Origin of the sequence: Tepidiforma sp., from assembly GCF_026419595.1 — a bacterium.
Taxonomy (GTDB): domain Bacteria; phylum Chloroflexota; class Dehalococcoidia; order Tepidiformales; family Tepidiformaceae; genus Tepidiforma.
Genome location: NZ_JANZZD010000004.1, coordinates 1 through 53,583 on the forward strand (window position 1 = coordinate 1; position 53,583 = coordinate 53,583).

Consider the following 53,583-nt stretch of genomic DNA (forward strand, 5'->3'; position numbering starts at 1 on the left):
GGAGGTTGGAGGTTGGAGGTTGGAGGTTGGAGGTTGGAGGTTGGAGGTTGGAGGTTGGAGGTTATCCTCTCTCCCCGTTCCCCGTTCCCCGTTCCCCGTTCCCCGTTCCCCGTTCCCCGTTCCCCTCCCGTCTCCACACTCCCACCTCCCAACTCCGTAGTCACGGGGCTCCGTCCCCGCGGAGGGCCGGTGAGGCCCACCCGGGCGTCCGAATTCAAGCTACCGCCTCCCGCCTCCCGCCTCCCGTTTCCCCCTCCCCGTTCCCGGAGCATCCGTTGGGCGCATGGCGCCCCGCGGGGACGGAGCCCCGCGACTACGACCTCGCCTGCCGCACCGCCCCGTGTTGGGGGTTGAAGGTTCGAGGTTGACGAATCCGGGGTCCGTCGCACGCTCCCCCACCTCCCACCTCCCACCTCCCGCCTCCGTAGCCGCGGGGCTCCGTCCCCGCGGAGGGCCGGTGAGGCCCACCCGGACCTCCGACTCCCGGCTCCCGTGCCCCGTCTCCCGCCTCCCGCTTCCCGTCTCCCGCCTCCCGCCTCCCGGCTCCCGCTTCCCGGCTCCCGCTTCCCGTCTCCCGGTTCCCGACTCCCCCTTCCCGCCTCCCGCCTCCCGGTTCCCGCTACTTCCTCCTCCGCCCGCCGCCCACGCCGATGTCCCGCCGTTCGAACATCACGACCGCCCCCGCGAGCAGCACGGCAGCAGCCGCCAGCAGGACCAGCGGCTGCCACGCATCGCCCCAATCGCCGCTCAGCACCCCCGAGACGTCCGACCACCAGAACGGCTGCGCCTTCCGCCACGGCCGCAGCCAGTCGACGAGGTTCGCAATCGTGTTCAGCACGTAGGCCGCCACGGCGAGCAGCGTCGACATCGCCGCCGCTGCCGCCCGCCCCGGCAGCGCCGCCCCCGCCAGCAGCGCGAGCGCGAGGAAGAACCACAGCACCGGCACCGTGAGCACCAGCGCCGCCGCGACCCGCAGCGGGCTCAGTTCGAACTCCACCAGCGCCTGCCCCGCGTACACGCCCAGCCCGCCGAGCAGCATCGCCACCGCGAGCGCCGCGCCGAGCCCCGCCGCCTTCTCCAGCACCACCCGCCGCCGCCGCACCGGCTGCGCCAGCAGCAGCTCCAGCGTCCCGGCCGACTCCTCGCCCGCCGTCGCGCCCGTCCCGTTCACCACCGCGAAGATGACGAGGATGATCGGCACCGCCATGAAGAATTCGCCCGAGAGGTAGCCCGCCGGCGTCGTGTAGCCCGCTTCGCCGCCGAACGATTGCCACCATTCGGGCAGCTGCGCCCCCGCGAGCGTCTCCTGGATCGACGGGAACAGCGCCACGTAGAGCAGCCCGAGCCCGAAGGCGAGCGCCCCGCCGCCGAAGGCCGTCACCCGCGCATCGCGGAACGCCTTCCACGCCACCGGGAACCGCCGCATCACGGCCCGCCCTCCTCGTAGTACTCCCGGACGATTTCCTCCAGCGTCGGCGCCGAGGTGCGCAGGTCGGCCACGCGGAACGCCGCCAGCGCCTTCAGCAGCGGGTCGAACTCCCCCGTTACTTCGAACTCGATGACCCGCCGCTCCCGGCGAATCTCCCGCACCCCCGGCCCGGCGATCGCGCCCGGCGGCGGCGCGTCGTCCGCGAACGTCACTTCGCAGTGCCGCACCGCCCGCTCCTTTAGCCCGGCGACCGTATCGAGCGCCACCAGCCGCCCCCGCTTCAGCACGGCCACGCGCTCGCAGACCTGCTCCACTTCGCTCAGGACGTGCGACGAAAAGAACACCGTCGTCCCGCGCGCGGCGGCCTCCCGCAATAGCTCCCAGGCCGTGTGCTGCACGATCGGGTCGAGCCCGCTCGTCGGCTCGTCGAGCAAGAGCACCGGCGGCTGCGCCATCAGCGCGAGCAGGAGCCCGAGCTTCTGCCGCGTCCCCTTCGAAAGCGAGCCCGCCTTTTGCGAAAGGTCCAGCTCCAGCCGCCGCGCCAGCTCGTCCATGTACGCGCGGTCCACCGCCCCGCCGCGCAGCGCCGCGAAGTACGCCGCCGTCTGCTCGCCGGTCAGTCCCGGGTAGAGCCGCAGGTCGCCCGGCAGGTAGCCGATTCGCCGCCGCACCTCCAGCGAATCCCGCTGGCAATCGAACCCCAGCACCCGCGCTTCGCCGCGCGTCGGCCGGATGAGGTCGAGCAGCAGCCGGATCGTCGTCGTCTTCCCGGCGCCGTTCGCCCCGAGGAAGCCGAAGATCTCGCCCCGCTCCACGCGCAGGTCGAGCCCCTCGAGCGCGACCGTCTCGCCGAACGTCCGCGTCAGGTCGTGCGTTGCGATCGCTGCCGGCTCCGCCATGGCGGCATTCTCCGCCCGCCGCCGAACGTCCGCCACGGCCGAACGGCCCTCAGTTCCCTCCCAACTCCCAACTCCGTCGTCGCGGGGCTCCGTCCCCGCGGAGGGCCGGCGAGGCCCACCCGTATGCCCGAAGTCACCCCCTCCCGCTTCCCCCCTCCCGCCTCCCGGTTCCCGCCTCCCGGTTCCCGCTTCCCACTTCCGGCTTCCCGCCTCCCGGTTCCCGCCTCCCGCTTCCCGCCTCCCGCCTCAGTCCCCCGGGGCGATGCCCAGCACCTGGAGCTGCTCCGCGCGCAGCACGACCTTCCCGCCGAGGCGCACCTCCGCGCCTCCCTCGCAGAAGACCGCCCAGCGCGGGTCCCGCACCTCCGCCCACGGCCCCGCATCAACGGCGTTGCTGGCGCATAACTTGGAGGGCAGAGCCGGGTCATTCCACCCAGCCGCGATCGCTCCCGGGTTCGGCACCCGCTCCAGCTTCCCGCTGGCGAACGTGAACAGGTACACCTCGGCGCCGGCCTGCCACGCGTAGCACTCGCCGCCCGTCGGCGCCGGGCGGACCGGGTACGCCTCCAGCAGCACGGCGTCGGCGCCGGGCGCGAAGCGCATCGGCCAGAACGCGAAGCCGTCGAGCCCCGCCCGTCCGGCCTCCCGCCCGGTCACCGGGTCGGCGAAGACCAGCTCCCGCGCCGCGATGGCGATGCCCATGCACGCCCACGTCCAGCCGCCCGGTGCCGTCGCCATGAGCCGCCCGCCGGGCTCGATGCCCGCCACGATCGGCCCCCGCCGCGCCACGCTCCCGTCCAGCCGCACCGAGGCGAACACCCCCGGCCCGTCGCGGTGCGCGAAGCCGAACACCTCCAGCCCCAGGTCGTCCGCGTGCCAGCCCTCCGGCGCCGGCCACGCGCCGACCGCCGGCCCGAAGACGTCCATGCCCCACTCCCGGACGACCCGGCCGGTCGCCACCTCGAACACGATGAGCCCGCCGTTCTCCCGGTCCCGCAGCCCGGCGTCCTCCCAGCCGATGGCGAGCAGCCGCCCATCGTGCGAGAGCGCCGCCGTCGTCGGCCGCTGGTCCTCCCGCCAGTCCATGAGCACGCCGAGCTCCCGCCCATCGAGCGCCCGGCGCACGACCCGCTTCTCTCCCACGGTCACCACCTCCCGCCCGGCGAGGAAGACCATCCCCGGCGTGAGGAAATCGTCCCTGCCGCCGGCCTGGAACCGCGCCGCCTCGTCTCCCGTCGCCGCGTCGAAGCTCACCACCTCCAGCAGCGGGTAGCTTCGCCCCGGCGTGTCCTCGCTCCCCGACTGCACCGCCACGACGGCCAGCGGCCGCGCCGCGGAGGGCGTCTCCGTCGCTGCCGCCGTCCCGCCCGGCTCCGCGGGCCGCTCGCTCTCGCCCCCGCTGCAGGCGGCGGCCGCCGCGACCGCCATCGCGCCTGCTGCTGCCAGGATCAGCCGCCGCATCTCCGCCTCCCCGGGAATGCCTCCCGCCCAAATCAACGGCGCCGGCGGGAGAAAAGTTCCCCGCCTGTCGCGATCCGCGCCTCGCCCGTACGATGCCCCGCATGGCCCAGCCCCCCGCCGCGCCGCGTTCCCGGGTCGAACGCCCGGCCGCCACCGCCGTCCTCGTCGGCATCGCGGCCCTCGCTCCCATCGCGGTCGACGTTTTCCTTCCCTCGATGCCCGCGATGGCCCGGGAGTTCGACACGAGCACGGGCACGCTCTCACTCGCCGTCACGCTGTTCATCTTCGCCTTCGCCGGCGCGCAACTCTTCTGGGGGTCGTTCTCCGACCGCGCCGGCCGGCGGCCCGCCCTCCTCGCCGGACTCGCGCTCTTCGTCGCCGGCAGCCTCCTCTGCCTCGCCGCGCCGACCATCCCGGTGCTGCTCGCCGGCCGGGTGCTGCAGGGCCTCGGCGGCGGCGCCGGCCCCGCCATCGCCAACGCCGTCGTCATCGATACCTACCGCCGCGAACGGGCGATCGGCATCCTCGCGCTCATCACCCTCTCCATCGCCCTCGCCCCGATGATCGCGCCCGTCTTCGGCGGCCTCATCCAGGAGTACGCGACCTGGCGCGTGGTCTTCGTCCTGCAGGCCGCCGTCGGGGTCGCCCTCGCCGCCGCCTTCCTCGCCCTGCTCCCCGAGACGAACCGCGCCCCCGACCCTTCCGCCCTCGCCCTCTCCCGACAGGCAGCGAACTACCGCCGCCTCTTCCGCTCCCGCACCTTCGTCACGGCCGCGCTGCTCATGGGCCTCCTCTTCGCCGGCCAGCTCATCTTCATCTCCACGAGCTCGTTCGTCCTCGTCGACGACCTCGGCGCGAGCCCGCTCGTCTTCGGCCTCAGCTTCGGTTTCGTCTCCTTCGGCATCATGGCCGGCGCCACCGCCTGCCGCCGCCTTTCGACCCGCTGGCCGCCGGGCCGGATCGTCCTCCTCGCGGCCGCGATGGGCTGGGCCGCGGCCGCCGTGATGATGGCGCTCGCCCTCCTCGGCGTCGAAGCCCTCCCCGCGACGGTCCTCCCTGCGTTCGTCATCCTCGCCGGCAACGGCATGGCCCGCCCGGCCGCGACCGCCACCGCGCTCGCCGACTTCCCGGAGATGGCCGGCCTCGCCTCCGCCGTAATGGGCTTCACCCAGATGGCGCTCGCTTCGACGGCGAGCATCGCCTTCTCCGCTGCCGTGCAGCCCGGCCCGGCCACGCTCGCCGGCGGCATGGCGGCAGCTTCCACGGCCGCGCTCGGCCTCTTCCTCCTCGCCCGGCCGCCGGCCTTCAGCCCCCGGTCGCCGGCGCCGGGAACGGGTGCTGCCGCCGCCACAGGTACGCCAGCGCGCCCGTCGCGACCGCCACATTGAGCGATTCGACCCGCGGGTCCATCGGCAGCGCCACCCGGAAGTCGCTTTCCCGCAGCAGCAGCTGGCCCACCCCCTCGCCCTCGCTCCCCACGATGAGCGCCGTCCGCCCCGGCCAGTCGAACGCCGTCGCCGGTTCGCTCCCCTCCCCCGCGTCCGCCGCCGCCACCCAGTACTCCGCCTCCTTCAGCGTCCGCACCGCCTGCGCGAGGTTCTGCGGCGCCGTCACCGGCGCGATGAAGCTGAGTCCTGCGCTCGCGCGGTGCACCCCCGGCGTGATGAGCGCCCCCCGCCGCAGCGGCAGCACGATCGCATCCGCCCCCACCGCGACCGCCGTCCGCAAGATCGCCCCCACGTTCTGCGGGTCCGTCACCCGGTCCAGCAGCAGCACGAGCGACTGCCGCCCGGCCGCCTTCGCCACCGCCTTCAGGTCCACCGGCTCCACCGGCCGCACCCGGGCCAGCACGCCCTGGTGCACGCCGTCGCCGCTCAGCTCGTCCAGCCGCCGGGCGTCGACCCCCTCCACCCGCAGCCCGGCCTCCCGCGCCCGCTCGGCCAGCGCCAGCACCCGCTCGTTCGCCGTCTCCCGGTAGTACAGCAGCGATTTCGCGTGCCCCGTCTCCAGCGCCATCGCCACCGCGTTCACCCCGTAGGCGATGTCGTCCGGCGTGCTGTTCGGCTTCGGGCGCAGGCGGGCCATCCCCCCGAGTTTCGCACGCCCCGGCCTGAGGCGCGCCGCCGCATCCATGCCGTACCCTGAAGCACATGGGCCGCCCGCTCGCCGCCGTCCTCACCCTCGGCTGCAAACTCAACCTCGCCGATTCCGGCGAAATCGCCGCCGGCCTCCGCCGCGCCGGCTACGACGTCGTCGACCACGTCTGCGAAGCCGACGCCTACGTCATCAACACCTGCTCCGTCACCCACGTCGCCGACGCCAAGTCCCGCAAGCTCATCCGCTCGATGCGCCGCCTCGCGCCCGCCGCCCGCGTCGCCGTCACCGGCTGCTACCCCCAGTCCGCCGGCTTCGATGCCGTCCGCGACCTCGGCGCCGACTTCGTCGCCGGCACCCGCGATGCCGACAAGGCCGCGCTCGTCGCCTTCCTCGCCGCCGATGCGCCGCCGCCTGCTCCCGCCGCACCCGCGTTCGAACCGGCGCCGCTCGTGCCGGGTCTCACCCGCGCCTTCGTCAAAGCGCAGGAAGGCTGCAACGACGTGTGCGCCTTCTGCATCGTTCCCCGCACGCGCGGCCGCGAAGAGAGCCGCGCCATCGACGCCGTCGCCGCCGAAGTCCAGCGGGCCGTCGATGCCGGCGCGCGCGAAGTCGTCATCACCGGCACGCAGCTCGGCGCGTGGGGCCGCGACCTCGACCCGCCCCTCCGCCCCCACCACCTCATCTCCGGCGTCCTCGAGCGCACCGAGGTGCTGCGCCTCCGCTTCAGCTCCCTCCAGCCGCAGGACATCACGCCGGAGCTGCTCGCCCTCTGGCAGGACCCGCGCCTGATGCCCCACTTCCACCTCGCCCTCCAGTCCGGCAGCGAAACCATCCTCGCCGCCATGCGCCGCCGCTACACCGCGCGCGACTTCCTCCTCGCGGCCGAGCGCATCCGCGCCGCCGTGCCGGCCGCCGCCATCACCACCGACGTCATCGCCGGCTTTCCCGGTGAAACCGGGGCCGATTTCGAGGCGACCCTTGCCCTCTGCCGCGAGGTCGGCTTCGCCCGCATCCACGCCTTCCCCTACTCGCAGCGGAGCCGCACCGCGGCCGCCCGGATGCCCGGCCAGCTCCCGCCAGAAGTGAAGAAGGAGCGGATGGCCCGCCTGCTCGCCCTCGGCGAGGAGCTCTCCCTCGCCTTCCGCCGGGTCCACCGGGGCACCACCCGCCCCGTCCTCTGGGAGGAAGAGAAGTCGGGCGAGTGGTTCGGCCACACCGACAACTACATCCCCGTCTACGCCCCCGGCGCGAACCTCCGCAACCGCGTGACGCCCGTTGAACTCGGCGAGGTGTACCATGACGGCGTGCGGGGAACCCTCCCCACGGAGGCACCATGAACGCCGTCCGAAGGCTCCTGCTCGCCGCCTACAGCATCCTCCTCCTCGCCGCCTGCGGCGGCCTCTTCGCCCTCGCCTGGAACCAGGATAAGAAGCTCGACATCCAGGTCGGCGACTTCAACCTCCAGGCCTTCGTCATCTCGAGCGACGGCGCCCGCCTCGTCTTCGGCCTCGTCCTCGCCGCCGTCGCCGTCGTCGCCTTCCTCTCCCTCCTCGCGGCCGTCTGGCGCAGCGGCGCGCCCCGCTCCCGCGGCGTGCTCGCCCTCCGGCAGGAGGACGGCGGCACGGTCGAAATCTCCGCCGCCACGCTCGAAGCCATCCTCCGCGACGCCCTCCAGGCCCTGCCCGAAGTGCGCCGCGCCGAACCCCGCGTCGACGTCCGCTCCGGCGCCGTCGAAAGCCACATCGACGCCACCATCGAGCCCAGCGTCAGCATCGCCATGGCCACGAAGGTCATGGTCGATACCGTCCACGCCGTCCTTCGCGAGCAGGTCGGCGTCACCAGCGTCCGCCGTCCGGCCATCCGCATCACGTACGACGAGCTCGCCGCCCGCCCGGCCGGCATGCCGCCCGCGCGGCCCGCCTTCGCGCCCGGTCCCCCGCCCCCGCCGCCGGGCGCCGGGCAGGCGGCCCCGCCCGCACCCATCTTCCCCGCCGCGCGCGGGGTCGAGACCCCCGAACCGCCCGACCCGGAGCGCCGGCCCGATGCCTGACCGTCAGCCGAACCGGGCGCCATCCGCGAACGAACTCCCGTGGGTGCTCGAAGCGCTCCTCTTCGTCGCCGAAGAGCCGCAGCCGCTCGGCGCGCTCGCCCGCGCCGCCGGGGTGAGCGAAGCCGCGGCCCGCAAGGCCCTCGCCCAGCTCGCCGCCGACTACCAGGCGCGCGGCCTCCGGCTCATCGAAGACGGCCAGAAGTACCGCCTCGGCGCCGCCCCGGAGTATGCGCCCTACATCGAAGCCCTGCTCGGCGCCGGCCCCGGCCAGCGCCTCAGCCGCGCCGCCCTCGAAACGCTCACCATCATCGCCTACCGCCAGCCCTGCACCCGCGCCGAAATCGAAGCCATCCGCGGCGTCAACAGTGACCGCCACGTCGCCATCCTCGAACAGCGCGGCCTCATCGAGCAGGCCGGCATCGGCGACGGCCCGGGCCGTCCGAAGCTCTACCGCACCACCATCCGCTTCCTCGAGCACTTCGGCATCAGCAGTCCGAGGGAGCTCCCGCCGCTCCCCGAAGAGCCCGCGCCCGAAATCGTCAACGCCGAGGTGTGACCCGGGCGATGGCCCCGGGGCAGGCCGGTAAAGGCCCCGTGGGCCGGGTGTGCGTCCGCCCTGCCCGTGGTACGGTCGAAGGACACCAACCGTTCGTCACGTGCGAACGATTCGCGGCGCGCCCTCGGCGCCGGCCAGCAAGGAAGGCGGCGCGCACCCGTGGACCTCTACATCGGCAACCTCAGCTACCTCACCACCGAAGCTGAGCTGCGCGACCTCTTCGCGCCGTTCGGCCCGGCCGTGCCCCCGCACCTCGTGCTCGATGCGGCCGGCATCTCCCGCGGCTACGCCCTCGTCCCCTTCGACGACCCGGCCGCTGCCGATGCCGCCGTCCTCGCCCTCAACGGCAGCCTCCTCCACGGCCGCGTCATCATCGTCCGCCCCGCGGCCCCCGGCGAGTAGGCCGCGCCCCGGCTGCCCCGCCCTTCGCCCGCTTACCCCGCCCCGGGGTTGGAGGTTGAAGGTTGAAGGTTGGAGGTTCGAGGTTGCCGGCCCTCCAACCTCCCAACTCCTGACTCCCAACTCCCATCTCCCATCTCCCAACTCCCAACTCCCATCTCCCCTACCTTCCCGCCTGCGCGAGCACCTTCTGCCACTCCGCCCACGTCCCCGGGTTCTGGTATACCGCGCCGTCGATGACGAACGTCGGCGTCCCGTTGATGCCCAGCTTCGAGGCCTCCGCCATGTCCGCCACGATGGCATCGACCGGCGCCGAGGTGCCGATGCACGCCTCCCACGCCGCCATGTCGAGCCCCGCGCGCTCCGCCATCGCCCGCAATCCGTCGTAGATGAACGACTCCCCGAGCGACGGCCGGCCGCCGTTCGCCGCCCGCGCCTGCGCGGCGAAGAGCAGGTTGTGGTATTCCCAGAACCGGTTCTGCTGCGCCGCGCACCACGCCGCAATCGCCGGCCCGGCCGTCAAATCCCGCAGCGGCAGGAAGCGGTACACCAGCGCCGCTTTCCCCGTCACCACGTACTCCTCCACCAGCCGGGGCTCCACGTTCACGGTGAACTCGAGGCAGTGCGGGCAGCCGAAGTCCGCGTACATCTCGATGACCATGGGCGCATCGGCCCGCCCCAGCCGCACGCCGTCGGCGAGCCCCGCCGGGACCGCCCGCGCCTCCAGCGCCGCAGCCGGGTCCGCCGGCGCGGTCGCCGCCGGGGTGGTCCCGCCGCCGCCGCCCGGCGCATCGCCGCCGTCGCCGCCGCACCCGGCGGCCAGCCCCGCCGCCACTGCCGCCGCCGCTGCGCCGAGCGCCAGCCTACGCACCAAGGAAGGCATTCACCTGCTCCATGAAGGTCTCGAACTGGTCGTGGTGCACCCAGTGCCCCGCACCCTCCACCTCCACCGCCCGGTAATCGTGGAACGCCGAGAGGTCCGGCGGTCCGCCCGGCCGCGTCCCCCAGCTCTCCCGCCCCCAGATGACCAGCATCGGGCAGCGGATCTGGTTCCAGAGGTCGCGCGCATCCTCCATGTTGAACTCGTACGGCGACCCCGCGTGGGTGTAGTTGTCGAACTTCCACGTATAGCCCGATTCCGCGGGCCGCACCCCGTGCTCGGTCAGGTGCCGCGCCAGCTCCGGCGAGAGGTGCCGGTTCGCTTCCATCATCCGGTGCGTCGCATCGTCGATCGTCGGGTAGGTGCGCAGCTGCCGCCGCTCCAGCTCCCGCATGCTCTCCACCCACTGCCGCATCCGCTTGTGGGCCGGCCGGCGCTCCCGCTGCCAGCCGAGCCCGCCCAGCCCCTCGATCGTCACCAGCCGCGTCACCTTCTCCGGGAAGGCCCCCGCGTACTGCAGCGCCACCCCGCCCCCGAGGCTGTGGCCGATGATCACGTACGGCGCCCGGCCGATCGCTTCCCCCAGCGCGTGGATGTCCAGCGCGTAGTCGATGATCGAGTAGTTGCCCCCGATCGCCCAGTCCGAATCGCCGTGGCCCCGCAGGTCCGGCGCGTACACGCAGTACCGGTCCGCCAGCGCCCGCGCGACCCGGTCCCACGACCGCGCATGGTCGCGCGTCCCGTGGATGAGGATGAGCGGCGGCTTCGCCTCGTCGCCCCAAACCAGGTAGTGCAGCTTCAGCCGCTGCGAGGTGTACCAGCGCGATGCGGGCTCCATCTCCCGCAATCGTACGCGCCGCGCCGGTCCCCGTCCTCAGAGCCGCGGCAGCGGGATGCCCAGCGCCTCCTCCAGCTCGTCGATCGCCCGCGTCGTCTCGTCCACCTTGATGGTGTGCATCCCGAGCGCCTTCGCGCCCTTCAGGTTCGCACCGAGGTCATCGAGGAAGACCGCTTCCGGCGGCTCGATGCCCAGCTGCTCGCAGGCGATCTGGTAGATCCGCGGCTCCGGCTTCCGCACCCCCACGATCGCCGACTCCACCACCACGTCGAACAGGCTGTGCACGTCGATCCCGCTCGTCCGCCGCTGCGCCGGCTCGTCCCGCGCCACGTTGTTCGTGATGCTCCCCAGCTTCACCCGGCCCCGCAGGTGGCGCACCACCGCCACCATCTCCGGCCGCTCGCCGAAGCCCTGGAAGAACCATTCGAGGAACTGCCGCCCGTTCGCCGCCGTCTCCAGCCCCGCGATGTGCCGGTCGAACAGCTCCGCGAACCCCTCCGGCGGGATTTCGCTCCGCTCGAACCGCGACCAGGGCCCATCCTCCGGCGCGAAAATCGCCACCCGCACCTCGTCCGGGATGCCGTACTCCCGGCAGAACTCCTTGATCCGCGTCACCGGCGAGTGCGTCAGCACCCCGCCGATATCGAAAATCGCTGCCCGGTATCTGCTGCTCATGCCCCGATCCTACCCGCGCGGCCGCTAATGGACGCCCCTCCCGAATCTCTGCTAGAGTGCCACGAATCCGAAGGAGATTCGAGACAGTGCAACAATTCGACATCGTCTTCCTCGGCACCGGCAGCCCCCTCCCCAGCCCCGATCGCTGCGGTGCCGGCCACGTCATCGTCGCCGGGGACCAGCACGTCCTCGTCGATTGCGGCTGGGGCGCCGCCCGCAACATCCTCGCCGCCGGCATCATGCCCGCCGCCATCGACACCGCCATCTTCACCCACATGCACTCCGACCACATCACCGACGTCCCCGATTTCCTCTTTCTCCGCTGGACCTCCGGCGCGCGCACCCCGCTCCGCGTCTACGGCCCCGAAGGCACCGGCGAAATGGTCGAAGGCTTCCTCCACGCCCTCCGCCGCGACATCGGCTTCCGCATCGCCCACCACGGCGACAAGCTCCACCCCGACGGCATCCTCGTCGAAGTCACCGAAATCAGCGCCACCCGCCGGCCCGAGCCCTTCTTCGAACGCGGCGGGCTCGTCCTCGAACGGTTCGAAGTCGACCACTTCCCCGTCGTCCCCGCCCTCGGCTACCGCGCCCGCTTCGACGGCCGCACCGCCGTCCTCTCCGGCGATACCGCCTTCTGCGAATCCCTCCTCCACGCCGCCGAGGGCGCCGACATGCTCGTCTGCGAAGCGCTCAACACCCGCCTGCTCGACGAGCGCATCCGCGCCCTCCGCGCCGTCGGCCGCGACCTCCAGGCCTCCCTCTTCGACGACATCCCCAGCTACCACATCGACGTCGCCGAGGTCGCGCGCCTCGCCGCCCGCGCCGGCGTCCGCCAGCTCGTCCTCGACCACCTCATCCCGCCCGTGCCGAACGCCGGCCCCGAGCTCGACCGCTTCACCGCCGGCATGGCCGACCACTTCGCCGGGCCCATCCGCGTCGCCCGCGATACCGAACGCATCCCCGTCACCGGAGCCGCCCAGTGAGCCACGAAGCGATGTTCGTCTCCTCCCTCTGCAACCGCATCCGCGCCATGAACCTCCTCTGGGAGCGCGCCATCAGCGATATGACGCTCGAGCAGCTCAACCACCACGAGCGCCCCGGCGTTCTCCCCGTCGCCTTCAGCTTCACCCACTACCTCCGCGCGCAGGACCAGTCCGTCAGCGCCATCTTCCTCGGCGAACCTCCGCTCTGGCAGCAGGGCGCCTGGGCCGCGAAGACCGGCGTCGCCGTCGATGCCCTCGGCCGCGAAGAAACCGTCGAACAGATGGAGCACCAGCGCATCGCCGACCTCGACGCATGGAAGGCGTACCAGGCCGAAGTCACCGCCCGCACCGCCCGCGTCCTCGACACGCTCACCGCCGACCGCCTCGCCGAGGTCGTCCTCCCCCAGCTCCCGCCCAACATGCAGCAGATCTTCTGCGCCCTCGTCATCGGCCCCGGCGCACCGCTCCGCCGGCTCGACGTGCTCGAATGCTTCGTCTACCAGCACGGCCTCCGCCACATGGGCGAAGTCGAACACGGCCGCGCCCTCGTCGGCCTCGGCGGAATGACCTCCTGACCGCGAAGGAACGGCCGTTCGGCAGTCGCCACCTCTTGACGATTGCCGCATACTCGAAGTGTCATGCCAGCCGATGACACCGCCGCGCCGCGCATCCTCGTCGTCGACGACGAGGATGCCGTGCGCAGCATGCTCACCCGCGCCCTCGCCCTCTGGAAGTACGAAACCGTCGCCGTCCCCTCGGGCGAAGAGGCCATCCGCCTCCTCGAAGCCGGCGAGCAGTTCGCGTGCATCCTGCTCGACCTCACCATGCCCGGCATCGGCGGCGAAGGCACCCTCCGCGAACTCGACCGCGTCGCCCCCGGCACGCCCGTCGCCATCATGAGCGGCTACCCGCGCGACGACCTCGCCCGCGAAGGCCGCCGCTTCCTCGCCAAGCCGTTCGACCTCCAGGCGCTCCGCGACCTCGTCGCCGAGCTCGCCGCAACCTGAGCAGCCGGCCAGTGCCCCCGCCCGCGGTGGTATCCTGAACGTGTGAGCACCGACACCCGCGGCGCCGCCGACGTCAGCCCCTACTGCCCGGCCTTCCAGCACACCGTCGAACTCATCGGCCGGCGGTGGACCGGCGCCATCATCCGCTCCCTCCTCGCCGGCTCCAGCCGCTTCACCGCCATCCTCGCCGCCGTGCCCGGCCTCTCCGACCGCCTCCTCGCCGAGCGCCTTCGCGAACTCGAAGCCGAGGGCATCGTCAGCCGCACCGTCTACCCCGAACACCCGGTCCGCATCGAATACCGCCTCACCGAAAAAGGCCGCGAACTCGAACGGATCGTCGCCGCCATCGATGCCTGGACCGCCCGCTGGGGCGAACACCCCGGCGGCGAGCTGCCCGGCGAGCGCATGGACTGACGCGCGCCGCGCCCTGTTTACAGCCCATCACATCATCGCCTAGGCTTCGCCGCGGGGGCCCTGATGGAGGGTTCGATGCGCACGTCGCTCGCCGGCATCGTCCTGGCCGCGCTCCTCGCGGCCGCCTGCGGCGGAGGCGGCGGCCCCGGCGGCAACCCCTTCGACGGCGGTCAGGCGTCGGCCGGCACCGCCACCGCCCCGGCCGGGACGGCGCCCGCCGGCCAGCAGCCGGCCCCGTCCCCGAGCCCGGCCGCCTCGCCCTCGCCGACGCCGAACCCCGGCACCTACACCGTCCAGGAAGGCGACACCCTCGGCGCCATCGCCGAGCGCTTCGGCGTCACCATCGAAGCGCTCGCCGCCGCCAACGCCCTCGCCGACCCCGACCTCATCTTTCCCGGCCAGGAGCTCCGCATCCCCCAGCCCGGCGCCGCCACGCCAACCCCAACCCCCACCCCGTGATCCCGCCCCGGAGGTTGGAGGTTGAAGGTTGGAGGTTGGAGGTCGGCCTTCCTCCCGCCTCCCGCTTCCCGCCTCCCCCGCTCCCAACTCCGTAGCCGCGGGGCTCCGTCCCCGCGGAGGGCCGGGAGGCCCACCCCGACGTTCGATTTCACCCGCTTCCCGCCTCCCGCTTCCCGCTTCCCGCCTCCCGCCTCCCGCTTCCCGCCTCCCGCTTCCCGCCTCCCGGAACCCCCGCCGCGCCGCCCGGCGTTCTCTATCATGAGTCCGAACCTCGCGGCGGAGGTCCACCGTGCCCCGGCGTCTCCTGCTCCCGTTCGTCGCCGCCCTCCTCGTCGTCACCGCGCTCGCCCGCGCGCCCGAAGCCGGCCGCGCCGCCGCCACCGTCACCTGGACCGGCGCCGGCACGAACGGCCTCTGGTCGAACCCCGCCAACTGGAGCGCGTCGCTCCCGTCGCCCGGCGATACGCTCGTCTTCCCGCCGGTCACCGGCCAGCTCAGCCCTTCCAACGACCTCGGCACCGGCCCCTACGCCGCCATCCAGGTCACCGGCGCGGGCTACACCTTCCTCGGCGGCCAGGCCGACGTCACCGGTCAGCTCTCCGTCTCGGCCCCGGGAACCGTGCAGCTCGCTGCGCCCATCGGCGGCCCGGGCGGCATCCAGCTCACCGCCGGCACGCTCCGCATCACCGCGGCGCAGCTGTTCGCCGGGGCGGTCCAGGTCGCCGGCGGCACCCTCATCGCCGACCACGGCGCCGCCCTCGGCACCGCCGCAGCCGGGACGTCCGTCACAGGCGGTGGCGCGCTCCGGCTCGGGTTCGGCGTCGACCTCGGCCCGGAGCCGGTCACCATCGCGGGCACGGGCCCATCCGGTGCCGGCGCGCTGCAGGCCCCCTGGGGCGCCGCCGCGCTCGACGACCTCACGCTTGCCGCCGATGCCCGCGTCGCCGTCGCGAACGGCACCCTCCTCGTCGGCGCCCTCAGCGGGCCGCCAGCCGCCACGCTCGAACTGGTCGGCGGCGGCAAGCTCGAGATCGACGGCGGCACCTTCGCCGGCATAGCCGTCGCCGCCCAGGGCAACCTCACCTGGGACGCCCCCGCCGCCCCTGCCGCCGCCCGGGCCGGCCGCGACGGGCTCATCCGCGGCACCGGCGTGCTCGGCTCCCTCGCCGTGGCCGGCGGCACCGCCTGGCCCGGCTCCGGCCCCGCCATCGGCACGCTCGCGGTCGCCGGCCCTGCCGACTTCTCCGGCGGCACGCTCCGCATCGATATCGCCGGGACCGTGCCCGGCATCGGCTACAGCCGGCTGACCGCCGGGTCGCTCAGCCTCGCCGGCACGCTCCTCGACCTCCGCCTCGCGCCCGCCTACGCGCCCGAACCCGGCGACACGTTCACCATCGTCCAGGTCGGTGCCGGCCCCGTCGCCGGCACCTTCCGCGACCTGCCCGAAGGCGCCACCTTCGCCCGCGCCGGCTACCGCTGGGCCGTCAGCTACCGCGGCGGCGATGGCAACGACGTCGTCCTCCGCGTGGTCCGCCAGCTCGAGGCCGACCTCTCCGCCGCCATCAGCGCCGACCCCGCCGCCTACCGGCCGGGCGACCTCCTCGCGCTCCGTCTCACCATGGCGAACGCCGGCCCCGATGCCGCCGCCTCGCCCCGCTTCTACGCCTCCGTGCCGCCGGGCACCAGCTTCGTCCGCGTCGACGCCCCTGGCCATACCTGCGTGACTCCGCCCTACTTCGCCAACTCCATCACCTGCACCGGCGGCGTCCTCGAGCCCGGGACCTCGCGCGAGATCGTCCTCGTCGTCCGGGTCGAACCCGGCACCGCCGGGCCGATCCGCGCCACCGTCGCCGTCGCGTCGAACACCAGCGACCGCCACACCGTCAACGACGGCGCCGCGCTCGATATCCCGTCCGCCGCCCCGGGCACCCTCCCCTACCGCCGCATCCTCCCCGGCCTCGCCGCCGACGCCGTCCCCGGGGGTGAGGTTGGAGGTTGGAGGTTGGAGAGGTTGGAGGTTGGAGGTTGAAGGTCGAAGGTTGACCAGCCCGGCTTCCGCCCTGCGCTCCCTCCCAACTCCCAACGCCCAACTCCTAACTCCCCGTTCCCCGTTCCCCGTTCCCCGTTCCCGCTGCTACCCTGATAGACGTGAAAGTTCTCGCGATCGAATCGTCGTGCGATGAGACGGCGGCGGCGGTCGTCGAAGACGGGCGCGTCGCTCTCTCCTCCATCGTCTCTTCCCAGGTCGACCTCCACGCGAAGTACGGCGGCGTCGTCCCGGAGGTCGCCTCCCGCCAGCACCTCCTCAAGATCGTCCCGGTCATCCAGGAGGCGCTCGAGGCCGCCAACTGCACCCTCGACGATATCGACGCCGTCGCCGGCACCCGCGGCCCCGGCCTCGCCGGCAGCCTCCTCGTCGGCTACAACGCCGCCCGCGCCATCGCCGCCGGCCGCGGCCTCCCCTTCATCGGCATCAACCACCTCGAGGGCCACATCTACGCCAACTGGCTCGTCGAAGGCCCCGAGCCCGAGTTCCCCGCCCTCTGCCTCGTCGTCTCCGGCGGCCATACCGACCTCGTCTTCATGCGCGGCCACGGCCAGTACGAGCGCATCGGCGGCACCCGCGACGACGCCGCCGGCGAAGCCTTCGACAAGGCTGGCCGCCTCCTCGGCCTGCCCTTCCCCGGCGGCCCCCACATCGCGAAAGCCGCGCTCGAAGGCGGCCCCTCCTCGCTCGAACTCCCCCGCGCCTGGCTCCACGGCACCTTCGACTTCAGCTTCAGCGGTCTCAAGACGGCCGTCCTCCACACCGTCCGAGAAGGCCGCTACCCCGTCCCCGAGGTCGCCTGGGAGTTCCAGGAATCCGTCGTCGACGTCCTCGCCGGGAAAACCTCCCGCCTCGCCCGCGAACTCGGCGCCCGCAACGTCCTCGTCGCCGGCGGCGTCGCCGCCAATGCCCGCCTCCGCGAAGAGCTCCAGCGCCGCTGCCCCGTGCCGGTCCGCATCCCGCCGCCGAAGTTCTGCACCGACAACGCCGCGATGATCGGCGCCGTCGCCGGCTTCCGCCTCGAACTCGGCGAACGCACGCCGCCGGACGTCGATATCTTCACCACGAACGACTGGGCCGCCGTCTAGGCGGCCCTCCCGCCGATTCCCCGCTCAGCGCGTGCAGGTGCCCCGGCCCGAGCAGGTCTCCGGCGGCTCGTCCGCCGGGATGCGCGCCTTGCACAGCTCCGAAGGGATGCACGCCTGGTCCGTCACCAGCCCCCAGTACTTCGCCAGCGCCTCCTCCGGCGTCTCTGGCCCGTAGCTGAACAGCACCCGGTCGAGGTCGCCGATGTTCACCGTCGCGAGCCCGTCGACCGGCACCCCGTTCGCGATGAACGACCACCGCTCCGAGGCCGTGTTGCACAGCTTCTCCCCCGAGGGCAGCTCGAGACAGGTCCGCTCATCCGTCACCCCCGGGAACGAGGGGTCCGTCAGCTTGAACCCGAGGCTCTGGAAGAACTCGCCCCACGTCACCAGCGTCGAATGCACGTGCACCACCGTGAAGCGCGGGGCGTGGATGTGCACGTGCTCGCTCAGCTCCTTGCCCTCGGTGTCCGAGATGAACTGCGGCTGCCCGAAATCGAACCGCTCGCCGCGGATGACGACCGCGAAATCGGCGTGCTCGTGCGTCGGCGCGCGCGGCCCGGTCGCCGCCCACCCGGGGCCGCTCGAGGTCGTCCCGGCGGCGTCGCCGTTGCCGTCCCAGCGCCACACCAGCAGCCCCGCGAGCACGGCGACGGCGATGCCCAGCACGCCCGCCGCGGCCATCCACGCCGTCGGCCGGCCTGGGCCGGTGCTGCTGCCGGGGCCGTCGGCGCTCGCCATCGCCGGCTAGGGGGTCGGCGTCGCGGTGGCCGCGGGGCTCGCGCCCGGCGTCGCGGTCGAACCCGCCTGCGCCGTCTGCGTCGCCAGCTGCTGCTCCACCTGCTGGAAGAGGCTGCGCCAGCCGTCCATGCTCGCCGGCGCGCCCGCCCCGAGCGGCGTCCCGTTCACGAGGAAGCCCGGCGTCCCGCGGATGCCGAACGAATTCGCCGTCCGCTGCTGCTCCGTCACCTCGTCCAGGTGCTGCGACGTATCGAGGCACCGGTCGAACTGCGCCGTATCGAGCCCCAGCTCGGCCGCGTACTTCTTCAAATTCTCATCCGAGAAGCGGCCGACGTTCACCTTCTCGTCGTCTGCCTGCCCCGCCTCCGCCTGAACGAGGAACAGCTTGTTGTGGTACTGCCAGAACTTGTTCTGGTCTGCCGCGCACATGCCCGCCAGCGCCGCCCGCACCGATTCCGAGCCGAGGATCGGCAGGTTCTGGTACTCCAGCTGCACCCGGCCCGTCTTCACGAACTCGTCGATGATGTCGATCTCCTGCTCGCCCGTGAACTTCAGGCAGAACGGGCACTGGAAGTCGGCGTACACCGTCAGCTTCACCGGCGCGTCGTCCTTGCCGAGCTTCATCCCGTTCGCGAGGTCCGTCGGGATGTTCGCGGCGTGGCTCCGGAGCCGGCTCGCCAGGTCGTCGCTCGATCCCCCGCCCGAGGTCGCCAGCACCGCCACGAGGATGCCGCCGAGGACGACGATGACGGCCGCCACGATCAGGACGAACGGCCGGCTGAAGATTTCGCTCCCCCCGCCGCCGCCCGTCCGGCGCGGTGCGGGCGTGGTTGGGCGCTGGCTGCGTTGCGGCCGCGTCCCCTGCGTGCGGCTCATTTCGCGGCGGGCCTGGCGGTTCGACATGGGCGCTTCGTTCCTGCGGAGAAGGTTGGATTGCGGTCAGCACGGGGCCGCCGGCAAACCCGCCGGCAGCCCCTCCGAGATTACCACCCGCGCCGATACGGGATACGGAAGCGCTCTTTACAGCCGCGGTCAGCCCTCGCCCAGCCCGCTGCCGCGCAGCCGCGGGTCCAGCTCGTCCCGCAGCGCGTCGCCCAGCAGGTTGAAGGCCAGCACCGTCAGGCTCAGCGCCACCCCGGGAAAGACCGCCAGCCACCACGCCATGTTGAAGTACGCCCGCGCCTGCGGCCCGAGGTCGTTCCCCCAGCTCGGCTCGCCCAGCGGCAGCCCGACCCCGAGGAACGTCAGCGCCGATTCCGCCAGGATCGCCGCCGGCAGCGTCGTGCTCGCCACCACGATCACCAGCGGCCCGATGTTCGGCAGGATGTGCCGGAACATCAGCCGCGCCTCCGAACAGCCGATCACCCGCGCCGCGTCCACGTACATCCGCTGCCGCTCCACCAGCACCGCCCCCCGGATGATCCGCATGATCACCGGCGTGAAGATGATACTGATGGCGATGATCACCGCCTTCAGTCCCGGCCCGAGCCAGGTCGCCACCACCAGCCCGAAGAGGATCGCCGGGAACGACAGGAGCACCTCCGAGAGCCGGCTGATCACCGTATCGACCACGCCGCCGAGGTAGCCGGCCAGCAGCCCCAGCACCGTCCCGCCCACCACGCTGATGAGCACCGTCGCCATCCCCACCATCAGCGACGGCCGCGCCCCGTACACCACCCGCGAATACAGGTCCTGCCCGTTCCGGTTCGTGCCGAACCAGTGCTCGCCGCTCGGCGGCACGAGGATGTTCGAACCGAACTCCTTCGGGTCCGTCGTCCGCATGAACGGCGCATCCGCGAAGACCGCCGCGAAGACGAGGAGCCCGATCACCACCGCCGAGGCCGTCCCGAGCGGCTGCCGCCGCGCGAACCGCTTCAGCCGCCCGAGCCCGAACGTCGGCCGGCTCACCGGCCCCGCCAGCACGCCCGCCTGCGCTTCCGTTGCCATCGTCGCGTCCCTCCCTCCGCTCACGCCCGCAGCCGCGGGTCGGCCCAGGCGTAGAGCACGTCCACGATCAGCGTCACCGTCAGGAACGAGGCCGCGATCGTCACCGTCACCGCCTGGATCGTCTGGTGGTCGCGGTCAGCCACCGCCTTCGCTGCCATCGACCCCATCCCCGGGATCGCGAACAGCTGCTCGATGACGATCGAACCGCCGAGGATGAGCCCGAACTGCAGCCCCAGCACCGTCAGCAGCGTCAGCACCGAATTCCGGAAGACGTGGATCCACACCACGCTCCGCTCCTTCAGCCCCTTCGCCCGCGCCGTCCGCACGTAGTCCGCGTAGAACGCCTCGAGCATGCTCGACCGCACGATGCGCGCTACGTACGCCGAGGCGCCGATGCCCAGCACCAGCGCCGGCAAAATCAGCAGCCCGATGTGGGCGACCGGGTCTTCCGCGAAGCCCCGCCACTGCTTCACCGGCGTCCAGCCCCACCAGTAGGCCGGCAGGTAGATGACCAGCGTGCCCAGCCAGAAGCTCGGCACCGAAAGCCCGAGGATCGAAAAGAAGCGCGCCGTGTAATCGGCCGCCGAATGCGCCCGCACCGCGGAAAGCGCGCCGACCGGCACGCCGATCGCCAGCGTGAAGAACACCGTCACCAGCCCCAGCTGCAGCGTCGTCAGGAAGCGGTCCCGCAGCTCGGGCGTGATCTCCCGCCGGGTCGCCGTCGAAAGCCCGAAATCGCCGCGCAGCGCGTTCCCCAGCCAGAGCAGGTACTGCTCCGGCTTCGACTTATCGAGGCCCAGCTCCTTCTTGACGACCTCGATGCACTCTTCACACGCCGATCCCGAAGCGCCGAGCCGGATCGTCGCCGCATCAGCCGGCAGCGCCCGGATGAGCGCAAACGAAAGGATCGAGACGCCGAGGAGCGTGACGGGAAAGAGCGCCAGCCGGCGCAGGATGTACGTTCGCATCGCCGTTCACCTGCCAGGAGGGGGAGGTGGAAGGCGGAGCGGGGCGGCTCCGCCTTCCACCCGGGACCGGATCAGCCGTCCAGCCAGAGGTTCTGCACCCGGAAGAGGCCGGTGCCCGCGTTCGCGTACATGAAGTCCTTCTCCGGGTAGTTCTTCACCCGGTCGCGGAAGGCCGCGTACTGGAACTCCGGAACCGGCAGCGGCACCGCCGGCCCGTACTCCTGGTGGATCGTCCGGACGATCTCCTGCACCTTCTGCTTCCGCGCCTCCGGGTTCAGCTCCTGCGCCTGCGCCGCCCAGAGCTGCTGCATCTTCACCGCGAACGCCGCGGTCTCCGCCTTCGGCGAATCCGGCCGCAGGTTGCCGAAAATCGCCCCGTAGCCCACCGGCACGTAGTGCGCCAGCGCGTTGTAGTCCGGGATCGTCTGCAGCGAAAGCTCCCACGCGATGAACAGATCCCACGGCTTCGGCGCCTTCTCCGCGAACCCCGCCACCGCCCGCGCCACGTACGTCGCCGGGTCCACCACCTCCACCTCCACCTTCGCGCCGAGGTTCTGCTCCAGCTGCTTCTTCACGAACTCCGTCGCCGTCGCGAAGATCGGGATCGCCTGCATCGTGACCATCTTGATGGTCGGGAACGCCTGCGCCCCGCCCGATTCCTGCCACAGCTTCTTCGCATCCGCCGCGTTGAAGGGCTGCAGCTTCTTCAGTTCATCTTGCGGGAGGCCGTATCCCTCCTTCGCGAACTCCGAAGCCGTCGGGCTCCCATAGAGCCCTTCGCCGAGGTACAGGTTCTTGATGAACGCGTCCCGGTCGATCGCCATCCACACGGCCTGCCGGTGGCGCTTGTCCGTCCACTTGAAGTTGTCGAACTGCATCACGAGGTGGCCGTTCGCCGGGCCCTTCACCACCTTCACGCCCTTCTCCCGGCCCAGCTCGTCCGCCACCAGCCGGTCGATGTTCACCACCGAGAGCACGTCCAGCTCCCCGGCGAGGAACTTCGCCTTGATCGTCGCCGGGTCGGGGATGATCGCTTCCTCCCACGCGTCGATGTACGGCCCCTCCTTCACGTACGTCGGCGAGGGCGGGTCGTGCTCGAAGTAGTTCGGGTTCCGCTCGTAGCGCGTCCCCGTCGGCTCCCGCTTCACCATCCGGTACGGCCCGCTCCCGGCGTTCATCACCTTCATCAGGTCGCCGCCGTTCGCTTCGACCACCTCCTTCGCCACCACCGCGAACGCGCTCGACCCGAGCGAAATCACGTTCGAAGCGAACGGGTTCTTCTGCTTGATGACGACCGTGTACTTGTCCGGCGTCTCGATCTTGTCGATCCAGCCCCACTGGATCTGGTTCACCTGCGAACCCTTCGTCAGCGCCACCGGGAAGCGCGTGTACGAATAGGCGATGTCCTCCGCCGTCAGCTCCCGGCCGTTCGCCACGTCCGCCTGGAACTTCACCCCCTGGCGGATCTTCACCCGCAGCGTGAGCGGGTCCACCTGCTCATGCTCGAGCGCGAGGTCGTAGCAGACCGTCTTCGTCGAGGGCTGGTACGTCCAGAGGTGCGAATACGCCTTCGCCGGGTGGATCGGGTTCGTCACCACGATGTGCGGGTCCAGCCCCGTATCGGGCGAAGCCTTCGCGATGCGGAGCGTGCCGCCCCGTTTGCCCGCAGCCGGCGCCGTCGGGCTCCCCGCCGGCTGCGTCCCCTGCCCGCCGCCGGGCGTCGCCGTCGCGCCGCTGTCGTCGTCATCGCCGCCGCCGCAGCCCGCGGCGAGCGCGGCCGCGCCCGCCGCGGCGGCGCCGGCCCCCGCGAGGAACGCCCGGCGGCCGAGGCGCGCCCGCCAGTAGCGGTTCCAGTAGGTCGATTCCATCGGTTCCCTCCCCTGTTGGTCGCCCGGAAAACGTTCTGGTCCAAGACTTTGGTCGAATGGCCAAATTCCGGGCTCGGCGTATTATAGGTTGGCCGCACTCGATTGCAAGCATCGACCGCGTCGATACGCCCCCTTCACGCGCCGTCCCCGCCCCGCTACACTTCTCCGCGCTGGCCGATCGGCCAAAACCTTGCGGGAGCAGCCAAATGCCCAGCCTCGCCGAGATTAACCCCCTCGCACCCGAAACCGCCGAGTGCCCCTTCCCCTTCTACGAGGCCATGCGCCGCGAATGCCCCGTCTACCAGGTCCCCAGCGCCGGCTTCTTCATCGTCTCCCGCTTCGACGACGTCCTCCACGTCCTCCGCCACCCCGAAATCTTCTCCTCCAAATCCGGCCCCGGCCTCCGCCCCGTCCCCGATGAGGAGGTCATCGCCATCATGCGCCAGGGCTGGATGCCCGTGAACACCCTCCTCACCAACGACCCGCCCGCCCACTCCCGCTACCGCGCTCTCGTCAACAAAGCCTTCTCCGCCAGGCGCGTCGCCAGCCTCGAACCCTCCGTCACCGCCATCGCCAGCGACCTCATCGACCGCTTCATCGGCGACCGCGAAGTCGAACTCGTCCGCCAGTTCGCCGTCCCGCTCCCGCTCACCGTCATCGCCGACGCCCTCGGCGTCGATCGCGCCGATATGGACCGCTTCAAGCGCTGGTCCGACGACTCCGTCGCCCCCCTCGGCGGCTTCCTCACCCGCGAGCGCGAAATCGAATGCGCCCGCTCCATCGTCGAATTCCAGCACTACTTCGCCGAGCGCCTCGAAGAGCGACGCACCAACCCCCGCGACGACATCCTCACCGACCTGCTGAACGCCCACATCGGCCTCGACGGCGAAGAAGCCCGCCCGCTCGATATGGCCGAAATGCTCAGCATCCTCCAGCAGATCCTCGTCGCCGGGAACGAAACCACCACCAACCTCATCGCTTCCGGCATGATGATCCTCGTCCAGCAGCCGGAGCTGCAGGAGCGCCTCCGCGCCGAGCCCGACCGCATCCCCAACTTCGTCGAAGAAGCCCTCCGCCTCGAATCCCCCGTCCAGGGGCTCTTCCGCCAGGCCGTCGTCGATACCGAAATCGGCGGCACGCCCATCCCCGCCGGCTCCCGCATCCTCCTCTCCTACGCCTCCGCCAACCGCGACGAGGCCGAATTCCCCCACGCCGATGAGATCGACCTCGACCGCGAGGCCCCGGAAGGCCACCTCGCCTTCGGCCGCGGCATCCACTACTGCCTCGGCGCGGCCCTCGCCCGCCTCGAGGCCCGCATCGCCTTCACCCTCCTCCTCCAGCGCCTCCGCGCCATCCGCGCCGCCGAGGGCAAGAACGACTATACCCACGTCCCGAGCGTTATCCTCAGGGGGCTCAAGGCCCTCTACCTCGAGTTCGAACCCGCCTGAAGGAGACGCCCCTACCCATGCAGCTCCGCGACACGCCCGAACAGGCCGCCTGGCGGCAGGAGGTCCGCGCCTTCATCCGCGACAACCTCCCCGAATCCATCCGCGGCGTCACCGGCTTCTTCTACGACCCCCGCGCCGACCCCGGCTTCGGCCAGTGGCGCGACGCCCTCGTCCGCCGCGGCTGGATCGCCCCCGTCTGGCCGAAAGAGTACGGCGGCGCCGGCATGTCCGTCGTCGAACAGTTCATCCTCAACCAGGAATTCGCCGAGGCCGGCGCCCCCCAGCCCGGCGGCCTCGGCGTCGCCATGCTCGGCCCTACCCTCATCGCCCACGGCACCGACGAACAGAAGCGCGAACACCTCCCCCGCATCCTCAGCGGCGAAGTCCTCTGGTGCCAGGGCTACTCCGAACCCGGCTCCGGCTCCGACCTCGCCTCCCTCCAGACCCGCGCCGTCCGCGACGGCGACGACTTCGTCATCAACGGCCAGAAGATCTGGACCTCCTTCGCCCACTTCGCCGACTGGTGCTTCCTCCTTGCCCGCACCGACCCGGACGCCCCCAAGCACCGCGGCATCACCTACTTCCTCGTCGATATGAAGTCGCCCGGCATCACCGTCCGCCCGCTCGTCAACATGGCCGGCGGCCACGACTTCAACGAAGTCTTCTTCGAAGACGTCCGCGTCCCCGCCCGCAACGTCGTCGGCGAGGTCAACCGCGGCTGGTACGTCGGCGCCACCACCCTCGATTTCGAGCGCTCCTCCATCGGCACCGCCGTCGGCCAGCGGAAGAGCATCGAACGGTACACCGCCTGGCTCCGCCAAAACCGGGCCCAGCTCCCGCCCTCGACCGCCGCCGCCGCCCGCCTCGCCTGGGCCGACCGCGCCGTCGAAGTGCAGGTCCTCACCCTCCTCGCCTACCGCATCATCAGCATGCAGGCCGCCGGCAAAATCCCCAACGCCGAGGCCTCCATCGCCAAGCTCTTCACCTCCGAGACCGGCCAGCGCATCGCCCACACCGCGCTCAAGATGCTCGGCACCGCCGGCGCCCTCATGGACCGCGCCGCCGCGCCCTTCCGCGGCGAGGCCGCCCGCGGCTACCTCAACGCCGTCTCGCTCACCATCGCCGGCGGCACCAGCGAAATCCAGCGCAACATCATCGCCCAGCGCGGCCTCGGCCTCCCGCGCGACTGACGCCCGGCGCGCCCGGCCGGCGGGAGGGGGACCGCCGCCGGCCGGGTTCGCCTCACAGCAGGGGGTACTCGCCCTTCGCCCAGCGGATGCCCCGCCGCAGCAGCTCGAGGTACTCCGGCACCTCCCACGACCCGGGCTCGAATCGGGGGTACTCCGGCAGCTGGAACCGCCCCGCCATGCTCCCGTACGCCCGCCCGCCCGGCGCCGTCAGCATGTCGTACCGCCGCCGCCGGTGGCCCGGCGTCAGGTAGAGCACCGCGCCCGCGCCGTACGGGTGGAGGTAGAGCACCGGCCACTCCCGCTCCCCCGGCCACGAGGCTTCGGCGAAGCCCGGCGCCTCGCCGCCGAACCGCGTCACCATCAGCGGCCGCACCTCCCCGTGGTACTCGCACAGGTACAGCTCCTCGCCCTCCCCCGTGCGCCACTCGCCGAGCCCCGCCACCAGCGGGTGCTCCGCCGCCGGCCAGACCGGGTAGCTCCCCACCGGCGGGTGCGCGATGAACTGGCTCCCCAGCACCTCCATGTACCGCCGCAGGATGCGCGGGCTCCGCACGCCTTCCGCCTCCATCTCGAACACCGCGTTCGTCCCGTGGAGCGCGAACCACCGCCCGCCTCCCTCCACGAACCGCGCCAGCGCCTCTACCTCCGCCTCCGTCGGCCGCAAGTCGCAGGTGTAGGTGATGAGGAACGAGCAGCCCGCGAGCCCTTCCGTGTCGCGGAAGTCCCGCCCCACGAGCACCCGCACCTCCTCGTGCTCCGCCAGCAGCTCGAGCAGCCGCAGCCGCGGCCCGTCGAAGTCGTGCCAGTTCCCCCCGCAGACGAGGTAGCCGTCGATGCGGCCCATCGGCCAGCCTCCTTCCCGCCCCCGCGGCGGCCTAGAAGTTCACCCGCTTCGTGAACCCGCCGTCGACCACGAGGTTCACCCCCGTGATCCACGAGGCCGCAGGGCTCGCGAGGAACGCCACCGCCCGCGCTACCTCCTCCGGCGTCCCCATCCGCCCCATCGGCTGCTGCTTCAGCGTCGCCTCGTAGAAGGGCGGCATCGCCTGCTTGATCATCGCCCAGGGGCCGCCCTCGAAGTAAATCGGCCCCGGCGAGACGACGTTCACCCGGATCCCCTTCGGCGCATACGCCTGCGAGAGCGCGTTCGCGTAGTTGATCAGCGCCGCCTTCATCGCCCCGTAGCCGTTCGGCTGCCCGAACGTCTCCACCGCCGCCGTCGTGCTGATGAACACCACCGCCGGCGCCTCCGACTTCTCGAGGAACGGCCGCGCCGCTTCGAACCCGCGCACCGCGCCCAGCATGTCGACCTCGAAGTTCTGCACGAAGCCCTGTTCGCCCGGCGCGGCGCCCCCGCTCGTGTTGCTCACGAAGATGTCGATGCCGCCGAGCTGCTCGCCCGCCCGCGCAATCCACGCGAGGTAGTCGTCCCGCTTGCCGACGTCGACCGCCTCCGCAGCGACCGTGACGCCGTGCCGGCGCAGCTGCTCCGCGGCGGCGTTCAGCCCCTCTGCGTTCCGCGCGCAGATGGCGAGGTGCGCGCCCTCCGCCGCCAGCGTCTCCGCGATGGCGCGGCCGATGCCCCGGCTCGCCCCCGTGACCAGCGCGCGCTTCCCCTTTAACCCGAGATCCATGCTCCGTCCTCCTTCCGCCGGGCGTCAGCCCCGGCCGGTGAACTCCTCGATCATGCGAGCGCGACCGTCCCGGCGCTGCCGTCCACGGTCACCTGCTGCCCGTCCCGGATGCGCCGGGTCGCGTCCTTCACCCCGACGACCGCCGGGATGCCGTACTCCCGCGCCACGATCGCCGCGTGGCTCAGCATGCCGCCCGTCTCCACGACGAGCGCCGCCGCCGGCACGAACAGCGGCGCCATCGGCGCATCGAATACCGGCAGCACGAGCACCTCGCCCGGCGCGATGTCGGCCGCGAGCGCCGCATCGAGGTCCGGGATGACGCGCGCCGGGCCCGTCGCCGTCCCGGGGCTCACACCCTGCCCGGCGAGCGCCCCGTTCGCCGCCGCGCCGCTCTCCGCCGGCACCAGCGAAGCCGGCAGCTCGAAGACGCCCTCCGGCAGCCGGAAGCCCTCCAGCCGGCGGTACTCCTCCTGCCGCGCGCGGACAGCCGCCTTCGCTGCCGCCCCGTCCAGCGTTTCGAACTCGCGCACCTCCGCCAGCCGCAGGAAGAACACGTCCTCCGGCTGCTCGAGCGCCCCCCGCCGCGCCAGCCGCCGCCCGATCTCCAGCAGCGGCGGCCGGAACGCCCGGCAGGCCCGCGCCCAGTTCGCCTTCGTCCCTTCGCGGCCGCGGTTCAGCCGCTGCGCCATCGCCAGCGTCTCCCGGAACGCCGCCTGCGCCTTCGCCGGCAGCTTCGCCGCAATCGTCTCCTCGAGCCGCTCGCGCGCCGCCGCCGCCCGCGCCTCCCGCCGGTGCGGGTCCGCCGAAGCGGGGGCCGCCATGTCCGCCCGCAGCGCCCCGAGCAGCAGGGCCGGCGCCTCGTCCCACGTCGGCGTCGAAGGGTCCGTCTCCCGCGGCCCGCGGAAGCCGTACTCCCGGATCAGCTCCCGGTAGCCGGCCGCGAACGCCTCCCACGCCGGCGAAACCGGCGCCGCCAGCCGCGCCAGCAGCGCATCGTTCGAAAGCTCCTCTGCCGCCGCGCTGATGACCGCGCTCTTCCGGCCGGCCCGCGCGAGGTCCCACGTCGCCTTGCCAGGCTTCGCGCTCTCGACATCCCGCAGCGCGCTCGTCAGCGTCGTCACCCACGCCGGCGGGTGCCCCGGCAGGTGCTCGCCCAGCAGCGCTCCCAGCATCCCGGTGTACTCCGCGCCCCCGACCGACACGATGACGTGCGACGTGAACAGTCCCGCGACGACGTCGAGGTTCTCCTCGACCGCCCGCAGCAGCTCGTCGCCCCGCAGCCGCGGGTACTCCCGCGCCCACGCCTGCCGGTACGCCCGCTCCGAAACCTCCCGGCCCCGCGCGATCTCCCGCTCCGCGTTCCGCCACCGGGCCGTGATGCGCCGGCGCGCTGCCTTGGCCCGCTCCAGGTTCTGCGCCTGCCCGGCCGTCAGCTCGTCCCCCTCGACGAACTGCTTCAGCATGTCCGTCCCGCCGCCCACCTGGTAGGTCGACGTGATCGCCATCGACCACGCCACGCCGAGCGTCCACCGGCCGCCGACCACCCCGAGCACGTTCATCGCCGGCGGCGGCGCCGTCGGCACGAGGTCGAGCACCCCCAGCTCCTCCGCCATCCGCGTCGTGAACCGGTAGTCCCACTGGTTGATGAGGTCCGCCGTCAGCGGCTTGATGACCCCCGGCAGCACCTCCTCCACGTTCCCTGTCGTCACCAGCCGGTAGCGCGGGTTGAGGTCCGCATCCCACGAGCAGAGCTTCTCGCCAGCCATCGCACCGCCCCCTCAGTACTGCGCGGTCCCGCAGTCGACCGAGATGCACGCGCCCGTGATCCCGGCCCCCGCCTCGCCCGCGAGCAGCAGCGCCACCGCGGCCACCTGCTCGACCGTGTTGATGTCGCCGGTCGCCGTCTTCGCCTTGAAAATCTTCTCCACCATCTCGTCGAGGCCGGAGAGGCCCATCGCCTTCGCCGTCGCATCGCCCGAGTCCCGCACCGCGTCGGTGATGATGAGCCCGGGGCAGATCGCGTTGCAGGTGATGCCCAGCCGCCCCACCTCGAGCGCCGTCGTCTTCGTCAGGCCGTTCACCCCGTGCTTCGCCGCCACGTAGCCCGCCATCCCCGCCGCGCCCTGCTTCCCCTCGACCGACGAGATGTTGATGATGCGGCCCGACCCCTGCGGGATCATCCGCTGGAGCGCCCACTTCGTCCCGTAGAACACCCCGCTCAGGTTCCAGCGGATGTCGTTCTCCCAGGCGTCGTCGTCGAGCTGCGCGATCGGCGCCGGCCGGGTGATGCCGCCCGCGTTGTTCACCATGATGTCGAGCCGGCCCCAGCGCTCCGCCGCCGTCTCCACCAGCCGGCGCACGTCCTCGCTGCTGCGCGCATCGCCCGGCACGAAGACGGCCCGGTCGCCGGCGCACAGCTCCGCCAGCGCCTGCTGCCCTTTCGCCGCGTCGCGCCCGTTGAACGCGACGTACGCCCCCTCCCGGAGGAACGCTTCGACGATCCCCCGGCCGATGCCGCGGCTCCCGCCGGTGACCGCGGCCACTTTCCCTTCGAGCATCTGCATGGCTGTCCCCTCCATCCGCGGGACGCGCTGTCCCGGCGCGCCCGCGCTGCTGCCGGGAGCTTTTACCACATTGCCCGAAGCTTTGGAAGATCAGCCAAGAAATTGGGCGTCGATGGCGAGCCTCACCCCTTCGCCGCTGCGGCCGCCGCCCCCGCGCTCCCCCCGCCGGCGCCGTCCGCCACGAGGTAGGCCATCAGCATCTCGATCGTCTGCCGCTCCGTCTCCTCGAAGTCGAATGCGCCCGGCTCCAGCAGCCACTGGAGCGCCACCCCGGTTACGGCGCCGATGTGCCGCGCCGCTGCCGCGTCCGCGTCGAGGTCCTGCCGGAACGCCCCGGCCCGCTGGCCCGCCCGGATCGCCGCCGCCGTCGTCCGCCGGAAGCCCTCCCAGAGCGCCCGGATCTCCTCCCCGAGCCGCGGGTCGCGCTTGGCGCTCGCCGTGAACTGCACGAACACCTCGTACGGCACCGGGTTCACCTTCGCCAGCTCGATCCCGATCCGCGTCACCGCCCGCATCGTCTCGACCGGGTCGTTGCTCTCCCCGAGCGCCTCCTGCACCGACTCGTTGAAAATCTCCTGGCAGCGCGCCAGCACCCCCGAGAGCAGGTCCGCCTTGTCTTTGAAGTGGTACGAGACGAGCCCGCGGCTCACCTCCGCCCGCTTCGTCGCCTCGTCGATGGACGTCTCGGCCCAGCCCTTTTCTGCCATCACGGCCACGGCCGCGTCGATGATCTGCCTGCGCCGAATCGCGTTGATATCCAGTCGTGCCATCCTCATCCATCCCCGAGGGGCCCGGCGGCCCCCGTTCGTTTGCGTGGCTAACAGTTAGGCTAACAGGCCGAAGCCCTGAACGCCCCTTTCGGCCCGCCGCCTGTTTCGGTACAGTTACGCCGCCGTTGGACGCCCGGCCAAAAACCAAACCGGTGGTGCCAAATGCCTCCCTCCCCCGAGACCCTGCTCGACCTCCACCGCCGCATGCTCCGCATCCGCCTCTTCGAAGAAGAGGCCGGCAGGCTCTCCGAGGCCGGCCGCATCCCCGGCGCCCTCCACCTCTACGTCGGCGAAGAAGCCGTCGCTGCCGGCGTCGCTGCCCACCTCGGCCCCGGCGACCAGGTCACCAGCACCCACCGCGGCCACGGCCACCTCGTCGCCGTCGGCGGCGACTTCCGCCAGATGTTCGCCGAGCTCTTCGGCCGCGCCACCGGCTACTGCCGCGGCAAAGGCGGCTCCATGCACATCGCCGATATGGACCTCGGCATGCTCGGCGCCAACGGCATCGTCGGCGGCGGCCCGCCCATCGCCGTCGGCGCCGCCTTCTCCAACAAGTACCGCAAGACGCAAAACGTCACCGCCTGCTTCTTCGGCGACGGCGCCTCCAACGAAGGCTCCTTCCACGAAGCCGCCAACATGGCCGGCCTCTACCGCCTCCCCCTCATCTTCGTCTGCGAGAACAACGGCTTCGGCGAATTCACCCGCCAGGACCGCCACCAGGCGATCCGCGACATCGCCGACCGCGCCGCCGGCTACGGCTTCCCCGGCATCGTCGTCGACGGCATGGACGCCGTCGCCGTCTACGAAGCCGCCGGTGAGGCCATCGCCCGCGCCCGCCGCGGCGAAGGCCCCACCCTCCTCGAATGCAAGACCTACCGCTTCTTCGACCACGTCGGCGTCCGCGGCATGGGCGTCGTCTACCGCTCCGACGACGAAGTCCGCGCCTGGCGTGAGCGCGACCCGATCACGCTCCTCGAGCGCCGCCTCGCCGAGCTCGGCATCCTCGATGCCGCCGGCGCCGCCGCCGTCCGCGACGCCATCCAGGCCGAGGTCCGCGAGGCTGTCGCCTTCGCCGAGGCCAGCCCCTTCCCGGACCCGTCGGCCCTCACCGAAGACGTCTACGCCAGCTAGCCCCACGGAGCCGCACCGATGACCGCCGCAACCGCCCAGCGCCAGCTCCCCACCGTCATGGCCATCAACGAGGCCCTCCGCCAGCTCATGCGCGAGGACCCGACCGTCTTCCTCGCCGGCGAAGACGTCGCCCTCTACGGCTCCGTCTTCGGCTTCAGCCGCGGCCTCCTCGATGAGTTCGGCCCCGAACGCGTCGTCGATACCCCCATCAGCGAAGCCGCCCTCGTCGGCCTCGGCGTCGGCGCCGCCGCCACCGGCCTCCGCCCCATCATCGACATCATGTTCATGGATTTCATGGGCGTGGCGATGGACCAGCTCGTCAACCAGGCCGCCAAGATGCGCTATATGTTCGGCGGCAAAGCGCGCCTGCCCCTCACCATCCACACCATGGCCGGCGCCGGCCTCAACCTCGCCGCCCAGCACTCCCAGAGCCTCGAAGCCTGGTTCTGCCACGTCCCCGGCCTCAAAGTCGTCATGGCCTCCGGCCCGTACGAAGCCAAGGGCCTCCTCATCGCCGCCGTCCGCGACGACAGCCCCGTCATCGTCATCAACCACAAGGCGCTCCTCGGCCTCGCCGGCCCCGTCCCGGAAGAGATGTACGAAATCCCCCTCGGCGAGGCTGCCGTCGCCCGCCCCGGCACGAACTTCACCATCATCGCCACCGGCCGCATGGTCCACGAAAGCCTCGCCGCCGCCGAAAAGCTGCTCGAGCACGGCATCGACGCCGAGGTCATCGACCCCCGCACCCTCGTCCCGCTCGATACCGCGACGCTCGTCGCATCCCTCCGCAAGACTCACCGCGCCCTCGTCGTCCACGAGGCCGTCCGCTTCGGCGGCTTCGGCGCCGAGATCGCTGCCCAGCTGCAAGAAGCCGCCTTCGACCACCTCGATGCGCCCGTCGGCCGGGTCGGCGCGCCGTTCTCGCCCGTGCCGTTCAGCCCCGCGCTCGAAGCCCACTACGTGCCGAACGCCGACCGCATCGCCGCCGAAGTCCTCCGCCTCCTCGGCCGGGCCGCGTAGCCATGCCCCCCGGCCCGGTCGGCGTCATCGCCAACCCCGCCTCGGGCAAGGACATCCGCCGCCTCGTCGCCCGCGCGCCCGTCTCCACCGACGCCGACAAGGCAGCCGTGCTCCGCCGCTTTTTCGCCGGCGCCGCCGCCGCCGGTGCCCGCGACATCTGCTACCTGCCGGGCCCGCACCGCCTCGCCGAAGACGCGCTCGAACCGTTCGCGCCGCCGCTCCGCCCCGTCCCGCTCCCGGTGCCGCTCACCGGCTCCGCGCTCGATACGCGGAACGCGGCCGCCGCGTGCCGCGAGCGCGGCGCGGCCGCCGTCCTCGTGCTCGGCGGCGACGGCACCTGCCGGGCGGCCGCCGCCGGCTGGCCCGGCCTGCCCATCCTCCCCATCTCCACCGGCACCAACAACGTCTTCCCCCTCGCCTGCGAACCCACGGCCGCGGGGCTCGCCGCCGGCCTCGTCGCCTCCGGCCGGGTGCCCATCGAGGCTGCCGCCGTCCGCTGCCCCGTCATCGCCGTCGAAGTCGACGGCGAACCGCCGGACCTCGCCCTCGTCGATGCTGCCCTCGTCGACGAGGCCTTCACCGGCTCCCGCGCCGTCTGGCGGCCGGCCGAGCTCCGGGCCGCGCTCCTCCTCCGTTCCGACCCGGCCGTCACCGGCCTCGCCGCCATCGGCGGCGCTCTCGGCCTCGCGATGCCCGCCGGCGCGGCCATCGCCCTCGACCTCGGCGAACCCGGCTGTCCCGTCGCCGCCGCGCTCGCGCCCGGCCTCATCGTCCCCGTCCCGGTCCGCAGCTACCGCGCCGCGCCATTCGGCGAAGCGGTCGAATGGCGCGGCCCCGGCATCATCGCCCTCGATGGCGAGCGGGAGCGCCGCCTGCTCCCCGGCCAGCGCGCCCGCCTCCTCCCGCTCCCCGATGGGCCCCGCCTCATCGACCCCCGCCGCGCGCTCGCCCACGCGGCCCGCGCCGGCCTCTTCCTCGACCTCACCCCCGGAGCGCCCCATGCCGACTGACGTCCTCATCCCGAAACTGGGCATGACCATGACCGAAGGCACCGTCGCCGAATGGCTCGTGCCCGACGGCGCGCCCGTCTGCGCCGGCGACATCGTCTACCGCCTCGAAACCGAGAAGATCGAGTTCCAGGTCGAAGCCGAGGCCGACGGCATCCTCCGCCACGCCGTCCCGGCCGGCGCCACCCTGCCGCCCGGCGCCGTCGTCGGCTGGATTCTCGCGCCCGGCGAAGCGCCGCCCGCCGGCGCCCCGGCCGCTCCGCTCCCGGCCGCCGAAGCCGCGCCGGCCGCCCCCGCCTCCGTCCCGCCGCCGCCCCCGGCGGAGGGACGCCTCGCCGCCTCGCCTGCTGCCCGCCGCCTCGCGGCCGACCTCGGCGTCCCGCTCGATGCCGTGCTCGGCACCGGCCCCGGCGGCCGCGTCACCGAGGAGGACGTCCGCCGCGCCCACGCGGCTCTCGCCGCGGCTCCCGCGCCGCCGGCAGCCCCGCCGGCCGAACCGCCCGCCGCCACCCCCGTCGCGCGCGCCCTCGCCCGCGAACTCGGCATCGACCTCGCCGCGGTCCGCGGCACCGGCCCCGGCGGCCGCATCACGAAGGAAGACGTCGAAGCCGCGGCCGCCCGCCCCGCCCCGCCCGCGGCGCCGCCGCCTGCGCCCGCGACCGCACCGCCCTCCGCGCCCGGCGAGCGCATCCCCCTCCGCGGCATGCGCCGCACCATCGCCGACCGCATGCACCGCAGCCTCCAGGAGATGGCCCAGCTCACCCTCAGCATGCGCGTCCGGATGGACGAGGCGCTCCGCCTCCGCGAGCAGCTCATCGCCGAGTGGCAGCCCGAGGGCATCCGCCCCTCCATCACCGACCTCGTCATCCGCGCCGCCGCGAAGGCCCTCCGCCGCCATCCCGCCCTCAACGCCCGCGTCGAACCCGACGCCATCGTCCTCGAGCCGGCTGTCCACATCGGCATGGCCGTCGCCCTCGAAGCCGGCCTCGTCGTCCCCGTCATCCGCGGCGCCGACGCCCTCAGCCTCCGCGACCTCGCCCGCGAAACGTCCCGCCTCGCCGAAGCCGCCCGCGCCGGCGCGCTCGGCCTCGACGACTACGCCGGCCAGACCTTCTCCGTCACCTCCCTCGGCATGGCCGGTGTCGAGTTCTTCACGCCCATCATCAACCCGCCCAACGTCGCCATCCTCGGCATCGGCCGCATCGTCGACGACGTCGCGTGGGAGGGCGACCGCCCGGTCCGCGCGCGTACGCTCACGCTCAGCCTCACCATCGACCACCGTGCGGTCGACGGCGCGCCCGGCGCGGCCTTCCTCGCCGAGGTCCGCGACCTCCTCGAATCCCCCTACCGGCTGCTCGTATGACCGCGCCCGCCCGCTTCGACGTCGCCGTCATCGGCGCCGGCGCCGCCGGCGTGGCTGCCGCGCTCGAAGCCGCGCGCCTCGGCGCTTCCGTCGCCCTCATCGAGGCCCAGCAGCCCGGCGGCTCCTGCGTCCACCACACCTGCATCCCCACCTCCATCCTCCTCGACGCGGCCGAAGGTTTCGCCCGCGCGTGCGAACTCGGCCTCGCCGGCGTCTTCGCCGCGGGCGAAACCTTCCAGCTCGGCCGCGCCAACGACCGCGCCCGCGCGCTCGTCCGCGGCCTCGCGGCAGCCACCCAAACCGCGCTCCGCCGCGCCGGTGTCCAGCTCATCGCCGGCCACGCCAGCTTCCTCGAGCCCGAGCTCCTCGCCGTCGCCGGGGGCGAACCGGTCCGCGCCGGGGCCGTCGTCATCGCTGCCGGCGCCCGCTGGGAGCCGCCGACGATTCCCGGGCTCCCCGCCGACCGCTTCGCCACCCCCGACGTCGTCCAAACGTGGCGCGAAGCCCCGGCCTCCTGCCTCGTCCTCGGCGGCGGCCCCTCGGGCGGTCTCTTCGCCATCGAGTACGCGGTGCTGCTCGCTCTCGCCGGCTCTGCCGTGACCCTCGCCGCGCCCGGCCCCGCCGTCTGCGACGGCTTCGACGCCGACCTCCAGCCGGTCATCGCCGACCTCCTCGGCGCGCTCGGCATCGCCGTCCACCGCGACGCTGTGCCGGCCGCTGCCGAAGGCGCCGCCGTCCGCCTCGCCGCGCCCGGCGTCGAGGTAGCGGTCGACGCCGCCGTGGTCCTCGCCGCCGACCCCCGCGTCCCCTCGGCCGAAGGGCTCGCGCTCGAACGCGCCGGGCTCGCGCCAGCCCCGGATGGGACCATCCCGGTCGACGAAACCGCCGCCGCGGCCGTGCCGGGCATCTTCGCTGCCGGCGACGTCACGGGCCGCGGCATGCTCTCCAGCACTGCCGCTGCGATGGGCCGCGCTGCCGGCGCGGGCGCCGCCGGCGACCCCCGCCGCTTCCGCCTCGCCGCCGTGCCGCGCCTGGTCCACGCCGTCCCGCCGCTCGCCGCCGTCGGGCTCACTGCCGAAGCGGCGCGCGCCCGCGGCCTCCGGCTCGCCACCGCGACCGTCCCGTCGGAGGGCTCCGCCTGGTCAGCCGTCCGCGGCGGCCAGCCCGGCTTCGTCCGCCTCCACGCCGACGCCCGCACCGGCGAAATCCTCGGCGTCCAGGCGGCCGGCCCCGGCGCCCACGAGCTGGTCAGCGCCGCCGCCGCGCTCATGCAGGCCGAGGCGACCGCCGGCCAGCTGGCCGCCGCCCTGCCCTGGCACCCCTCGCCCCTCGAGCTCCTCGCCGAGGCGGCCCGCCGCCTCTGACGCCAGCCTCAGGCGCGCAGCGCGTACACCTCGTAGGTCACCCCGCCCGGCGTCGTCGTCCCGACCCCGACCGCCTGCACGTTGTTCAGCCAGGCGTACTTCTCCGCCCCCGTCTCGAACAGCGGCGCCGAGTACACCTTCGTCGTCCCGTCCGCGCCCCGCGCGCCGATGCCCGTGTACGTCACGAGGATGTGCGCCCCGTCGTCCGTCTGCAGCGTCAGCCGCACGTCCAGCTTCATGCTCCCGTCCGGCCGCAGCGTCACCCAGTCGCCGCCCGAATTGGCGACGATGGTGCCCTTCAGCTTCGGGCCTTCGAACGTGCCGCCCGGCACGCTCACGATGAACCGCGACCCCTGCGGGCCGCCCTGGATGATCGTCGGCGGCGCGACCTGCGCCGTCATCGTGAACAGGAACTCCACCGGCAGGCTCTCCATCGGCATCGCAGCAACTCCCTTCTCGTTGTCGTTTCCCGGTCCGAAGCGGCTCGTCCCGCGGGCGGCCGTATCCTACCCGCCCGCGGCCGGCGCCGCGCTCTCGTGCATCACGACGCTCACCTCGCCGGCCAGCGCATCGTCCCGGATGAGGCGCACCACCTCCTCCGCGATTCGCTCTGGCGGCAGCAGCACCGCGCCCGCCAGCGACGGCTCCAGCCACGCCGCCGGCCGCGTCCCATCGCCCGTCTTCGCGATGATCGGCGTGTCCACCATCCCCGGCGCTACGGCGTTCACCCGCACGTTCTCTAGCTCCCTCAGGATGGCGCACGACTTCGTGAAGTGGATGACCGCCGCCTTCGAGGCCGCGTAGACGGGGTCGAACGGCAGCGGCCCGAGCCCCGCGATGCTCGCCGTGTTGATGACCGCGCCGCCCTCCCCGTGCTCCCGGAACGCCTCCACCGCCGCCCGCGTGCCCATCACCACCCCCGCAGCGTTCACCGCGAGCACCCGGAACACCTTCTCCAGCGGCGCATCCGGCCAGCCCGGCGTGTCCCCGGTCATGATCCCCGCGTTGTTGTGGACGATGTCCAGCCGCCCGAACACCCGCTTCGCCGCCCGGAACGTCTCGGCCACCCCTTCCGGGGTGCCGATGTCGCCCTGCACGAACGCCGCTTCGCCGCCCGCCGCCGCGATCCGCCGCACCGTCTCCTCCCCGCCCGCCGCGTCGACGTCGACCACGACGACCTTCGCGCCCTCGCGCGCCAGCCGCTCCGCGCACGCCCGGCCGATGCCCGAGCCCGCGCCCGTGACCATCGCAACCTTGCCCGCGATCTCCATGCCTGCCTCCCGTGGCGAAAATCGGCGGGAGTTTATCCTGCTGGACAAAGCTTTGGCCAATGGTCCAGTATTCCGCCGTGGCACAGCCCGTCATCCCTGCCCCGCTCGCCGCTCACCTGGAATCCCTCCCCCACCTCCGTGCCGGGTTCGAACGCTTCCTCGCGGCCTGCTTCGACCCGGACGCCGTGCCCGCCGCCACCCTCGAGCGCTGCCGGCGGCTCGTGGCTGCCCTCCACGGCGCCGACCCGGCCGCCTGCGGCCCCGCCTTCGCCAACCTCCCGCCGGCCGAGGCCGAGGCCCTCGCCCGGGGCGAATGCCCGCCCGGCCTCCCGCCCGCCGACGCCCTCGCACTCGAAATCGCCGGCTGTATCCCGTGGCGCCACCACGACCTGCCCGATGCGCCCGTCCTCGCTTACCGCGACGCCTGCGGCGAGCGCGCCGCCGTCACCCTGCTCGCCGCCCTCGCCATGTTCGATGCCCTCTGCCGGATGACCCTCGCCGCCAGCCGCCTCGAAGGAGCCTGACCGTGTCCACCGTCCCTCGCGTTCCCTCTGCCGTCCCCGGCCAGCCGCCCGCCTTCCACACCGTCCTCGCCCACGCGCCCGCCATCCAGCAGAATTTCGCCGCCCTCTACGCCGACTTCTGGATGGACCCCGCCCTCTCCCAGCGCGACCGCGAACTCGCCCGCATCCGCAACGCCCGCGTTACCGCCTGCGGCTTCTGCCGCCAGGTCCGCTTCTCCCTCGCCCGCGAGGAAGGCCTCGACGAAGCCACCCTGGACCTCGTCACCGACGCCTACGCCGAATCCAGCCTCTCCGATCGGGAGAAGCGCATCCTCGCCTGGACCGACGCCATCATCGGCGACCCGGCCCGCGCCGACCCGGCCCTCGGCGAAACCCTCCGCCGCGACCTCGGCGAGGCCGGGCTGGCCGCCCTCACCCTCGGCGTCGGGCTCTTCCTCGGCCTCGCCAAGGTGCTCATCACCCTCGGCCTCGAACCGGAGCAAATGCCCGTCACCGTGCTGCCCACGCCCGGCTCCGCGGCCTACCGCGCCCCGGCGGCCCGCTAGCCCCGCAGCACCCGCGGTGGCGCGCCGAGCCCGAACAGCGTCCCCCGCCCCGTGACGGCGTCGAAGCTCTCCACCATCACCTCCAGCTCGTCGCCGTCATCGAGCGTCACCACTCCCCGGCCGATCGCCGGCACCACCAGCGGCTCCGCCCGGAACGCCCCGCCCCAGCCCTGCACCTTCCCCGGCGGTGTCGGCTTCGTGAACAGCTCCAGCGCCACCCGCCGGCGGAACCCCGCCCGCAGCACCTCGAGGTCCGCTTCGCCTTCCCACCTGCGCATTGTTCCCTCCCGCGCATCGCTCCCGCCGATACCTGCGAGAGACCGTTGCAATCGTTCGCGGCCCCCAGTATAGTCGCGGCACTGGCCGTATGGCCAAAAATCTGGCAGGCAGGATAGCCATGGCCGACCCCCACGCCGAACCCGCCCCCCTCACCCGCCCGCCCCGCAAGAAGCGCCACCCCCTCTCCGGCGCCATCTACGAAGAGCTCCCCGGCAACCGCGTCCGCGTCATCAAAGGCGAGGCCTACGGCATCTTCGACGGCTTCACCACCCGCCATCTCGAAGGCCCCCTCACCTACGCCGACCCCCACATGATCATCTGGGTCGGCGGCAAAGCCGTCGAAGGCATGGGCCACCGCGCCGAGCGCGCCCGCGGCCTCGAAATCGTCCACGACTGACCCGAAGGAGGTTCCCCCACCATGGCGCTCAAGACCGTCGGCGACCAGGGCCGCCTCACCTCCGCCGGCTACCGCTCCGCCGGCACCCTCTACCAGGAGCTCCTCGACCAGGACTCCCGCCCCGTCCCGCCCGTCCTCCGCCTCGAATCCCCCATCGAACCCGGCGTCACCCGCGTGCCCGCCGAACAGTACTTCAGCAAGGCCATCCACGACCGCGAAGTCGAAAAAATCTGGAAGCGCGCCTGGCAGATGGCCTGCCGCGAAGAAGACATCCCCAACGTCGGCGACTACATCGTCTACGACATCGCCCACCTCTCCTTCCTCGTCGTCCGCTCCGCGCCGGACCGCATCCAGGCCTTCCACAACGCCTGCCTCCACCGCGGCCGCCAGCTCCGCGAGTTCGACGGCCGCGGCGCCCAGGAGTTCCGCTGCCCCTTCCACGGCTGGTGCTGGGAGATCGACGGCTCCCTCAAGGAAGTCGTCTGCCAGTGGGACTTCCCCGAGGTCAACGAGCGCGACTACCGCCTGCCCGAAGTCCAGGTCGGCACCTGGGGCGGCTTCGTCTTCATCAACCCCGACCCCGAAGCCGAACCGCTCGAACAGTTCCTCGGCGACCTCCCCCGCCACTTCGAACGCTGGGACCTCGCCAACCGCTTCAAGCAGGCCCACGTCGCCAAGATCCTCCGCTGCAACTGGAAGGTCGCCCAGGAAGCCTTCATGGAGGCCTACCACGTCGTCGCTACCCACCCCCAGCTCCTCAACGGCATCGGCGACTCCAACTCCCAGTACGACGTCTTCGGCAACTTCTCCCGCGCCATCACGCCCAACGGCACCCCGAGCCCCCACCTGCGCGACACCCCCGGCCAGCAGGACATGCTCGACGCCATGTTCGACCGGAACCTCGATACGCCGCCCCTCGCCGAGGTGCCCCCGGGCATGGGCGCCCGCCAGTTCGCCGCCATGCTCAGCCGCGAAGGCATGCGCGCCGTCATCGGCGACGACGCCGATACCTACTGCGACGCCGAATACCTCGATTCCATCTACTACACCGTCTTCCCCAACTTCCACCCCTGGGGCGCCTTCAACCGCATCACCTACCGCTTCCGGCCTCACGGCGACAACCCGGACGAATGCATCATGGAGTGCATGTTCCTGGCGCCGTGGCCGAAGGGCGAGCCCCGGCCGCCCGCCGCGCCCATCCACTGGCTCGGCCCCGATGACGACTGGGCCGATGCCCCCGAGCTCGGCATGCTCGCCCGCGTCTTCAACCAGGACACCTTCAACATCCCGAAGGTCCAGCTCGGCCTGAAGACCATGCGCCGGCCCGAGGTCGTCTTCGCCAGCTACAACGAAACCAAGATCCGCCACTTCCACCAGCTCTACGACCGCTGGATGGAGCTCGAGTAGCCGCCATGTCCCCGGCCGGCGCGCTCAGCTGGCTCGAATCCCCGCCCGAGCCCGGTGCGCTCGCCGAGGCTCTCGCCCGCGCCGCCGCCGCCACCGCCGAAGAGGCCGCGGCCCTCGCCGACGCCGTCGACGCCGCCCGCGCCGGCCTCGAAGCCGCCGCCCGCGCCGCCTTCGCCGCCGCGCCGGTCAGCCGCTCGACTGCCGCCTTCCACAGCGCGCTGCCCGACCTCCGCCCGTTCGTCCTCTACCGCCTGCCCGGCCTCCTCGATGAAGCCGGCATCGCCCGCCCGGGCGAGCTCCGCGCCCTCGCCGGCGCCGCCGCGCCGGCCTGGCTCGCTGCGCAGGCGCTCCGCCAGCTCGCCGCCGTCGCCGGCGTCCGGGCCGCCGTCCGCCGCCTCGAGGCCGGCGACCTCCCGCCCGCCGCCTTCCCCGAAGCCATCCGCGGCGCGGCCCGCGCCGCCGCTGCCGCACGGCCCGCCGCCGCAGCCCACCCGGAGGAGCCCCGATGACCGCCACCTCGACCCGCCGCTACCGCGACTGGCGCGACGAGTTCGAGTCGCGCAAGAAGAGCCCCGCCGAAGCCCTCGAAGCCGTCCAGGAAGGCCACCTCGTCGGCCTCGGCATCCTCTGCCCCGGCGTCCTCACCGCCGCCCTTCTCGAGCGCGCCCGCAAGCTCGAACGCGTCGACATCCGCTGCCTCGCCCCGCGCGAAGTGCCCCTCTTCTCCCCCGATGGCCCGAAAGGCGAAAAGGAGATCGCGCTCTTCATCGGCGATGCCCTCCGCCCCGCCCACGACCAGCGCATCGCCACCTACCTCCCCAACACCTTCATGCTCGGATTCAAGGCCTTCGACGCCGGCCGGCCCGAGGCCCGCATCCCCGACGTCTTCCTCGTCGCCGTCTCGCCCCCGAACGAGAAGGGCTACGTCAACTTCGGCCCCCACATGTGGCACAAGAAGGCCTACGTCCGCCGCTGCCGCCACACCATCGCCGCCATCGACCCCAACATCGAGCCCGTCTTCGGCGATACCTGGATCCACGTTTCCGAAATCGACACCTTCGTCGATGGCGCCATCCAGCCCGTCGACCTGGCCGCCGTCCGCCAGCGCATCGAAACCCAGGCCCCGCCCGAGCACCGCGAAGCCCTCCTCGACATCTTCAGCCAGGCCTCGTCCGACCAGGTCGCGCTCGTCGAGGACATGTTCCACCTCATGCCGCCCGGCATCCTCCAGCAGGCCTTCGGCCTCGCCGAGGTCGACCCCGCAGCCCAGGCCATCGCCGACCACCTGAAGACGCTCATCCGCGACGGCGACACCATCCAGGTCGGCGTCGGCCAGCCCAGCTCCCTCATGTTCAAGGCCGGCGCTTTCGACCACGCCCACGACCTCGGCCTCCACACCGAGCTCGGCTCGCCCGGCCTCGCCCGCCTCTGGGAGAAGGGCGTCCTCACCGGCGCTCGCAAGTCCATCCACCGCGGCCGCGCCGTCGCCACCGCCTGGACCGGCTGCGACGGCACCGACCTCCGCATCATCGCCGGCAACCCCGCCTTCGAACTCTACGACTCGAACTACCTCCTCAACCCCCTCCTGATGGCCCAGAACCGCCAGATGACCTCCATCAACAGCGCCATCGCCGTCGACCTCCTCGGCCAGGTCGCCAGCGAAGACCGCTTCGGCGGCCATATGGTCAACGGCACCGGCGGCCAGCCCGATGCCCACCTCTCTGCCGCCCTCTGCCCCGACGGCCGGGCCATCACCGTCCTCCGCTCCACCGCCCTCGAAGGCACCGTCTCGAAGATCGTCGCCCAGCACCCGGAAGGCACCCTCGTCACCGTGCCGCGCTACCTCGCCGATACCGTCATCACCGAGTACGGCATCGCCCGCCTGCTCGATAAGAACCACCGCCAGCGCGCCGAGGAGCTCATCGCCATCGCCCACCCCGATTTCCGCGCCGACCTCCGCGCGCAGGCGAAGCAGCTCTGGGGCAGCCTCGAATGACCGAACCCGCCCCGGAACCGGACCTCCCGGCCCCCGGCGCCGGCCGCCTCGCCGGCAAGGTCGCCGTCGTCCTCGGCGCCTCCTCCGGCATCGGCCGCGCGGCTGCCCTCCGCTTCGCTGCCGAAGGCGCTGCGGTCATCGCCGCCGCGCGCCGCCAGCCCGAGCTCGAATCCCTCGCGGCCGAATGCGGCGCCATCCCCGTCGTCTGCGACATCACCCGCGACGAGCAGGTCGAAGCCCTCGCCCGCGCCGCCCTCGAGCGCTTCGGCACCCTCGATGTCGCCCTCAACTCCGCCGGCTTCGAACAGAGCACCCCCATCCGCGACCTCACCCCCGAGCGCCTCCACGCCATGGCCGCCGTCCAGTTCCTCGGCGCCGTCTCCTTCATCCGCCACATGGCGAACGCCATGGCGAAGACCGGCGGCGGCTCCCTCATCACCATCTCCTCCATCACCGCCCGCCTCGTCGGCGAAGGCCTCGCCGCCTACGGCGGCTCCAAGGCCGCCGTCAATCACATCACCCGCATCGCCGCCCTCGAGTACGGCCCGCAGCGCGTCCGCGTCAACGTCGTCTCCCCCGGCCTGGTCGAAACCCCGATGACCGCCCACATGTTCATCCCGCCCGTCGTCCGCGCCTTCACCCGCGAAACTCCCCTCCGCCGCATGGGCACCATCGACGAGGTCGTCGAAGCCATCACCTGGCTCGCCTCCGATGCCTCCAGCTTCGTCACCGGCCACGACCTGCCGGTCGACGGCGGCCAGCTCACCCGCCGCCTCCCCGGCCGCGACGACTTCCTCGCCCCCGGCTGATTGTTGACTCTCTTACTCGACTTTCTCGGGCCGCCGATCTACACTCGTGCCAGCGGCACCCGCCGCCCATCCCCAGCCCATCCCCAGGGAGGTCGTCCATGGCCGACATCGAAGCCCGTGGCTACGCCCATCCCGAGGTGCTCGTCTCCACCGACTGGGTGGCCCAGCACCTCGATGACCCCTCCATCCGCATCATCGAATCCAACGAAGACCCCCTCCTCTACCCCTCCGGCCACATCCCCGGCGCCGTCCAGGTCGACTGGGCCGCCGACCTCAACGACCCCCTCCGGCGCGATTACCTCGACCGCGCCGGCTTCGAAAAGCTCGCCAGCCGCATCGGCATCACCCCCGAAACCACCGTCGTCTTCTACGGCGACAAGAACAACTGGTGGGCCTGCTACGCCTTCTGGGTCTTCCAGCTCTTCGGCCATAAGAACGCGAAAATCATGGACGGCGGCCGCCTCAAGTGGGAGAAGGAGGGCCGCCCCCTCGTCCGCGAAGTCCCCACCTACCCGCCCACGCAGTACCAGGCCCCCGAACGCGACGATTCCAGGATCCGCATCTTCCGCGACGAAGTCCTGAAGAAGCTCGGCACCGGCGTCAAGCTCGTGGACGTCCGCAGCCCGCAGGAGTACTCCGGCGAGCGCACCCACATGCCCGAGTACCCGCAGGAAGGCGTCCTCCGCGGCGGCCACATCCCCGGCGCCAGGAACGTCCCCTGGGCCCGCGCCGCCAACCCCGAAGACGGCACCTTCAAGTCCGCCGCCGAGCTCAAAGCCATCTACGAACAGGAGCAGGGCCTCAGCCCCAGCGACGAAGTCATCGCCTACTGCCGCATCGGCGAGCGCAGCTCCCACACCTGGTTCGTCCTCACCTACCTCCTCGGCTACCCCAACGTCCGCAACTACGACGGCTCCTGGACCGAGTGGGGCAACTCCGTCGGCGTCCCCATCGAGCGCTGACATTCGCTACCCTTGAACTATCCCGGCGCGGCGGGCGGCCCGGCTGCCCGCCGCGTCCCTTCCCCGGAGCGCTCCCATGGCCCAGCCCCCCAAAGCCTTCCAGCAGGTCATCGATGATTTCGCCTTCGCCGACCGGCAGGAGCGGATCGAGATGCTCATCGAGTACGCCGACCGCTTCGAAGAAGTCCCCGAGCGCATCGCCACCCGCCCCTTCCCCGAAGAGCACCACGTCCAGAAGTGCGAATCCGACGCCTACGTCTGGGCCGAAGACCTGCCCGACGGCACCCTCAAATTCCACTTCGCCGTCGAAAACCCCCAGGGCCTCTCCGCTAAGGCCTGGGCCGTCATCCTCGATGAAACCCTCTCCGGCCAGCCCCTCGAAGAAGTCGCCGCCGTCCCCTGCGACAGCGTCTTCACCGTCTTCGGCAAAGAAGTCTCCATGGGCAAAGGCATGGGCCTCATGGGCATCGCCGACATGGTCACCGCCTTCGCCCGCCAGCGCCTCGCCGCCCGCAAATCCCCCGCCTGATCCGCACGCGCGACGTAACACAAATGTTCGTTGACCGCTCCCACCCCGCGCCGTAGCATCGGAAGAGCACCCGCGGGACGCAGGAGGCCATGCCGAAATTCATCTTCGTCACCGGCGGCGTCGTCAGCTCCGTCGGGAAGGGCATCACCACCGCCAGCCTCGGCCGGATCCTCAAATCCCGCGGCATCAAAGTCTCCATCCAGAAGCTCGACCCCTACCTCAACGTCGACCCCGGCACGATGTCCCCCTACCAGCACGGGGAAGTTTTCGTCACCGTCGACGGCGCCGAAACCGACCTCGACCTCGGCCACTACGAACGCTTCATCGACCAGGACCTCGAAGCCGCCTCCTCCGTCACCTCCGGCCAGGTCTACCTCGCCGTCCTCGAACGCGAGCGCCGCGGCGACTACCTCGGCGGCACCATCCAGCAGGTCCCCCACCTCACCAACGAAATCAAAGCCCGCATCTACGGCGTCGCCGAGCGCACCGGCTGCGATGTCCTCATCTGCGAAGTCGGCGGCACCGTCGGCGACATCGAAGGCGAAACCTTCATCGAGGCCATCCGCCAGATCCGCCACGAACAGCCCCGCGATGCCACCCTCTCCGTCCACGTCTGCTTCCTCCCCTGGGTCGGCGCCACCGGCGAACTGAAGACCAAGCCCACCCAGCACTCCGTCCGCGAACTCCGCTCCAAGGGCATCCAGCCCGATGCCATCGTCCTCCGCAGCGACCACCCCGTCCCCCGCGACATCACCGACAAGGTCGCCCTCTTCTGCGACGTCGAACCCCGCGCCGTCATCCCCATGGAAACGGCCGACACCATCTACGAAGTCCCCATCACCCTCGAAGAACGCGGCCTCGGCGATTTCGTCCTCGACCGCCTCGGCCTCACCGGCCAGCGCGACCTCGCCGAATGGCGCGACCTCGTCTACCGCCTCAAGCACCCGAAGCGCAGCGTCGAAGTCGCCGTCGTCGGCAAATACGTCGAACTCCGCGATGCCTACATCTCCGTCAAAGAAGCGCTCGTCCATGCCGGCATCGCCCACGAAGCCGACGTCGCCATCCGCTGGGTGCCCGCCGAAGCGCTCGAAACCCGCGCCCCCGCCGACCTCCTCGCCGGCGCCGACGGCGTCGTCGTCCCCGGCGGCTTCGGCGAACGCGGCTGGGAAGGCAAGATCCGCGCCGCCGAGTACTGCCGCACCACCGGCACGCCCTACCTCGGCCTCTGCCTCGGCATGCAGGCCCTCGTGACCGAATTCGCCCGCAACGTCGCCGGCCTCGTCGGCGCCAACAGCACCGAGTTCGACCCGGAGACGCCCCACCCCGTCATCAGCCTGCTCGAAGAGCAGCACGGCGTCGTCAACCTCGGCGGCACCATGCGGCTCGGCGCCTACCCCTGCCGCCTCCTGCCCGGCAGCGTCGCCCACCGCGCCTACGGCGCCGACCTCGTCAGCGAACGGCACCGCCACCGCTGGGAGTTCAACAACGCCTACCGCCCCCGCCTCGAAGAAGCCGGCCTCCGCGTGAGCGGCACCTCGCCCGATGGCGCCCTCGTCGAAATCTCCGAAGTGGCCGCTCATCCCTTCATGCTCGGCACCCAGTTCCACCCCGAGCTCCAGAGCCGCCCGAACCGCCCCCACCCGCTCTTCCGCGAATTCGTCGCCGCCGCGCTCGCCCGCCGGCCGGCCGGCGCCGCGACCCCTGCCACCGCCTGAACCCCGCCCCGGCCGCCGCTACTCCAGGTGCAGCGCCCGCCGCACCTCCGGGTTCTGCAGGTCCAGCTCGAACGTCTTGTACTCGTACTGCGCGCCCGTATCCGGCGCATGCCCCACCTTCGTCTCGCCCACTTTCAGCACGCCCCACGAGATCATGCTGTTCACCAGGTTCTTCACGTCCGTGTCCTCGCGCCGCACCACCGGCTTCAGCGTCTCCACGATCCGGTTGAACGTCAGCCAGCCGACCCCCGGCTTGTACCGCTCGTCGTGGATGGCCACGATGACCGCCCGCCGCTGCTCCTCGCTCAGGTCGTTGTAGTTGAACCGCCCGTAGTCGTACCGGCCCGGCTCCGGCCCCGTGTTCCGCGGCCGCTCGATGGTCTCCGCCCGCTCCGTCGGCAGGAACAGCCAGTCCGTGAAGTCCGCATTCACCATCTTCACGAGCCCCGACTCGTGCAGCGCCCGCGCGAAATCGCCCGCCCGGCCCCGCGCCAGCCGCTGGAAATCGGCCTGCGGCATCCGCTTCTGCAGCTCCTGCCCCACCAGCGAGAGCGGCAGGTCGCGCCCGTCCCGCCGGAAGTCCTCCACGATCGCGATGATGTGGCCGAGCACGTCTGCGATCTCCCGCGGCTCCGCCGAGACCGGCCCCTTCGCCTGCGCCAGCTCGAGCGCCCGCGCGGCCGCCGCCGCCAGCCGCGGCTCGATCTTCGCCACCGGCGCCGGTTCCTTCGCCGGCGCCGCCGCCGCCCGCTCCACGTCCGGCTCCACGTCCAGGTCGTAGTACAGCACCACGTCCGCCTGCTGCACGAGCTGCGCCGACGTCGCCCACGACACCCCGATGACCACCACCCGCTTCCCCCGCGCCCGCAGCAGCATCACCACGTGGAAGAAGCTGTGGTCGCCCGAGGCGATGACGAACGTGCCGATGTTCGGGTAGAGGTGGCTCGCCTCCACACAGTCCACCGCCAGCTTCACATCCACCGAATTCTGGATGCGCACATCCCCCTCGGCCGTCGTGTACCGCCGCGTCAGCACGTACACCGGCTCCAGCCCCGCCGTGTAGAGCGATGCCGGGTCGCCCGCCTGCACCGGGTCCATCCAGTCCGCGTACGCCCGCGCATAGGCCACCCGCCCGAACCGCTCTGCCGCTTCCCGGAGCGCCGTGACGTTCGGCTTCCGGTTCCGCTGCATCAGGCTGAACTTCAGGTTCTCCCAGTCCACCAGCAGCGCCACGTCCTCATGGCCCGGCCCGTTCGTCGGCTCCCGCATGCGCCGATCCTACCCGATCCGCCTGTCGCCGCCCGCCTCATGGGTCAAGCCTGTCACTAGACATTAGGTATGCCTAACTTCTACGTTTCGAACGGACGACATCGCGCGGCAGCGCGCCGCTTCCCCGGGGTCCCTGCATGGTCTACGCCCTCCTCATCACCTTCCGCGAAGGCCTCGAAGCCGCCCTCATCATCGGCATCGTCCTCTCCTACCTCCGCCGGGCCGACCCGCGCGCGAGCGCCCGCCCGGTCTGGCTCGGCGCCGGGCTCGCCGGCGGCCTCAGCCTCGGCGCCGCCGTCGCGCTCGAAGTGCTCGCCGTCGAGCTGCCCGGCCGCTGGCAGGACGCCATCGAAGGCTTCGCCATGCTCCTCGCGGCGGCCGTCCTCACCTGGATGCTCGCCTGGATGCGCCGCCAGTCGGCTACCATCGGGCACGAACTCCGCCAGCGCGTCGACCGCGCCCTCGATGCCGGCACCGGCTTCGCGCTCGGCCTCCTCGCCTTCACCGCCGTCGGCCGCGAAGGCCTCGAAACCGCCCTCTTCCTCTTCGGCGGCAGCGGCCGCGCCGAATCCGCCGCACTCTACTGGACGGGCGCGTTCGCCGGCCTCGCCCTCGCCGCCGCCGTCGGCGCCGCGATCTACCGCGGCGCGAAGAGCCTCCCGCTCCGCGCCTTCTTCGATGTCTCCGCGGTCGCGCTCGTCGTCCTCGCCGCCGGCATGATCCCCAACGCCCTCAAAGAGCTCCACGAAGCCGGGTTCATCGCCGCCCTCGGCCCCCGCCTCTGGGACACCTACACCCTCCTCCCCGACAACTACGGCCCCGGCCGCTTCCTCGGCACCCTGCTCGGCTACGACGCCAGCCCGTTCGCCGGCCAGGTCATCGCCTACGCCGCCTACCTGCTCATCGCGGTCGTCGTCTTCATCCGCGCCGGCCGCCCCGTGCCCCGCACCCCATCCCCCGCCGGAGTCACCGCCGCATGATCGCCCGCCCGCTCGCCAGGTTCGCCCCCCTCGCCGCCGCCGTCCTCCTCGCCGCCCTCTCCCTCGCCTGCTCCGGCAGCGAAGGCCGCCGCATCGACGTCGCCGCGGGCGACCGTCCCGATGGCTCCATGTACTTCGAGCCGAAGACCATCACGGTCCAGCCCGGCGAAAAGGTCACCTTCTACGTCCGGAACGACGGCTCGGGCGACCACGAGTTCGAATCCGACGAAGCCGCTATCGAAGAGGTCGTCATCCCGAAGGGCCGCCTCCGCAAAGTCACCTGGACCGCCCCGAAGAGCGGCGACTACCCCATCTACTGCGACATCACCGGCCACCGCCAGGCCGGCATGGAGCTCACCGTCCGCGTCCAGCCCGCGCAGTAACGGCCCGGCCCCAGCCCGTTACAACCCCATATCAACCCCGGTCAAGATCGATCCGCAGCCGCCCGGCTGTGGTACGTTGGCTGCGCCGAATCCCGGCGCCCGCCGGGAACGGGGGACCCACCCACTGGGGTGCATCCTTCCGGGCTGGAAGGACGGCGACTTCCGACGCCGAACCCGTCAGCTAACCCCGTAGGCGTTCGGAGGAGCGTTGCCTCCTCTCATCCTTCCGCACCGGCCGCGGCTGCCCCGCAGCCCGGCCCCACCGCGCACAGGAGGAACGCGCATGCAGTACGCCATCTCCCCGTCCACCATCCTGCCCCGCCGCACTGTCTACCGGGAGGCCGAGTTCAGCCTCCCCCGCGTCGTCGAAGCGGCCACCCGCCTCCGCTCCTGGGCCCTCATCTCCGGCGAGCGGATCGTCGGCCTCCCCTTCGTCCGCGTCCGGGGCGACCTCACCTGCGAGGTCCACCTCCCTGTCGACGGCATCGTCCAGCCCCATCCGCAGACCGGCGTCGCCGCGCACGCCGCATCCGAGTCGCCGGCCGTCTCCCTCCGCGTCGTCCGCTTCGACGAAGTCCGCGCGGTCATCCGCGAGCTGAGCAGCGAAATCGCCGTCGATTGCGGGCTCGCCGGGCCGGTCGAGTTCCACCCCTCGACCGCCGAGTTCACCCACGGCACCCTCCTCTGGCCCGTCCACCGCCTCTCGCCGGCCCTCGCGCCGTCCGTCGCTATCCCCGGCAGCCGCGTCCTGGAGGTGGCGTCCTGATGCGGTCCCGCCGCTGGCGGGCGCTCCTCGCCGCAGGCCTCGCCGCCGGCGCCCTCGCGCTGGCCGCCTGCGGCGGGGGCGACGATGACGGGCCCACGCCCACACCCGCCAGCGGCGAAACCCCCGCCGAGACCCCCGCCGCCACCGCGACGCCCGCCGCCGCCAGTCCCACCCCCGCCGGCAGCCCCACGCCCGTCGTCTTCGAACCCACCTTCACCTGCGCGAACCCGATCGCCCCGCTCGAGGCCCGCCTCCACCGCGGCGAAGCGGTCGAACTCCAGGGCCGCGTCTTCGGCACCGCCGACCGGAACGGCGACGCCGTCCTCGCCGTCGGCGCCTCCCTCGATGCCCTCCTCCGCGTCGAAGTCATCATCCCCGCCGCCAGCCGGGCAAGCTTCCCCGGCGACCCGGCCATCGGCTTCGCCGCCCGCGACGTCTGCGTCCGCGGCACGGTTGAAGATCGCAGCGGAATCCTTACCATCACCGCCACCTCGCCCGACGACATCACCGTCGTCGAATGACCCTGGAGGTTCCCATGCCCATCTCCGTCATCACCATCGCCCGCCAGGTCGGCACCGGCGGCGAAGAAGTCGCGCGCATCGTCGCGGAGAAGCTCGGCTACCGCCTGCTCGACTACCGCATCGTCCAGGAGGCCGCCATCGAGGCCGGTGTCTCCCCCGAGACCATCGCCGAGGCCCAGCGCCGGCCCTCCTTCTTCGCCCGCATCATCGAGGCCCTCGCCCGCAACCCCGGCGCCGGCGCCGTCCAGTGGGGCGAACCCGTCAACATCGGCGCCACCCCCATCCTCACCTCCGCCGACTACCGTCAGCTCGTCCAGCAGGTCGTCGAAGACTTCGCCGCCGACGGGCGCGTCGTCTTCCTCGGCCACGGCGCCCAGTTCATGCTCCACGAGCGGCCCGATGTCTTCCGCGTCCTCGTCGCCGGCAGCGAAGGCCCCCGTGTCCGCCGCCTCATGCAGCAGATGGCCTGCGACGAAGCCACCGCCCGCGACGTCGCCCAGCGCACCGACCGCGAGCGCGTCGCCTACTTCCGCGAGTACTACGGCGCCGAATGGCTCAGCCCCGCCAGCTACGACCTCGTCGTCAACACCGACCGGCTCGAACCGGAGGCCGCCGCCCGCGTCGTCCTCGGCGCCGTCGAACTCCTCCAGCCCGCCGCCGTCTGAGACTCGACCGAGCCGCCGCCGCTGCCTAGTCTGGGGTGCGAAGCCCGCCCGCTTCGCACCCCTCGCACGTCCGGAGGCCCCCGTTGGACTGGTGGCGCATCGTCCACGTCCTCTCCCTCATCTGGCTCGGCGCCGGGCTCGGCGCCACCTACCCCCTCATCCTCCGCGCCTGGGCCACGAAGGACCTTCGCTACCGCGCCACCCTCCTCATCGAAGCCGCCAACAACGAGACCCGCGTCCTCCTCCCCGGCGCCATGGCGAGCGGCATCACCGGCTTCTTCTGGGCCGTCGCCGCCGAGTACAACTTCCTCAAAGACGCCTGGCTCGGCGTCCTCACCCTGCTCTACATCTTCTTCTACTTCGTCTGCCTGCCCCTGCTCGGCTTCGGCCTCCGCCGGGCCCGCCTCGCCGCCCTCGTCGCCCAGAAAAAGGGCGAAGAAACCGAAGAACTCCGCACCGTCCTCGAAGACCGCGTGCCCATCGTCTTCGGCACCATCCTCGTCCTCAGCGTCCCCCTCCTCGCCTGGCTCGCCGTCTTCAAACCCTTCTGACGGCGCTCCGCCCCGGCTCAGAACACCAGCGGCCCCTCCGGGCTCCCTCCCCCCTCCTCCCTCCTCCCTCCTCCCGGTTCCCGGTTCCCTCCTCCCGCCTCCCGTCTCCCAGTTCCCGTCTCCCGGTTCCCGCCCCCCGCCTCCACCCACCGCACCAGGTCCACCGGGTCGAACGGCCCGATCGCGTCCGCCTCGCCCGGCGGGTACTGCACCGGCCGCCGGTGGGCATCGCCCGCCGGCAGCGCCGTCAGCTCCGCCCGGTAGACGAGCGCCAGCTCCCAGCCGTCCGCGTCGAAGGGGAACGAGAGCGCGTCCGCGATCTCCAGCGCCGCCACCGCGCCGTCGCACCAGTCGTCCGCCAGCGCCGCCGCCGTCTCGTACGGGTTCTCGCCGTAGCCCATCACCGTCCACGGCAGCCAGCGGCCCCGCAGCCCCGGCGCCTCGACCTCGAACACCGTCAGCCGCCCCTCGAACACCGGCACGAGGTAGACCGCGACATGCGCCCCGCCCGGCGTGAACGTCGCCTGCGGCTTGCCGAAGAACGCCTGCGTCACCCGGCTATCTTGCTGCCCCGGCCGGCCCGCGTCGACACGCCTCAATCGAGGATGCCGGCGAACGTCCCCTCATCGAGCGGCCCCACGGCCGCCAGCACCGCCTGCGCCGGGTCCAGCACCCGCCGGCCCGCCTCGAGCAGCTCGTCCGCCGTCACCGCGTCGAACCGGGCCACCGCCTCGTCCACCGTCAGGATGCGCCCCCGCAGCAGCTCCTGCGAGCCGAGCCAGCCCGCCACCGCCCGCGTATCCTCCATCCGCAGCTGGATGCGCCCCTTCGCCATCTCCTTCGCTTTCTGCAGCTCCTCCGGCGAAATCCCGGCGAGCAGCTTCTGCGCCTCCTCCAGCGTCGCCTCCGCCGTCACCCGCGCGTTCTCCGGGTCGCACCCCGCGTAAATCGTCAGCGAACCGGCGTCCCGGTACTCGCTCGTGTAGCTGTGGATGTCGTAGACGAGCGCCCGCTCCTCCCGCAGCTCGAGGAAGAGCCGGCTCGACATCCCTTCGCCCAGCAGCATGTTCAGCAGGCTGACCGCGAACCGCTCCTCGCTGTCGAGCGGCACGCCCGGGAAGCCGAAACAGAGGTGCGCCTGCTCCGTCTGCTTCTCCCGCACCCGGAGGCGCGGCGTCTCGCCCCGCGGCACCGCCGGGAACCAGCTGCCCGGCTCTGCCGGGGGCACGGCGCCCAGCCACCGCTCCGCCGCCGCCGCGACCTCCGCATGGCGGATGTTCCCCGCCACGGCCAGCACCATGTTCCCCGGCACGTACTGCTTCCGGAAGTACTGCACCACCGCCTCGAGCGGCAGCGCCTGCACGCTCTGCGGCGTCCCGCCGATCTCCCGGCCCAGCGGCTGCCCCGGCCAGAGCGTCTCGTCCGCGAGGATCGCGCTCATCTCCGCCGGGCTGTCCTCGATGCCCGCCAGCTCCTCGAGGATCACCGCCCGCTCCTTCTCCAGCTCCGCCGGGTCCATCACCGGGGCCGTCACCATATCCGCGAGGATGTCGATGACCGTCATCGCCGCCGTGTGCGGCACCTTCGCGTAATACAGCGTCGCCTCCCGGTCCGTCGCCGCATTGTGCACGCCGCCGACCGATTCGATCGCCTCCGAAATCTCCCGCGCCGTCGGCCGCCGCGAGGCCCCCTTGAAGAGCATGTGCTCGAGGAAGTG

58 protein-coding genes and 1 riboswitch (1 of these 59 only partly in view) are annotated in these 53,583 nt (G+C 72.2%); of the genes, 35 read left to right on the plus strand and 23 right to left on the minus strand.

The window, feature by feature from the left end:
* Positions 1-619: 619 nt before the first annotated feature.
* The 3 genes from N2041_RS03125 to N2041_RS03135 all read right to left on the minus strand — a co-directional run bounded on the left by N2041_RS03125 (position 620) and on the right by N2041_RS03135 (position 3,789).
* Positions 620-1,426: an ABC transporter permease subunit gene (locus N2041_RS03125; protein ID WP_297676013.1), complete on the minus strand. Its 807-nt coding sequence runs from the start codon at positions 1,424-1,426 to the stop codon at positions 620-622.
* Positions 1,426-2,328 (minus strand): ABC transporter ATP-binding protein, encoded by a 903-nt coding sequence (locus tag N2041_RS03130; RefSeq protein WP_297675711.1) that lies wholly within the window; start codon positions 2,326-2,328, stop codon positions 1,426-1,428. Before N2041_RS03130 ends, N2041_RS03125 begins: the two co-directional genes overlap by 1 nt.
* Before the next feature lie 246 nt (positions 2,329-2,574).
* Entirely contained in the window at positions 2,575-3,789 is a 1,215-nt protein-coding gene (locus tag N2041_RS03135) for a hypothetical protein (RefSeq protein ID WP_297675713.1), read from the minus strand.
* A 101-nt stretch (positions 3,790-3,890) separates the two neighbouring features.
* Between N2041_RS03135 and N2041_RS03140 the strand changes: the two genes are divergently transcribed.
* The gene (locus tag N2041_RS03140; RefSeq protein ID WP_297675715.1) at positions 3,891-5,177 is read left to right on the plus strand and encodes a multidrug effflux MFS transporter; all 1,287 of its coding nucleotides are present in this window, start codon (positions 3,891-3,893) and stop codon (positions 5,175-5,177) included.
* Here the strand turns inward: N2041_RS03140 and rlmB are convergent.
* Positions 5,095-5,874 carry a 23S rRNA (guanosine(2251)-2'-O)-methyltransferase RlmB gene (gene rlmB / locus N2041_RS03145; protein ID WP_297675717.1) on the minus strand — a complete coding sequence of 260 codons (780 nt, stop codon included), beginning with the start codon at positions 5,872-5,874 and terminating at the stop codon, positions 5,095-5,097. The two genes, N2041_RS03140 and rlmB, sit on opposite strands and share 83 nt — an antisense overlap.
* A 65-nt stretch (positions 5,875-5,939) precedes the next feature.
* On the opposite strand from rlmB, the gene N2041_RS03150 reads away from it, so the two are divergent.
* The 4 genes from N2041_RS03150 to N2041_RS03165 all read left to right on the plus strand — a co-directional run bounded on the left by N2041_RS03150 (position 5,940) and on the right by N2041_RS03165 (position 8,894).
* Positions 5,940-7,223, plus strand: coding sequence for a MiaB/RimO family radical SAM methylthiotransferase (locus N2041_RS03150; protein WP_297675720.1), 1,284 nt, complete (start codon positions 5,940-5,942; stop codon positions 7,221-7,223).
* Positions 7,220-7,936: an alkaline shock response membrane anchor protein AmaP gene (gene amaP, locus N2041_RS03155; RefSeq protein ID WP_297675722.1), complete on the plus strand. Its 717-nt coding sequence runs from the start codon at positions 7,220-7,222 to the stop codon at positions 7,934-7,936. Before N2041_RS03150 ends, amaP begins: the two co-directional genes overlap by 4 nt.
* The gene (gene scpB, locus N2041_RS03160; protein ID WP_297675724.1) at positions 7,929-8,492 is read left to right on the plus strand and encodes an SMC-Scp complex subunit ScpB; all 564 of its coding nucleotides are present in this window, start codon (positions 7,929-7,931) and stop codon (positions 8,490-8,492) included. Before amaP ends, scpB begins: the two co-directional genes overlap by 8 nt.
* A 159-nt stretch (positions 8,493-8,651) precedes the next feature.
* A complete protein-coding gene (locus N2041_RS03165; RefSeq protein ID WP_297675726.1) occupies positions 8,652-8,894 on the plus strand; it encodes a hypothetical protein in 243 nt (80 codons plus the stop codon).
* Between the two features lie 160 nt (positions 8,895-9,054).
* Here N2041_RS03165 and N2041_RS03170 read toward each other — a convergent pair whose 3' ends face one another.
* From N2041_RS03170 to N2041_RS03180, 3 genes are read right to left on the minus strand one after another with little or no spacing between them, the layout of a single operon-like run.
* On the minus strand, positions 9,055-9,774 hold the full coding sequence (locus N2041_RS03170; RefSeq protein WP_297675728.1) for a thioredoxin domain-containing protein: 720 nt from the start codon (positions 9,772-9,774) through the stop codon (positions 9,055-9,057).
* Positions 9,755-10,609 carry an alpha/beta hydrolase gene (locus N2041_RS03175; protein WP_297675731.1) on the minus strand — a complete coding sequence of 285 codons (855 nt, stop codon included), beginning with the start codon at positions 10,607-10,609 and terminating at the stop codon, positions 9,755-9,757. The genes N2041_RS03170 and N2041_RS03175 overlap by 20 nt, the downstream gene beginning before the upstream one ends.
* Before the next feature lie 36 nt (positions 10,610-10,645).
* Positions 10,646-11,284 (minus strand): HAD-IA family hydrolase, encoded by a 639-nt coding sequence (locus N2041_RS03180; protein WP_297675733.1) that lies wholly within the window; start codon positions 11,282-11,284, stop codon positions 10,646-10,648.
* 86 nt (positions 11,285-11,370) lie between these two features.
* Here N2041_RS03180 and N2041_RS03185 point away from each other — a divergent pair, with 86 nt between their 5' ends.
* The 7 genes from N2041_RS03185 (at position 11,371) to tsaD (ending at position 17,285) form a co-directional block, all read left to right on the plus strand.
* Positions 11,371-12,270: an MBL fold metallo-hydrolase gene (locus tag N2041_RS03185; RefSeq protein ID WP_297675734.1), complete on the plus strand. Its 900-nt coding sequence runs from the start codon at positions 11,371-11,373 to the stop codon at positions 12,268-12,270.
* Positions 12,267-12,845: a DinB family protein gene (locus N2041_RS03190; protein WP_297675736.1), complete on the plus strand. Its 579-nt coding sequence runs from the start codon at positions 12,267-12,269 to the stop codon at positions 12,843-12,845. The genes N2041_RS03185 and N2041_RS03190 overlap by 4 nt, the downstream gene beginning before the upstream one ends.
* 63 nt (positions 12,846-12,908) lie before the next feature.
* The gene (locus N2041_RS03195) at positions 12,909-13,277 is read left to right on the plus strand and encodes a response regulator (protein ID WP_297675738.1); all 369 of its coding nucleotides are present in this window, start codon (positions 12,909-12,911) and stop codon (positions 13,275-13,277) included.
* Between the two features lie 42 nt (positions 13,278-13,319).
* The gene (locus tag N2041_RS03200; protein WP_297675740.1) at positions 13,320-13,691 is read left to right on the plus strand and encodes a helix-turn-helix domain-containing protein; all 372 of its coding nucleotides are present in this window, start codon (positions 13,320-13,322) and stop codon (positions 13,689-13,691) included.
* 75 nt (positions 13,692-13,766) lie between these two features.
* Positions 13,767-14,150, plus strand: a complete 384-nt coding sequence (locus tag N2041_RS03205; protein WP_297675742.1) for a LysM domain-containing protein — start codon at positions 13,767-13,769, stop codon at positions 14,148-14,150.
* A 289-nt stretch (positions 14,151-14,439) separates the two neighbouring features.
* Positions 14,440-16,179: a hypothetical protein gene (locus tag N2041_RS03210; RefSeq protein WP_297675743.1), complete on the plus strand. Its 1,740-nt coding sequence runs from the start codon at positions 14,440-14,442 to the stop codon at positions 16,177-16,179.
* A 119-nt stretch (positions 16,180-16,298) separates the two neighbouring features.
* A complete protein-coding gene (tsaD, locus tag N2041_RS03215) occupies positions 16,299-17,285 on the plus strand; it encodes a tRNA (adenosine(37)-N6)-threonylcarbamoyltransferase complex transferase subunit TsaD (RefSeq protein ID WP_297675745.1) in 987 nt (328 codons plus the stop codon).
* 24 nt (positions 17,286-17,309) lie between these two features.
* Here tsaD and N2041_RS03220 read toward each other — a convergent pair whose 3' ends face one another.
* The 5 genes from N2041_RS03220 to N2041_RS03240 all read right to left on the minus strand — a co-directional run bounded on the left by N2041_RS03220 (position 17,310) and on the right by N2041_RS03240 (position 22,806).
* Entirely contained in the window at positions 17,310-18,023 is a 714-nt protein-coding gene (locus N2041_RS03220) for a hypothetical protein (RefSeq protein WP_297675747.1), read from the minus strand.
* A 6-nt stretch (positions 18,024-18,029) separates the two neighbouring features.
* Positions 18,030-18,926, minus strand: coding sequence for a thioredoxin domain-containing protein (locus N2041_RS03225; RefSeq protein ID WP_297675749.1), 897 nt, complete (start codon positions 18,924-18,926; stop codon positions 18,030-18,032).
* Between the two features lie 129 nt (positions 18,927-19,055).
* A complete protein-coding gene (locus N2041_RS03230) occupies positions 19,056-19,970 on the minus strand; it encodes an ABC transporter permease (RefSeq protein ID WP_297675751.1) in 915 nt (304 codons plus the stop codon).
* A gap of 20 nt (positions 19,971-19,990) precedes the next feature.
* Entirely contained in the window at positions 19,991-20,938 is a 948-nt protein-coding gene (locus N2041_RS03235) for an ABC transporter permease (RefSeq protein ID WP_297675753.1), read from the minus strand.
* 71 nt (positions 20,939-21,009) lie between these two features.
* On the minus strand, positions 21,010-22,806 hold the full coding sequence (locus N2041_RS03240; protein WP_297675755.1) for an ABC transporter substrate-binding protein: 1,797 nt from the start codon (positions 22,804-22,806) through the stop codon (positions 21,010-21,012).
* A 206-nt stretch (positions 22,807-23,012) separates the two neighbouring features.
* On the opposite strand from N2041_RS03240, the gene N2041_RS03245 reads away from it, so the two are divergent.
* Positions 23,013-24,254 (plus strand): cytochrome P450, encoded by a 1,242-nt coding sequence (locus N2041_RS03245; RefSeq protein WP_297675757.1) that lies wholly within the window; start codon positions 23,013-23,015, stop codon positions 24,252-24,254.
* A 17-nt stretch (positions 24,255-24,271) separates the two neighbouring features.
* On the plus strand, positions 24,272-25,444 hold the full coding sequence (locus tag N2041_RS03250) for an acyl-CoA dehydrogenase family protein (RefSeq protein WP_297675759.1): 1,173 nt from the start codon (positions 24,272-24,274) through the stop codon (positions 25,442-25,444).
* Positions 25,445-25,496: 52 nt separating this feature from the next.
* On the opposite strand, the gene N2041_RS03255 is transcribed toward N2041_RS03250, so the two are convergent.
* From N2041_RS03255 to N2041_RS03275, 5 genes are all read right to left on the minus strand, one after another.
* Complete coding sequence (locus N2041_RS03255; RefSeq protein ID WP_297675762.1) at positions 25,497-26,288, minus strand: ThuA domain-containing protein; 792 nt, start codon at positions 26,286-26,288, stop codon at positions 25,497-25,499.
* Between the two features lie 31 nt (positions 26,289-26,319).
* The gene (locus tag N2041_RS03260) at positions 26,320-27,078 is read right to left on the minus strand and encodes an SDR family oxidoreductase (protein ID WP_297675764.1); all 759 of its coding nucleotides are present in this window, start codon (positions 27,076-27,078) and stop codon (positions 26,320-26,322) included.
* Between the two features lie 50 nt (positions 27,079-27,128).
* Positions 27,129-28,844 (minus strand): PEP-utilizing enzyme, encoded by a 1,716-nt coding sequence (locus N2041_RS03265; RefSeq protein ID WP_297675767.1) that lies wholly within the window; start codon positions 28,842-28,844, stop codon positions 27,129-27,131.
* A 12-nt stretch (positions 28,845-28,856) separates the two neighbouring features.
* Complete coding sequence (locus N2041_RS03270; RefSeq protein WP_297675769.1) at positions 28,857-29,642, minus strand: SDR family NAD(P)-dependent oxidoreductase; 786 nt, start codon at positions 29,640-29,642, stop codon at positions 28,857-28,859.
* A 122-nt stretch (positions 29,643-29,764) separates the two neighbouring features.
* Positions 29,765-30,412 carry a TetR/AcrR family transcriptional regulator gene (locus tag N2041_RS03275; protein ID WP_297675771.1) on the minus strand — a complete coding sequence of 216 codons (648 nt, stop codon included), beginning with the start codon at positions 30,410-30,412 and terminating at the stop codon, positions 29,765-29,767.
* Positions 30,413-30,574: 162 nt separating this feature from the next.
* Between N2041_RS03275 and N2041_RS03280 the strand changes: the two genes are divergently transcribed.
* Genes N2041_RS03280 through N2041_RS03300 form a run of 5 tightly spaced genes read left to right on the plus strand, consistent with a single transcriptional unit; the run spans position 30,575 to position 36,297 of the window.
* Positions 30,575-31,543, plus strand: coding sequence for a thiamine pyrophosphate-dependent dehydrogenase E1 component subunit alpha (locus N2041_RS03280; protein ID WP_297675773.1), 969 nt, complete (start codon positions 30,575-30,577; stop codon positions 31,541-31,543).
* 18 nt (positions 31,544-31,561) lie between these two features.
* The gene (locus N2041_RS03285) at positions 31,562-32,563 is read left to right on the plus strand and encodes an alpha-ketoacid dehydrogenase subunit beta (RefSeq protein ID WP_297675775.1); all 1,002 of its coding nucleotides are present in this window, start codon (positions 31,562-31,564) and stop codon (positions 32,561-32,563) included.
* A 2-nt stretch (positions 32,564-32,565) separates the two neighbouring features.
* The gene (locus N2041_RS03290; RefSeq protein ID WP_297675777.1) at positions 32,566-33,573 is read left to right on the plus strand and encodes an NAD(+)/NADH kinase; all 1,008 of its coding nucleotides are present in this window, start codon (positions 32,566-32,568) and stop codon (positions 33,571-33,573) included.
* Positions 33,563-34,933, plus strand: a complete 1,371-nt coding sequence (locus N2041_RS03295) for a dihydrolipoamide acetyltransferase family protein (RefSeq protein WP_297675779.1) — start codon at positions 33,563-33,565, stop codon at positions 34,931-34,933. The genes N2041_RS03290 and N2041_RS03295 overlap by 11 nt, the downstream gene beginning before the upstream one ends.
* A complete protein-coding gene (locus N2041_RS03300; RefSeq protein WP_297675781.1) occupies positions 34,930-36,297 on the plus strand; it encodes an FAD-dependent oxidoreductase in 1,368 nt (455 codons plus the stop codon). The genes N2041_RS03295 and N2041_RS03300 overlap by 4 nt, the downstream gene beginning before the upstream one ends.
* An 8-nt stretch (positions 36,298-36,305) precedes the next feature.
* Here the strand turns inward: N2041_RS03300 and N2041_RS03305 are convergent, their stop codons facing one another.
* Positions 36,306-36,737, minus strand: a complete 432-nt coding sequence (locus tag N2041_RS03305) for a DUF3237 domain-containing protein (RefSeq protein WP_297675783.1) — start codon at positions 36,735-36,737, stop codon at positions 36,306-36,308.
* A 66-nt stretch (positions 36,738-36,803) separates the two neighbouring features.
* Complete coding sequence (locus N2041_RS03310; RefSeq protein WP_297675785.1) at positions 36,804-37,568, minus strand: SDR family NAD(P)-dependent oxidoreductase; 765 nt, start codon at positions 37,566-37,568, stop codon at positions 36,804-36,806.
* A 77-nt stretch (positions 37,569-37,645) separates the two neighbouring features.
* Between N2041_RS03310 and N2041_RS03315 the strand changes: the two genes are divergently transcribed.
* Entirely contained in the window at positions 37,646-38,092 is a 447-nt protein-coding gene (locus tag N2041_RS03315; RefSeq protein ID WP_297675787.1) for a hypothetical protein, read from the plus strand.
* Between the two features lie 2 nt (positions 38,093-38,094).
* On the plus strand, positions 38,095-38,637 hold the full coding sequence (locus N2041_RS03320) for a carboxymuconolactone decarboxylase family protein (RefSeq protein WP_297675789.1): 543 nt from the start codon (positions 38,095-38,097) through the stop codon (positions 38,635-38,637).
* On the opposite strand, the gene N2041_RS03325 is transcribed toward N2041_RS03320, so the two are convergent.
* Positions 38,634-38,915, minus strand: coding sequence for a hypothetical protein (locus N2041_RS03325; RefSeq protein WP_297675791.1), 282 nt, complete (start codon positions 38,913-38,915; stop codon positions 38,634-38,636). The two genes, N2041_RS03320 and N2041_RS03325, sit on opposite strands and share 4 nt — an antisense overlap.
* A 119-nt stretch (positions 38,916-39,034) precedes the next feature.
* Between N2041_RS03325 and N2041_RS03330 the strand changes: the two genes are divergently transcribed.
* From N2041_RS03330 to N2041_RS03365, 8 genes are all read left to right on the plus strand, one after another.
* Positions 39,035-39,313, plus strand: a complete 279-nt coding sequence (locus N2041_RS03330) for a hypothetical protein (protein WP_297675793.1) — start codon at positions 39,035-39,037, stop codon at positions 39,311-39,313.
* Positions 39,314-39,334: 21 nt separating this feature from the next.
* Positions 39,335-40,720 carry an aromatic ring-hydroxylating dioxygenase subunit alpha gene (locus N2041_RS03335; protein ID WP_297675795.1) on the plus strand — a complete coding sequence of 462 codons (1,386 nt, stop codon included), beginning with the start codon at positions 39,335-39,337 and terminating at the stop codon, positions 40,718-40,720.
* A gap of 5 nt (positions 40,721-40,725) precedes the next feature.
* A complete protein-coding gene (locus N2041_RS03340) occupies positions 40,726-41,229 on the plus strand; it encodes a hypothetical protein (RefSeq protein WP_297675797.1) in 504 nt (167 codons plus the stop codon).
* Entirely contained in the window at positions 41,226-42,716 is a 1,491-nt protein-coding gene (locus tag N2041_RS03345; protein ID WP_297675799.1) for an acetyl-CoA hydrolase/transferase C-terminal domain-containing protein, read from the plus strand. Before N2041_RS03340 ends, N2041_RS03345 begins: the two co-directional genes overlap by 4 nt.
* Positions 42,713-43,525 (plus strand): SDR family NAD(P)-dependent oxidoreductase, encoded by an 813-nt coding sequence (locus tag N2041_RS03350; RefSeq protein WP_297675801.1) that lies wholly within the window; start codon positions 42,713-42,715, stop codon positions 43,523-43,525. Before N2041_RS03345 ends, N2041_RS03350 begins: the two co-directional genes overlap by 4 nt.
* A gap of 98 nt (positions 43,526-43,623) precedes the next feature.
* Positions 43,624-44,487 carry a sulfurtransferase gene (locus N2041_RS03355; protein WP_297675803.1) on the plus strand — a complete coding sequence of 288 codons (864 nt, stop codon included), beginning with the start codon at positions 43,624-43,626 and terminating at the stop codon, positions 44,485-44,487.
* 76 nt (positions 44,488-44,563) lie between these two features.
* Positions 44,564-45,016 (plus strand): SufE family protein, encoded by a 453-nt coding sequence (locus tag N2041_RS03360; protein ID WP_297675805.1) that lies wholly within the window; start codon positions 44,564-44,566, stop codon positions 45,014-45,016.
* Between the two features lie 89 nt (positions 45,017-45,105).
* Positions 45,106-46,731, plus strand: coding sequence for a CTP synthase (locus N2041_RS03365; RefSeq protein WP_297675808.1), 1,626 nt, complete (start codon positions 45,106-45,108; stop codon positions 46,729-46,731).
* Between the two features lie 18 nt (positions 46,732-46,749).
* Here N2041_RS03365 and N2041_RS03370 read toward each other — a convergent pair whose 3' ends face one another.
* Positions 46,750-48,000 carry an NYN domain-containing protein gene (locus N2041_RS03370; protein ID WP_297675810.1) on the minus strand — a complete coding sequence of 417 codons (1,251 nt, stop codon included), beginning with the start codon at positions 47,998-48,000 and terminating at the stop codon, positions 46,750-46,752.
* Between the two features lie 137 nt (positions 48,001-48,137).
* Here N2041_RS03370 and N2041_RS03375 point away from each other — a divergent pair, with 137 nt between their 5' ends.
* The 6 genes from N2041_RS03375 to N2041_RS03400 all read left to right on the plus strand — a co-directional run bounded on the left by N2041_RS03375 (position 48,138) and on the right by N2041_RS03400 (position 51,866).
* On the plus strand, positions 48,138-48,980 hold the full coding sequence (locus N2041_RS03375) for an FTR1 family protein (RefSeq protein WP_297675812.1): 843 nt from the start codon (positions 48,138-48,140) through the stop codon (positions 48,978-48,980).
* Positions 48,977-49,363: a cupredoxin domain-containing protein gene (locus tag N2041_RS03380; RefSeq protein ID WP_297675814.1), complete on the plus strand. Its 387-nt coding sequence runs from the start codon at positions 48,977-48,979 to the stop codon at positions 49,361-49,363. The genes N2041_RS03375 and N2041_RS03380 overlap by 4 nt, the downstream gene beginning before the upstream one ends.
* 73 nt (positions 49,364-49,436) lie before the next feature.
* Positions 49,437-49,574, plus strand: a riboswitch (cyclic di-AMP (ydaO/yuaA leader).
* Positions 49,575-49,646: 72 nt separating this feature from the next.
* The gene (locus tag N2041_RS03385; protein ID WP_297675816.1) at positions 49,647-50,129 is read left to right on the plus strand and encodes a hypothetical protein; all 483 of its coding nucleotides are present in this window, start codon (positions 49,647-49,649) and stop codon (positions 50,127-50,129) included.
* Positions 50,129-50,650 carry a hypothetical protein gene (locus N2041_RS03390; RefSeq protein ID WP_297675817.1) on the plus strand — a complete coding sequence of 174 codons (522 nt, stop codon included), beginning with the start codon at positions 50,129-50,131 and terminating at the stop codon, positions 50,648-50,650. Before N2041_RS03385 ends, N2041_RS03390 begins: the two co-directional genes overlap by 1 nt.
* Positions 50,651-50,664: 14 nt before the next feature.
* Positions 50,665-51,315: an AAA family ATPase gene (locus tag N2041_RS03395; protein ID WP_297675819.1), complete on the plus strand. Its 651-nt coding sequence runs from the start codon at positions 50,665-50,667 to the stop codon at positions 51,313-51,315.
* A gap of 83 nt (positions 51,316-51,398) precedes the next feature.
* The gene (locus tag N2041_RS03400) at positions 51,399-51,866 is read left to right on the plus strand and encodes a DUF2269 family protein (protein WP_297675821.1); all 468 of its coding nucleotides are present in this window, start codon (positions 51,399-51,401) and stop codon (positions 51,864-51,866) included.
* Between the two features lie 17 nt (positions 51,867-51,883).
* On the opposite strand, the gene N2041_RS03405 is transcribed toward N2041_RS03400, so the two are convergent.
* Both N2041_RS03405 and N2041_RS03410 read right to left on the minus strand, forming a co-directional pair.
* Positions 51,884-52,420, minus strand: a complete 537-nt coding sequence (locus N2041_RS03405; protein WP_297675823.1) for a hypothetical protein — start codon at positions 52,418-52,420, stop codon at positions 51,884-51,886.
* A 41-nt stretch (positions 52,421-52,461) separates the two neighbouring features.
* Positions 52,462-53,583 carry the 3' portion of a pitrilysin family protein gene (locus N2041_RS03410; protein WP_297675824.1) on the minus strand. Its footprint extends 135 nt past the window's final position, so only the last 1,122 of its 1,257 coding nucleotides appear in the window; its start codon lies off the right edge, out of view — the gene reads right to left on this strand; it ends in the stop codon at positions 52,462-52,464.

What these genes read in the sequence shown, in the direction of transcription:
- N2041_RS03125 (WP_297676013.1), bottom strand. Translation starts at nt 1,426, where the DNA reads ATGCGGCGGTTCCCGGTGGCGTGGAAGGCGTTCCGCGATGCGCGGGTG.
- N2041_RS03130 (WP_297675711.1), bottom strand. Translation starts at nt 2,328, where the DNA reads ATGGCGGAGCCGGCAGCGATCGCAACGCACGACCTGACGCGGACGTTC.
- N2041_RS03135 (WP_297675713.1), bottom strand. Translation starts at nt 3,789, where the DNA reads ATGCGGCGGCTGATCCTGGCAGCAGCAGGCGCGATGGCGGTCGCGGCG.
- N2041_RS03140 (WP_297675715.1), top strand. Translation starts at nt 3,891, where the DNA reads ATGGCCCAGCCCCCCGCCGCGCCGCGTTCCCGGGTCGAACGCCCGGCC.
- rlmB (WP_297675717.1), bottom strand. Translation starts at nt 5,874, where the DNA reads ATGGCCCGCCTGCGCCCGAAGCCGAACAGCACGCCGGACGACATCGCC.
- N2041_RS03150 (WP_297675720.1), top strand. Translation starts at nt 5,940, where the DNA reads ATGGGCCGCCCGCTCGCCGCCGTCCTCACCCTCGGCTGCAAACTCAAC.
- amaP (WP_297675722.1), top strand. Translation starts at nt 7,220, where the DNA reads ATGAACGCCGTCCGAAGGCTCCTGCTCGCCGCCTACAGCATCCTCCTC.
- scpB (WP_297675724.1), top strand. Translation starts at nt 7,929, where the DNA reads ATGCCTGACCGTCAGCCGAACCGGGCGCCATCCGCGAACGAACTCCCG.
- N2041_RS03170 (WP_297675728.1), bottom strand. Translation starts at nt 9,774, where the DNA reads ATGCCTTCCTTGGTGCGTAGGCTGGCGCTCGGCGCAGCGGCGGCGGCA.
- N2041_RS03175 (WP_297675731.1), bottom strand. Translation starts at nt 10,609, where the DNA reads ATGGAGCCCGCATCGCGCTGGTACACCTCGCAGCGGCTGAAGCTGCAC.
- N2041_RS03180 (WP_297675733.1), bottom strand. Translation starts at nt 11,284, where the DNA reads ATGAGCAGCAGATACCGGGCAGCGATTTTCGATATCGGCGGGGTGCTG.
- N2041_RS03195 (WP_297675738.1), top strand. Translation starts at nt 12,909, where the DNA reads ATGCCAGCCGATGACACCGCCGCGCCGCGCATCCTCGTCGTCGACGAC.
- N2041_RS03205 (WP_297675742.1), top strand. Translation starts at nt 13,767, where the DNA reads ATGCGCACGTCGCTCGCCGGCATCGTCCTGGCCGCGCTCCTCGCGGCC.
- N2041_RS03220 (WP_297675747.1), bottom strand. Translation starts at nt 18,023, where the DNA reads ATGGCGAGCGCCGACGGCCCCGGCAGCAGCACCGGCCCAGGCCGGCCG.
- N2041_RS03225 (WP_297675749.1), bottom strand. Translation starts at nt 18,926, where the DNA reads ATGTCGAACCGCCAGGCCCGCCGCGAAATGAGCCGCACGCAGGGGACG.
- N2041_RS03230 (WP_297675751.1), bottom strand. Translation starts at nt 19,970, where the DNA reads ATGGCAACGGAAGCGCAGGCGGGCGTGCTGGCGGGGCCGGTGAGCCGG.
- N2041_RS03235 (WP_297675753.1), bottom strand. Translation starts at nt 20,938, where the DNA reads ATGCGAACGTACATCCTGCGCCGGCTGGCGCTCTTTCCCGTCACGCTC.
- N2041_RS03240 (WP_297675755.1), bottom strand. Translation starts at nt 22,806, where the DNA reads ATGGAATCGACCTACTGGAACCGCTACTGGCGGGCGCGCCTCGGCCGC.
- N2041_RS03245 (WP_297675757.1), top strand. Translation starts at nt 23,013, where the DNA reads ATGCCCAGCCTCGCCGAGATTAACCCCCTCGCACCCGAAACCGCCGAG.
- N2041_RS03250 (WP_297675759.1), top strand. Translation starts at nt 24,272, where the DNA reads ATGCAGCTCCGCGACACGCCCGAACAGGCCGCCTGGCGGCAGGAGGTC.
- N2041_RS03255 (WP_297675762.1), bottom strand. Translation starts at nt 26,288, where the DNA reads ATGGGCCGCATCGACGGCTACCTCGTCTGCGGGGGGAACTGGCACGAC.
- N2041_RS03260 (WP_297675764.1), bottom strand. Translation starts at nt 27,078, where the DNA reads ATGGATCTCGGGTTAAAGGGGAAGCGCGCGCTGGTCACGGGGGCGAGC.
- N2041_RS03265 (WP_297675767.1), bottom strand. Translation starts at nt 28,844, where the DNA reads ATGGCTGGCGAGAAGCTCTGCTCGTGGGATGCGGACCTCAACCCGCGC.
- N2041_RS03270 (WP_297675769.1), bottom strand. Translation starts at nt 29,642, where the DNA reads ATGCAGATGCTCGAAGGGAAAGTGGCCGCGGTCACCGGCGGGAGCCGC.
- N2041_RS03275 (WP_297675771.1), bottom strand. Translation starts at nt 30,412, where the DNA reads ATGGCACGACTGGATATCAACGCGATTCGGCGCAGGCAGATCATCGAC.
- N2041_RS03280 (WP_297675773.1), top strand. Translation starts at nt 30,575, where the DNA reads ATGCCTCCCTCCCCCGAGACCCTGCTCGACCTCCACCGCCGCATGCTC.
- N2041_RS03285 (WP_297675775.1), top strand. Translation starts at nt 31,562, where the DNA reads ATGACCGCCGCAACCGCCCAGCGCCAGCTCCCCACCGTCATGGCCATC.
- N2041_RS03290 (WP_297675777.1), top strand. Translation starts at nt 32,566, where the DNA reads ATGCCCCCCGGCCCGGTCGGCGTCATCGCCAACCCCGCCTCGGGCAAG.
- N2041_RS03295 (WP_297675779.1), top strand. Translation starts at nt 33,563, where the DNA reads ATGCCGACTGACGTCCTCATCCCGAAACTGGGCATGACCATGACCGAA.
- N2041_RS03300 (WP_297675781.1), top strand. Translation starts at nt 34,930, where the DNA reads ATGACCGCGCCCGCCCGCTTCGACGTCGCCGTCATCGGCGCCGGCGCC.
- N2041_RS03305 (WP_297675783.1), bottom strand. Translation starts at nt 36,737, where the DNA reads ATGCCGATGGAGAGCCTGCCGGTGGAGTTCCTGTTCACGATGACGGCG.
- N2041_RS03310 (WP_297675785.1), bottom strand. Translation starts at nt 37,568, where the DNA reads ATGGAGATCGCGGGCAAGGTTGCGATGGTCACGGGCGCGGGCTCGGGC.
- N2041_RS03325 (WP_297675791.1), bottom strand. Translation starts at nt 38,915, where the DNA reads ATGCGCAGGTGGGAAGGCGAAGCGGACCTCGAGGTGCTGCGGGCGGGG.
- N2041_RS03330 (WP_297675793.1), top strand. Translation starts at nt 39,035, where the DNA reads ATGGCCGACCCCCACGCCGAACCCGCCCCCCTCACCCGCCCGCCCCGC.
- N2041_RS03335 (WP_297675795.1), top strand. Translation starts at nt 39,335, where the DNA reads ATGGCGCTCAAGACCGTCGGCGACCAGGGCCGCCTCACCTCCGCCGGC.
- N2041_RS03340 (WP_297675797.1), top strand. Translation starts at nt 40,726, where the DNA reads ATGTCCCCGGCCGGCGCGCTCAGCTGGCTCGAATCCCCGCCCGAGCCC.
- N2041_RS03345 (WP_297675799.1), top strand. Translation starts at nt 41,226, where the DNA reads ATGACCGCCACCTCGACCCGCCGCTACCGCGACTGGCGCGACGAGTTC.
- N2041_RS03350 (WP_297675801.1), top strand. Translation starts at nt 42,713, where the DNA reads ATGACCGAACCCGCCCCGGAACCGGACCTCCCGGCCCCCGGCGCCGGC.
- N2041_RS03355 (WP_297675803.1), top strand. Translation starts at nt 43,624, where the DNA reads ATGGCCGACATCGAAGCCCGTGGCTACGCCCATCCCGAGGTGCTCGTC.
- N2041_RS03360 (WP_297675805.1), top strand. Translation starts at nt 44,564, where the DNA reads ATGGCCCAGCCCCCCAAAGCCTTCCAGCAGGTCATCGATGATTTCGCC.
- N2041_RS03365 (WP_297675808.1), top strand. Translation starts at nt 45,106, where the DNA reads ATGCCGAAATTCATCTTCGTCACCGGCGGCGTCGTCAGCTCCGTCGGG.
- N2041_RS03370 (WP_297675810.1), bottom strand. Translation starts at nt 48,000, where the DNA reads ATGCGGGAGCCGACGAACGGGCCGGGCCATGAGGACGTGGCGCTGCTG.
- N2041_RS03375 (WP_297675812.1), top strand. Translation starts at nt 48,138, where the DNA reads ATGGTCTACGCCCTCCTCATCACCTTCCGCGAAGGCCTCGAAGCCGCC.
- N2041_RS03380 (WP_297675814.1), top strand. Translation starts at nt 48,977, where the DNA reads ATGATCGCCCGCCCGCTCGCCAGGTTCGCCCCCCTCGCCGCCGCCGTC.
- N2041_RS03385 (WP_297675816.1), top strand. Translation starts at nt 49,647, where the DNA reads ATGCAGTACGCCATCTCCCCGTCCACCATCCTGCCCCGCCGCACTGTC.
- N2041_RS03390 (WP_297675817.1), top strand. Translation starts at nt 50,129, where the DNA reads ATGCGGTCCCGCCGCTGGCGGGCGCTCCTCGCCGCAGGCCTCGCCGCC.
- N2041_RS03395 (WP_297675819.1), top strand. Translation starts at nt 50,665, where the DNA reads ATGCCCATCTCCGTCATCACCATCGCCCGCCAGGTCGGCACCGGCGGC.